Origin of the sequence: Kribbella steppae (assembly GCF_004342025.1) — a bacterium.
In the GTDB taxonomy this organism is placed as follows: Bacteria; Actinomycetota; Actinomycetes; order Propionibacteriales; family Kribbellaceae; genus Kribbella; species Kribbella steppae.
The window spans coordinates 515,846-572,045 of record NZ_SLWN01000004.1; the positions used below are offsets into that span (position 1 = coordinate 515,846).

General features: G+C 66.6%; 55 protein-coding genes (2 of these 55 cut by a window edge). 25 read left to right on the top strand and 30 right to left on the bottom strand.

The window, feature by feature from the left end; translation table 11 throughout:
• Positions 1 to 354: the 5' end (the start) of a LysR family transcriptional regulator gene (locus EV652_RS14440; RefSeq protein WP_132209596.1), read on the bottom strand. It extends 561 nt beyond the left edge of the window; only the first 354 of its 915 coding nucleotides appear in the window; the start codon lies at positions 352 to 354; its stop codon lies off the left edge, out of view.
• A 78-nt stretch (positions 355 to 432) separates the two neighbouring features.
• Here EV652_RS14440 and EV652_RS14445 point away from each other — a divergent pair, with 78 nt between their 5' ends.
• Together EV652_RS14445 and EV652_RS14450 are read left to right on the top strand one after the other, a co-directional pair.
• On the top strand, positions 433 to 1,344 hold the full coding sequence (locus EV652_RS14445) for a DMT family transporter (protein WP_132209597.1): 912 nt from the start codon (positions 433 to 435) through the stop codon (positions 1,342 to 1,344).
• Complete coding sequence (locus tag EV652_RS14450; protein ID WP_242001760.1) at positions 1,341 to 2,399, top strand: alpha/beta hydrolase family protein; 1,059 nt, start codon at positions 1,341 to 1,343, stop codon at positions 2,397 to 2,399. The genes EV652_RS14445 and EV652_RS14450 overlap by 4 nt, the downstream gene beginning before the upstream one ends.
• On the opposite strand, the gene EV652_RS14455 is transcribed toward EV652_RS14450, so the two are convergent.
• From EV652_RS14455 to EV652_RS14470, 4 genes are all read right to left on the bottom strand, one after another.
• Complete coding sequence (locus EV652_RS14455; RefSeq protein WP_242001761.1) at positions 2,396 to 2,962, bottom strand: flavodoxin family protein; 567 nt, start codon at positions 2,960 to 2,962, stop codon at positions 2,396 to 2,398. The two genes, EV652_RS14450 and EV652_RS14455, sit on opposite strands and share 4 nt — an antisense overlap.
• Before the next feature lie 64 nt (positions 2,963 to 3,026).
• Positions 3,027 to 3,857, bottom strand: a complete 831-nt coding sequence (locus EV652_RS14460) for a methyltransferase domain-containing protein (protein WP_132209599.1) — start codon at positions 3,855 to 3,857, stop codon at positions 3,027 to 3,029.
• Positions 3,858 to 3,923: 66 nt separating this feature from the next.
• A complete protein-coding gene (locus EV652_RS14465; protein WP_132209600.1) occupies positions 3,924 to 4,610 on the bottom strand; it encodes a hypothetical protein in 687 nt (228 codons plus the stop codon).
• Positions 4,607 to 4,978 carry a hypothetical protein gene (locus EV652_RS14470; RefSeq protein WP_242001762.1) on the bottom strand — a complete coding sequence of 124 codons (372 nt, stop codon included), beginning with the start codon at positions 4,976 to 4,978 and terminating at the stop codon, positions 4,607 to 4,609. The genes EV652_RS14465 and EV652_RS14470 overlap by 4 nt, the downstream gene beginning before the upstream one ends.
• 146 nt (positions 4,979 to 5,124) lie before the next feature.
• Between EV652_RS14470 and EV652_RS14475 the strand changes: the two genes are divergently transcribed.
• The gene (locus EV652_RS14475) at positions 5,125 to 7,143 is read left to right on the top strand and encodes a sensor histidine kinase (RefSeq protein WP_132209601.1); all 2,019 of its coding nucleotides are present in this window, start codon (positions 5,125 to 5,127) and stop codon (positions 7,141 to 7,143) included.
• Positions 7,140 to 7,784 (top strand): response regulator transcription factor, encoded by a 645-nt coding sequence (locus EV652_RS14480; RefSeq protein ID WP_199238178.1) that lies wholly within the window; start codon positions 7,140 to 7,142, stop codon positions 7,782 to 7,784. Before EV652_RS14475 ends, EV652_RS14480 begins: the two co-directional genes overlap by 4 nt.
• Before the next feature lie 63 nt (positions 7,785 to 7,847).
• On the opposite strand, the gene EV652_RS14485 is transcribed toward EV652_RS14480, so the two are convergent.
• The gene (locus EV652_RS14485) at positions 7,848 to 8,843 is read right to left on the bottom strand and encodes a helix-turn-helix transcriptional regulator (protein WP_132209602.1); all 996 of its coding nucleotides are present in this window, start codon (positions 8,841 to 8,843) and stop codon (positions 7,848 to 7,850) included.
• A 60-nt stretch (positions 8,844 to 8,903) separates the two neighbouring features.
• Between EV652_RS14485 and EV652_RS14490 the strand changes: the two genes are divergently transcribed.
• Positions 8,904 to 10,037: an epoxide hydrolase family protein gene (locus EV652_RS14490; protein WP_132209603.1), complete on the top strand. Its 1,134-nt coding sequence runs from the start codon at positions 8,904 to 8,906 to the stop codon at positions 10,035 to 10,037.
• A 47-nt stretch (positions 10,038 to 10,084) separates the two neighbouring features.
• On the opposite strand, the gene EV652_RS14495 is transcribed toward EV652_RS14490, so the two are convergent.
• The 6 genes from EV652_RS14495 to EV652_RS14520 form a co-directional block, all read right to left on the bottom strand.
• Positions 10,085 to 11,020 carry a glycoside hydrolase family protein gene (locus tag EV652_RS14495; RefSeq protein ID WP_132209604.1) on the bottom strand — a complete coding sequence of 312 codons (936 nt, stop codon included), beginning with the start codon at positions 11,018 to 11,020 and terminating at the stop codon, positions 10,085 to 10,087.
• The gene (locus EV652_RS14500; RefSeq protein ID WP_132209605.1) at positions 11,020 to 11,880 is read right to left on the bottom strand and encodes a carbohydrate ABC transporter permease; all 861 of its coding nucleotides are present in this window, start codon (positions 11,878 to 11,880) and stop codon (positions 11,020 to 11,022) included. Before EV652_RS14500 ends, EV652_RS14495 begins: the two co-directional genes overlap by 1 nt.
• Position 11,881: 1 nt before the next feature.
• Positions 11,882 to 12,808: a carbohydrate ABC transporter permease gene (locus tag EV652_RS14505; RefSeq protein ID WP_132209606.1), complete on the bottom strand. Its 927-nt coding sequence runs from the start codon at positions 12,806 to 12,808 to the stop codon at positions 11,882 to 11,884.
• A gap of 1 nt (position 12,809) precedes the next feature.
• On the bottom strand, positions 12,810 to 14,102 hold the full coding sequence (locus EV652_RS14510; protein WP_132209607.1) for an extracellular solute-binding protein: 1,293 nt from the start codon (positions 14,100 to 14,102) through the stop codon (positions 12,810 to 12,812).
• Positions 14,103 to 14,183: 81 nt separating this feature from the next.
• The gene (locus EV652_RS14515; protein ID WP_132209608.1) at positions 14,184 to 15,200 is read right to left on the bottom strand and encodes a LacI family DNA-binding transcriptional regulator; all 1,017 of its coding nucleotides are present in this window, start codon (positions 15,198 to 15,200) and stop codon (positions 14,184 to 14,186) included.
• A 106-nt stretch (positions 15,201 to 15,306) separates the two neighbouring features.
• Entirely contained in the window at positions 15,307 to 15,633 is a 327-nt protein-coding gene (locus EV652_RS14520; protein WP_132209609.1) for a hypothetical protein, read from the bottom strand.
• A 97-nt stretch (positions 15,634 to 15,730) separates the two neighbouring features.
• Between EV652_RS14520 and EV652_RS14525 the strand changes: the two genes are divergently transcribed.
• Entirely contained in the window at positions 15,731 to 16,081 is a 351-nt protein-coding gene (locus tag EV652_RS14525) for a hypothetical protein (protein ID WP_132209610.1), read from the top strand.
• 266 nt (positions 16,082 to 16,347) lie between these two features.
• Here the strand turns inward: EV652_RS14525 and EV652_RS44030 are convergent, their stop codons facing one another.
• Complete coding sequence (locus EV652_RS44030; protein WP_158441159.1) at positions 16,348 to 16,518, bottom strand: hypothetical protein; 171 nt, start codon at positions 16,516 to 16,518, stop codon at positions 16,348 to 16,350.
• A gap of 397 nt (positions 16,519 to 16,915) precedes the next feature.
• Here EV652_RS44030 and EV652_RS14530 point away from each other — a divergent pair, with 397 nt between their 5' ends.
• On the top strand, positions 16,916 to 17,398 hold the full coding sequence (locus EV652_RS14530; RefSeq protein WP_158441160.1) for a CHRD domain-containing protein: 483 nt from the start codon (positions 16,916 to 16,918) through the stop codon (positions 17,396 to 17,398).
• A 44-nt stretch (positions 17,399 to 17,442) separates the two neighbouring features.
• On the opposite strand, the gene EV652_RS14535 is transcribed toward EV652_RS14530, so the two are convergent.
• On the bottom strand, positions 17,443 to 18,468 hold the full coding sequence (locus tag EV652_RS14535) for a helix-turn-helix transcriptional regulator (protein WP_132209612.1): 1,026 nt from the start codon (positions 18,466 to 18,468) through the stop codon (positions 17,443 to 17,445).
• Positions 18,469 to 18,656: 188 nt separating this feature from the next.
• On the opposite strand from EV652_RS14535, the gene EV652_RS14540 reads away from it, so the two are divergent.
• From EV652_RS14540 to EV652_RS14565, 6 genes are read left to right on the top strand one after another with little or no spacing between them, the layout of a single operon-like run.
• A complete protein-coding gene (locus EV652_RS14540) occupies positions 18,657 to 19,439 on the top strand; it encodes an ABC transporter ATP-binding protein (protein WP_132209613.1) in 783 nt (260 codons plus the stop codon).
• Positions 19,423 to 20,124 carry an ABC transporter ATP-binding protein gene (locus EV652_RS14545; protein WP_242001763.1) on the top strand — a complete coding sequence of 234 codons (702 nt, stop codon included), beginning with the start codon at positions 19,423 to 19,425 and terminating at the stop codon, positions 20,122 to 20,124. Before EV652_RS14540 ends, EV652_RS14545 begins: the two co-directional genes overlap by 17 nt.
• Before the next feature lie 22 nt (positions 20,125 to 20,146).
• Positions 20,147 to 21,403 carry an ABC transporter substrate-binding protein gene (locus EV652_RS14550; RefSeq protein ID WP_132209614.1) on the top strand — a complete coding sequence of 419 codons (1,257 nt, stop codon included), beginning with the start codon at positions 20,147 to 20,149 and terminating at the stop codon, positions 21,401 to 21,403.
• A gap of 2 nt (positions 21,404 to 21,405) precedes the next feature.
• On the top strand, positions 21,406 to 22,278 hold the full coding sequence (locus EV652_RS14555) for a branched-chain amino acid ABC transporter permease (protein ID WP_132209615.1): 873 nt from the start codon (positions 21,406 to 21,408) through the stop codon (positions 22,276 to 22,278).
• On the top strand, positions 22,275 to 23,330 hold the full coding sequence (locus tag EV652_RS14560) for a branched-chain amino acid ABC transporter permease (RefSeq protein WP_132209616.1): 1,056 nt from the start codon (positions 22,275 to 22,277) through the stop codon (positions 23,328 to 23,330). Before EV652_RS14555 ends, EV652_RS14560 begins: the two co-directional genes overlap by 4 nt.
• A 1-nt stretch (position 23,331) precedes the next feature.
• The gene (locus EV652_RS14565; RefSeq protein WP_132209617.1) at positions 23,332 to 24,135 is read left to right on the top strand and encodes a hypothetical protein; all 804 of its coding nucleotides are present in this window, start codon (positions 23,332 to 23,334) and stop codon (positions 24,133 to 24,135) included.
• Here EV652_RS14565 and EV652_RS14570 read toward each other — a convergent pair.
• Entirely contained in the window at positions 24,132 to 25,979 is a 1,848-nt protein-coding gene (locus EV652_RS14570; protein ID WP_132209618.1) for a helix-turn-helix domain-containing protein, read from the bottom strand. The two genes, EV652_RS14565 and EV652_RS14570, sit on opposite strands and share 4 nt — an antisense overlap.
• Positions 25,964 to 26,716, bottom strand: coding sequence for a 3-hydroxybutyrate dehydrogenase (locus tag EV652_RS14575; RefSeq protein WP_132209619.1), 753 nt, complete (start codon positions 26,714 to 26,716; stop codon positions 25,964 to 25,966). Before EV652_RS14575 ends, EV652_RS14570 begins: the two co-directional genes overlap by 16 nt.
• 225 nt (positions 26,717 to 26,941) lie before the next feature.
• On the opposite strand from EV652_RS14575, the gene EV652_RS14580 reads away from it, so the two are divergent.
• The 3 genes from EV652_RS14580 (at position 26,942) to EV652_RS14590 (ending at position 31,818) form a co-directional block, all read left to right on the top strand.
• A complete protein-coding gene (locus EV652_RS14580) occupies positions 26,942 to 27,631 on the top strand; it encodes a RibD family protein (RefSeq protein ID WP_132209620.1) in 690 nt (229 codons plus the stop codon).
• On the top strand, positions 27,624 to 28,073 hold the full coding sequence (locus tag EV652_RS14585; RefSeq protein ID WP_132209621.1) for a cytidine/deoxycytidylate deaminase family protein: 450 nt from the start codon (positions 27,624 to 27,626) through the stop codon (positions 28,071 to 28,073). Before EV652_RS14580 ends, EV652_RS14585 begins: the two co-directional genes overlap by 8 nt.
• Before the next feature lie 646 nt (positions 28,074 to 28,719).
• A complete protein-coding gene (locus EV652_RS14590; protein ID WP_132209622.1) occupies positions 28,720 to 31,818 on the top strand; it encodes a DEAD/DEAH box helicase in 3,099 nt (1,032 codons plus the stop codon).
• Between the two features lie 206 nt (positions 31,819 to 32,024).
• Here EV652_RS14590 and EV652_RS14595 read toward each other — a convergent pair whose 3' ends face one another.
• Positions 32,025 to 33,026, bottom strand: coding sequence for an FAD-dependent oxidoreductase (locus tag EV652_RS14595; protein WP_132209623.1), 1,002 nt, complete (start codon positions 33,024 to 33,026; stop codon positions 32,025 to 32,027).
• A gap of 505 nt (positions 33,027 to 33,531) precedes the next feature.
• On the opposite strand from EV652_RS14595, the gene EV652_RS14605 reads away from it, so the two are divergent.
• Both EV652_RS14605 and EV652_RS14610 read left to right on the top strand, forming a co-directional pair.
• Entirely contained in the window at positions 33,532 to 34,506 is a 975-nt protein-coding gene (locus EV652_RS14605; RefSeq protein WP_132209625.1) for an aldo/keto reductase, read from the top strand.
• Positions 34,507 to 34,919: 413 nt separating this feature from the next.
• The gene (locus EV652_RS14610; RefSeq protein WP_158441161.1) at positions 34,920 to 35,678 is read left to right on the top strand and encodes an alpha/beta fold hydrolase; all 759 of its coding nucleotides are present in this window, start codon (positions 34,920 to 34,922) and stop codon (positions 35,676 to 35,678) included.
• 222 nt (positions 35,679 to 35,900) lie between these two features.
• On the opposite strand, the gene EV652_RS14615 is transcribed toward EV652_RS14610, so the two are convergent.
• A complete protein-coding gene (locus EV652_RS14615) occupies positions 35,901 to 36,770 on the bottom strand; it encodes a LysR substrate-binding domain-containing protein (protein WP_132209627.1) in 870 nt (289 codons plus the stop codon).
• Positions 36,771 to 36,831: 61 nt separating this feature from the next.
• On the opposite strand from EV652_RS14615, the gene EV652_RS14620 reads away from it, so the two are divergent.
• Together EV652_RS14620 and EV652_RS14625 are read left to right on the top strand one after the other, a co-directional pair.
• Positions 36,832 to 37,836, top strand: a complete 1,005-nt coding sequence (locus EV652_RS14620) for an aldo/keto reductase (RefSeq protein WP_132209628.1) — start codon at positions 36,832 to 36,834, stop codon at positions 37,834 to 37,836.
• A 256-nt stretch (positions 37,837 to 38,092) separates the two neighbouring features.
• Positions 38,093 to 38,407, top strand: coding sequence for a nuclear transport factor 2 family protein (locus tag EV652_RS14625; protein ID WP_132209629.1), 315 nt, complete (start codon positions 38,093 to 38,095; stop codon positions 38,405 to 38,407).
• Positions 38,408 to 38,411: 4 nt separating this feature from the next.
• On the opposite strand, the gene EV652_RS14630 is transcribed toward EV652_RS14625, so the two are convergent.
• The 3 genes from EV652_RS14630 to EV652_RS14640 form a co-directional block, all read right to left on the bottom strand.
• Entirely contained in the window at positions 38,412 to 38,783 is a 372-nt protein-coding gene (locus EV652_RS14630; RefSeq protein WP_242001766.1) for a RidA family protein, read from the bottom strand.
• A 420-nt stretch (positions 38,784 to 39,203) separates the two neighbouring features.
• Complete coding sequence (locus EV652_RS14635) at positions 39,204 to 40,091, bottom strand: LysR family transcriptional regulator (protein WP_132209631.1); 888 nt, start codon at positions 40,089 to 40,091, stop codon at positions 39,204 to 39,206.
• 67 nt (positions 40,092 to 40,158) lie between these two features.
• Positions 40,159 to 40,833, bottom strand: a complete 675-nt coding sequence (locus EV652_RS14640; protein WP_132209632.1) for a class I SAM-dependent methyltransferase — start codon at positions 40,831 to 40,833, stop codon at positions 40,159 to 40,161.
• Positions 40,834 to 40,879: 46 nt separating this feature from the next.
• Here EV652_RS14640 and EV652_RS14645 point away from each other — a divergent pair, with 46 nt between their 5' ends.
• The 3 genes from EV652_RS14645 to EV652_RS14655 all read left to right on the top strand — a co-directional run bounded on the left by EV652_RS14645 (position 40,880) and on the right by EV652_RS14655 (position 43,319).
• A complete protein-coding gene (locus EV652_RS14645; protein WP_132209633.1) occupies positions 40,880 to 41,296 on the top strand; it encodes a hypothetical protein in 417 nt (138 codons plus the stop codon).
• Between the two features lie 69 nt (positions 41,297 to 41,365).
• Positions 41,366 to 42,250 (top strand): nucleoside hydrolase, encoded by an 885-nt coding sequence (locus EV652_RS14650; RefSeq protein ID WP_132209634.1) that lies wholly within the window; start codon positions 41,366 to 41,368, stop codon positions 42,248 to 42,250.
• 286 nt (positions 42,251 to 42,536) lie between these two features.
• Complete coding sequence (locus EV652_RS14655) at positions 42,537 to 43,319, top strand: L,D-transpeptidase family protein (RefSeq protein ID WP_242001767.1); 783 nt, start codon at positions 42,537 to 42,539, stop codon at positions 43,317 to 43,319.
• A gap of 100 nt (positions 43,320 to 43,419) precedes the next feature.
• Here the strand turns inward: EV652_RS14655 and EV652_RS14660 are convergent, their stop codons facing one another.
• From EV652_RS14660 to EV652_RS14700, 9 genes are all read right to left on the bottom strand, one after another.
• Positions 43,420 to 44,331: a sigma-70 family RNA polymerase sigma factor family protein gene (locus tag EV652_RS14660; protein WP_199238180.1), complete on the bottom strand. Its 912-nt coding sequence runs from the start codon at positions 44,329 to 44,331 to the stop codon at positions 43,420 to 43,422.
• A gap of 185 nt (positions 44,332 to 44,516) precedes the next feature.
• Entirely contained in the window at positions 44,517 to 45,884 is a 1,368-nt protein-coding gene (locus tag EV652_RS14665) for an amidase (protein ID WP_132209635.1), read from the bottom strand.
• An 18-nt stretch (positions 45,885 to 45,902) separates the two neighbouring features.
• Positions 45,903 to 46,673 (bottom strand): SDR family NAD(P)-dependent oxidoreductase, encoded by a 771-nt coding sequence (locus EV652_RS14670; RefSeq protein ID WP_132209636.1) that lies wholly within the window; start codon positions 46,671 to 46,673, stop codon positions 45,903 to 45,905.
• Between the two features lie 13 nt (positions 46,674 to 46,686).
• Positions 46,687 to 48,123 carry an aldehyde dehydrogenase family protein gene (locus EV652_RS14675; RefSeq protein ID WP_132209637.1) on the bottom strand — a complete coding sequence of 479 codons (1,437 nt, stop codon included), beginning with the start codon at positions 48,121 to 48,123 and terminating at the stop codon, positions 46,687 to 46,689.
• On the bottom strand, positions 48,120 to 49,007 hold the full coding sequence (locus tag EV652_RS14680) for an ATP-binding cassette domain-containing protein (protein WP_132209638.1): 888 nt from the start codon (positions 49,005 to 49,007) through the stop codon (positions 48,120 to 48,122). Before EV652_RS14680 ends, EV652_RS14675 begins: the two co-directional genes overlap by 4 nt.
• Positions 49,000 to 49,956 carry an ABC transporter ATP-binding protein gene (locus EV652_RS14685; RefSeq protein ID WP_132209639.1) on the bottom strand — a complete coding sequence of 319 codons (957 nt, stop codon included), beginning with the start codon at positions 49,954 to 49,956 and terminating at the stop codon, positions 49,000 to 49,002. Before EV652_RS14685 ends, EV652_RS14680 begins: the two co-directional genes overlap by 8 nt.
• A complete protein-coding gene (locus tag EV652_RS14690; protein WP_132209640.1) occupies positions 49,953 to 50,771 on the bottom strand; it encodes an ABC transporter permease in 819 nt (272 codons plus the stop codon). Before EV652_RS14690 ends, EV652_RS14685 begins: the two co-directional genes overlap by 4 nt.
• Positions 50,768 to 51,715 (bottom strand): ABC transporter permease, encoded by a 948-nt coding sequence (locus tag EV652_RS14695; RefSeq protein ID WP_132209641.1) that lies wholly within the window; start codon positions 51,713 to 51,715, stop codon positions 50,768 to 50,770. Before EV652_RS14695 ends, EV652_RS14690 begins: the two co-directional genes overlap by 4 nt.
• Before the next feature lie 18 nt (positions 51,716 to 51,733).
• Positions 51,734 to 53,263, bottom strand: a complete 1,530-nt coding sequence (locus tag EV652_RS14700; RefSeq protein WP_242001768.1) for an ABC transporter substrate-binding protein — start codon at positions 53,261 to 53,263, stop codon at positions 51,734 to 51,736.
• A gap of 194 nt (positions 53,264 to 53,457) precedes the next feature.
• Here EV652_RS14700 and EV652_RS14705 point away from each other — a divergent pair, with 194 nt between their 5' ends.
• Positions 53,458 to 54,216: a FadR/GntR family transcriptional regulator gene (locus EV652_RS14705; RefSeq protein ID WP_132209643.1), complete on the top strand. Its 759-nt coding sequence runs from the start codon at positions 53,458 to 53,460 to the stop codon at positions 54,214 to 54,216.
• 358 nt (positions 54,217 to 54,574) lie between these two features.
• Positions 54,575 to 56,200 carry the 5' portion of an NAD(P)/FAD-dependent oxidoreductase gene (locus EV652_RS14715; protein ID WP_132209644.1) on the top strand. The gene runs 24 nt beyond the window's last position, so 1,626 of the gene's 1,650 nt are visible here — the first part of the coding sequence; the start codon lies at positions 54,575 to 54,577; its stop codon lies beyond the right edge, outside the window.

Consider the following 56,200-nt stretch of genomic DNA (forward strand, 5'->3'; position numbering starts at 1 on the left):
GCTCACGGCCAACGCTCGTACCGCCGGAGCCACGATCCGCAAGAACGCGGACTGAAAGGCCGCAACCCGGACCACTCCAGCCGCCCGCCCAGCTGCGATCGTCGCCAGCTCGGCCTCCGCCGCCTCGACCCCTTCCAACAGCACCGCGGCATGCCTCACCAAGACTTGCCCTGCAGCCGTCAGCCGGACATTGCGGCCGATCCTTTCGAGCAACGGCGTACCGGCCTCCCGCTCCAGAACCGAAAGCTGCTGCGAGATCGCACTCGGTGTGTACCCGAGCGCCCGCGCGGCGCCGTGCACCGTGCCACGGCCGTGAACCTCACGCAGCAGGCGCAGCCGATGCAAATCCAACATTCGTTCAGCATAGCTACACATTGCTATACAAGAACACGCGATAGACCTGAACGGTTGACAGCCGGGACCATCGATCTCGTGGGACGCCTCTTCTGCTTACTTTCCGCCGCCGCTTTCGGGGCGATGGCCGTGTTCGGCAAGCTGGCCTACGACGCAGGTGTGTCGGTGGACGCGCTGCTGCTGGTCCGCTTCGGGCTAGCCGGTGGCCTGTTGATCGCCATCGCACTCGCCCGCGGCGCGCTGCGCCAACTCCCCCGCCGGGCTGTATTGGTCGGGCTAGGCATGGGGTTGTTCGGCTACGCGGCGCAGGCCGGGCTCTACTTCTCCGCGCTGGCGAGAATCGACGCCTCACTGGTAGCGCTGATCCTCTACGTCTACCCGGTACTGGTCATGGCGGGCGCGATCGCCCTCGGACGAGAGCAAGCGTCGCGGCGGCGGGTCTCGGCGCTGGGCATAGCGCTGACCGGGATCGTCCTGGTGCTCAGCGGAGCGACGAGTGGCCGGTTCGACTGGCTGGGCGCACTGATGGCGCTGGGCGCAGCGCTCACCTACACCGGCTACATCCTGGTCGGCGACCGAGTGACCGCCGACGTACCCCCGCTCGCATTGACTGCGTTGGTGTGCACCGGTGCCTTCGGCACGTTCCTGGTCGCCGGATTCCTGCGCGGCGGCACCGACCTCGGCTTCGCCCCGATCGGATGGTTGTGGCTGGGAGCGCTGGCTTTGGTCAGCACGGTCGCCGCGATCCTGCTGTTCTTCGCCGGGATGGCCCGGGTCGGACCATCGGTCGCCTCGATCCTGTCCATCCTCGAGCCGGTGGTGACGGTTGTCGCAGCGGCCGCGGTGTTCGGCGAGACGCTCAGCGTGATGCAGTGGCTCGGCGGCTCGCTGGTGCTGGCCGCCGTACTGATCGTGCAATGGCCGCGCCGTCAATCGTTGTCTGGACTTTCGGTGGGTTCGGCGAAGGCGACGGCAGACTTGAAGGTATGAACCGGCGGATGGCGTGGGCGGGAGTCGCCGCGCTCGTGATGACGGCTGCGGTCGCCTGTACCTCCGAGGACGACGCGGCACCCCCTGCGTCAACTCCGAGCGCGACCTCCTCGACGCCCACCACGTCATCCGCTCCGCCGACCACACCGGCACCCACGACGCCAACACCGACAACCACATCTCCCACGGCGGCGCCGCACCCGGTGTCGCTGCAGGCGATGATGGCGAAGAAGTACGACGGCCGGAACCTCCGCCTCGGCCGGGTGCTCGCCCGCAACTCCGCCTACACCCGGTACTACGTCACGTACTCGAGCGGCGCGCTGACGATCTCCGGCATCATGAACGTCCCGCGCACCCCAGGCCGGCACCCCGCACTCGTCCTGAACCACGGTCACATCGACCCGGCGATCTACACCAACGGCCGCGGCCTGATGCGTGAGCAGGACTACCTCGCCCGGCGCGGATACGTTGTCTTACATACCGACTATCGCGGACATGCACAATCGTCTGACGATCCGCGGGAGGGCGTGGACATGCGCCTCGGCTACACCGAGGACGCGATCAACGCCGTACTCGCGCTGCGCACCTCGCCGTCGGTCGACCCGAACCGGATCGGCATGCTCGGCCGGTCGATGGGCGGCGGGGTCACCTACAACGCGCTGGTCGCGCAACCCGGGCTGATCAAGGCCGCGGTCGTCTTCGCGCCGGTCAGTTCCGATGCCGCGGACAACTTCAACCGCTGGGTGCGGAACGACCGTCCGATCGGCGCGACCGTCCTGCGGGCGTACGGCGAACCAGCCCGCAACCCGGCGTTCTGGCGCAACGTGTCAGCGATCAACTTCTTCGACCGGGTCACCGAACCGGTGCTGATCCACCACGGCGAGTCCGACTCGACCTGCCCGATCGCGTGGTCCCGCGAGACGCTCGCCGCCCTCAAGGCGGCCGGCAAGACCGCTTCGATGTACACCTACCCCGGCGAGGAACATGCCTTCGGCCCCGCCTGGCCAACCTCGATGGCCCGCACTGTCGCCTTCCTCAAACAGCACGGCCTCTAGCAGGCGACCGGCTGGACCTCGAACAGGTTCTGCGCACGTACGGCGACGTCCGGCGCAGCCACGGCCTCACCCGGACGATTGCCGTAGGCAAGCAGCTCACCACCCCAGCGCATGCCCATGTAGTCGGCGACCAACCGCAGCGTGCCGAGCATCGGCTCGACCTCGGCCAGATCCTTCGCGGTGTGCGCGGTGACCGCCCACATCGTCTTCCCGGCCATCCGATCGCGGAAGCCCACACCCGGAACGCGCATCCACGCCGACCAGTGGTCGAGGTACGCCTTCACGCTCGCCGACACCGTGAACCAGTACAGCGGTGACGCGATCACCAGGTCGGTCGCGGCGAGCGTTGCCTCAAGCAACCTGCACTGGCCGCCGAGCGGCGCCGGGTACACCCCGTCGCCCTCGTGCCGTACGTCGCGGAACGGCTCGCCGACGTGTTCGTCCAGTCGGAGCCAGGTCTGGCCGACGTCGGCCGGCAACTGCTCTGCCGCCAGCCGCGCCAGCGCCTCGGTGTTGCCACCCGGCCGTGTCGTCCCCAACAGGAACAGGAAGTCCCGACTCACCAGCACACTCCTAACCATGCACGCGCAACTATTGCACGAGCATATAGTGCGCGTCAGCCGCTTGTCACGCGCGCTTGCGGGCAGAGACGGCGTACATCGTCAGGGAGAGGTGGAAGGCGCCGCGGTCGGCCGCGTCGGCGATGCCCTGAGCGAACGCCTCGGCCTCCGCGCGGGTGATGATCCCGGCCTCGAGAGAGGTCAGGTGCATCATCGAGACGAAGCCCTGGCGTGCACCTTCCTGCGTTTCGATCCAGGTGGCGGCGGTCTCGCCGGTGATCTCCAGGCCTGCTCCGGCGAGCAGGCCGCGCAGCCGGCGACCGGAGTACGGGTTCGCCGAGTCGACGAGGAAATAGTCGACCATGCGCTGGAGTACGGCGGGATCCGCCGGATGGACGATCGCCGTCGACCAGTCCGTGTCGATCAATGCGATCCGCCCGCCGGGCCGCAGTACCCGGGCCATGTCCTGCACCGCGCCGGCCGGGTCGGCCACATGTTGCAGCACCCGCTCACTGCGCAGCACGTCCACCGATTCCGCCTCGAAGGGCAACGCGCCCGCGTACCCGTCCACGAACTCCACGCTGACTTCCGCGGCACGCCGTACCGCCTCTGCCCGAAACCCCGCACTCGGCTCGACGCCGATCGCGCGTCCCGACGGACCGACCAGCTTGGCGAACCGGACGACGTCCTCGCCGGTCCCTGAGCCGACGTCGACCGCGGTCTCCCCGTCCGCCGGCGCCAGCTGGTCGAGCGCCCACGCCTTCAAGGTCTGTACGGCGGGCCGCTGCGCCATCACGTCCAGGATCATCGCCAGCTTCGCGGTGTCCTGCGTCTCAGCGTCCGCGAGCCTGAAGCTCCCCCGCGACAGATCGGTCCCGGACTCATCCGTCTCCGTCATCCCACTCCCCCTTCAGTGCGATCGAGAGTAGCGCCGGACGAGCCCGGGGCCGACTTGGTTGACCCGTTAGGGCATCGGTTCCCAGTCGTCGTCGCGCATCCGGAGGATCGCCCACCCCACCGCGGCGAACCCGACTGCCTGCAGACCCCAGCCGACGAGATCGAGAGTGTGACTGACCAGCACGACTGCGGCGATGAAATGGAGCGGCTGCGAGATCGCGGTTGCGACCGCGGCCCAGCGAGGCACGATGTGCGACCGCCACATCGCGATGCCGAGCAGGATCGTGCCGATGACGTGACCGAAGACGAACGTGAAGGCGGCGACGTCCATCGAACCGTGCGTGGCCTCGGCGGCCCGGGTGATCGCGGCCGGATCCAGTCCCGCCGTCCCCGCGGACCAGATGAAGATGTCGCTGGACGCCATCCACGGGAGGGCGAGATACCCGGGTACGACGAGCAGCAGTGCGATCGCGGTGAGCCAAGGGGCCCCGCGACGGGTGACCCGGCCGACGGCGTACGCGCCGGGGACCAGCGTCAGCATCCCGATGAACCCGAGCCAGAGCACGAGTGAGCCCCGATCGAGATTGTCGACAATCTTGTTGGTGATGGTCGCCGGGTCATCCACCGTGTCGTACGGGAGGAAGTACCGCAGCAGCGCGATCGCGGCCGGGCCGATCGGCAGGATCAGCGCCGCGACCCATCGGGATACGGGTCGTACGTCGGCTCGCGGCGTACTGGTGATCGTCTGTGTCATCGCACACCTGCCAGCTCGCGGGACGGCAGCAGCACCGCCACGACTCCGAAGATCGTTGCCGCCACACCGACTCCTGCGGCGGCGACCGCGGCCGCGGGGACGTCGGAGGCGAAGAACGCCGGCACCGCCAGCAGCGCCGAGGCGAGCCGCAGTGTGATGAGCGGCGCCAGCGGCCACCGCTTGCCTTGCCACGCGAATCCGACCAGCACCAGGCTGACCAGTCCGACGACCGCCGCACCGATGGCGATCTCCATCGGCGGGTGCTCCCCATCGGTCAAGACCGGCGTCAGCAGATCCGCGACTGACACCAGTGCGAGGACAACCAGCCCCACCTTGTTCTTGCCAGACATGTTGCTCTTGTCAGACATGTTTTCCCCTCTCTCAGGGCACCACTGTCTGGCAGTCACCTAGTAGGACACCTGGGCGCACATTCCCCCGCGACCAGGCAATCCCCCGACCCACCCGGGAACCCGATCCCGAGACGCCGGGACACTTCCGGGCGCACACTTCCCGTATGAAGGCCTCATACGACCCCACTCGCCGAGGCCTGGCGGGCGGGCTCGGCGGGTTCTCCCACCGGACCCATCGCGGGCTGGCGGGCGGGCTCGGCGGGTTCGCCGTCGCGGAGGTGATCGCGGCGCTGATCCTGTCTGCCGTCGTGGGGTGGGGCTGGCAGCACCTGGTCGATACGTTCGTGCTGACGAACGGGTTGATGGGGTTGACGTTCGGGCTGTGCGGGGCGGTGATCGCCTGGCATCGGCCGGGTAACCCGATCGGATGGTTGTTCATTGCCGACGGAATCGGTCACGCCACGACCGCGGTGACCACGCCGATCGGCCAACTGCTGGCCGATTCGGACGCACCGATGGTCGCCCAGCGCCTGGTCGTCACCCTGTCGATGGGGGCCTGGCCGTGGTCGATCGGGCTCTTCCTTCCGCTCGCGCTCCTGCTGTTCCCGACCGGCCGCCTGCTCTCACCGCGCTGGCGTTGGGCCGCGATCGGCATCATTGCCACCTCACCTCTGTTCGTCCTGGAGATGACCGGCGACGGCAGCGCACCGGGTGACGGCGTCCCACCCGGCTACCTGCGCATCTCGTGGTACGACGCTGTCCAACCGCTGTGGACGATTGCCGAACTCCGCAACCTCGTCGCGTTGCTGCTGGCGATCACCTGTCTCGCGATCAGGTACCGCAGGGCTGACGAAATGGGCCGTCGGCAACTCCTGTGGTTGCTACTGGCATCCGTCATCGCGATCCTGTTCGTGACACCGTGGTCCCTCATTGCCGGTACGCCGATCCTGGTGCTGCTGGCGATTCCGTTGATTCCGGTGGCCGTCGCGGTCGCGATCGTGCGCTACCAACTCCTCGACATCCGGCTGGTCGTCTCCCGTGCACTGACCTGGGCTCTGTTGTCGTTGGTTGCCGTCGGCGCCTACGCGGCCCTGGCCGCGATCCTGGGTTCGCTGATCTCGTCGCAGGTCGGGCGATCCGCCGCGATCACGGTTCTCGTCGCCTTGATCATCGCCCCGATCCTGCCGCGACTGCAGCGACTCGTCGATCGAGCCCTGTACGGCGACCGCCGCGACCCGGCCCGGATCGCGTCCCGCGTCGGCGAGCAACTGTCGGCCGGCCTGCCCGGCGTCGTCGCCTCCATCCGCTCGGCCCTCCGCTTCCCGTACGTCGCTCTGATTGTCGACAATGCGATCGTCGCCTCGGACGGTATGGCGCCGGCGAACGTCGTACCGCTGGAGCTCGAGTACGGCGGGACCACGGTCGGCTTGCTGAGCATCGGTCTGAGGTCAGGTGAGTCGGAGTTGTCGTCGACCGACCGCAATGTGATCGGGCTGGTCGCCGTACCGCTCGCCGTCGCCGTGCACGCGACCCGGCTGTCGGCCGAACTGCAGTCGTCTCGCGAGAAGCTGGTCTCGGCGCGCGAGGAGGAACGCCGTCGCCTCCGCCGCGACCTGCACGACGGCCTCGGTCCGACGCTCACCGGCGTCGCCTTCACCGCCGACGCGGCCGCCAACCTGATATCCACCGACACGGACCAGGCACGCAACCTTCTCAGCACGTTGCGCAGTGATACTCGTATGGCAATTGCCGATGTACGACGACTAGTCGACGACCTGCGACCGCCTGCGCTGGACGAACTCGGCCTGGTCGGAGCACTGCGGCAGCGCGCGGATCAGCTGTCGTTCCGGGCGGATGGGGCGTCGATCCAGGTGGAGGTCTCGGCGGATGGATTGCCGGCTCTGCCTGCGGCTCTGGAGGTTGCGGCGTATCGGATTGCTACCGAGGCGCTCACGAACATTGTCAGACACTCGCACGCGACATACGCCGTACTAGCGTTGCGCTGTGACGACGGATTGGAGATCCAGGTGACCGACGACGGACCGCCGAACGGCGAGTGGCGTCCCGGCGTCGGCCTGCACGCGATGCGGGAACGCGCCGCCGAGCTCGGCGGTCGGTTCGAGGCGGGGCCGTCGCCTACTGGAGGCGTCGTGCGGGCGAGTTTTCCCTTGGAGAACACATGATTCGCGTGGTGCTGGCTGATGATCATCCGGTCGTCCGGGCAGGGCTGGCGGCCTTGCTCACGTCGTTGCCGGGGATCGAGGTCGTGGGAGTCGCCGCGACCGGCCGCGAGGCGATCCGCGAGGTGATCACGTCGCGCCCGGACGTCGCCGTACTCGATCTGCAGATGCCCGACCTCGACGGTTTCGCGGCGACTCGTGAGTTGGCCCGGTCGGCGCCGGAGGTCGCCGTACTGGTGCTGACGATGTTCGAGGACGACGACTCGGTCTTCGCCGCGATGCGCGCCGGCGCCCGCGGCTACCTGGTCAAAGGCGCCGAGCAGGACGAGATCGCCCGGGCCATCCGCGCCGTCGCCGCCGGCGAAGCGATCTTCGGTCCTGGCGTCGCCCGCCGCGTCCTGAGCTTCTTCTCCGCACCACCGCCCGCCGCGGATCCGTTCCCCGAGCTCACCACCCGGGAACGCGAGATCCTCAACCTGCTCGCCGCCGGCCTGTCCAACACGGCTATCGCCAACCGCCTCAACCTCGCCGCCAAGACGGTCGCCAACAACGTCTCCGCCATCTTCACCAAACTCGGCATCGCCGACCGCGCCACCGCCATCATCCAGGCCCGCAACGCCGGCTTGGGCACCGAGCAGCCCTGAGGTTTCCGGAAGAAAGGTGGCGCCGCTCTGTGACGCCTAGGTTCCGGAAAGCGCGGAGGGCTGTCAGCTGATTGCGCGGAGGTAGCGGTTGCCGATGGTTTTGAGGTGCTGGACGAGTTCGGGTGGGTCGTCGACGTGGAAGTCGAGGCCGAGCATGCCGATGTAGACAGCAACGATCTCGAGGGACTCGGCGCCGGTGACGAGGACGCTGGTGTTGTCGTCGACGGACTCGACCACGCCGACGGCGGCGTGGATTCGGGACAGGACGTCCTGGGCGGGAGCGAAGACCGTGATGCGGGCGTGGACCTTCCACCCCGTCGTCGCGACGTCCCGCAGTACGAAATCGGTGTAGTCGTCGCCGGGCATCGGACGCGGCTTGTAGCGACGACCTGTTGCCATCCGCAACGACATCCAGTCGACGCGATAGGTGTGCCAGGCGTCGGCCTCGTCTCGCGCGACCAGGTACCAGTACCGCTGCCAGCTCACCAACCGATACGGCTCCACCAGGATGGGCAGATCGGATCCGCTGCCCGACCCCGGGCCACGGATCGGGGCGCCGACAGGCACGGAGTAGTCGAAGCGCAGGTAATGCTCGTCCCGGATACAGGCCGCGACCGCCGTCAGGACCGCCGGGTCGATCTCGGGATCCGGCACATTGGACCCGGTGTTGTCCGGGCCTTTCTCCATCGTGCTGTGGATCGCGTTCACCTGCCGCCGGAGCCGATGTGGCAGCACCTGCTCCAGCTTCGTCAACGCCCGCGCACTGCTCTCCGCCATCCCGACAACGCCCGCGCCCGTCCGCAGACCAACGGCGACCGCGACGGCCTCCTCGTCGTCCAGGAGTAGCGGCGGCAGCTTGGCACCGACCCCGAGTTGGTAGTGCCCGGCCGGCCCACGGGTCGCATCGACCGGGTAACCGAGTTCGCGCAGCCGGTCGATGTCGTTCCGGATGGTCCGCGTGGTGACTTCCAGCCGCTCCGCCAACTCAGCACCGGTCCAGGCCGGCCGGGTCTGCAGCAACGCCAGCAACGAGAGCAATCGCGACGAAGTTTCGAGCATGCCAAGAATCATCGCACAAACAGGAACGTAATGTTCCTATTAGGGGCATAGCTTGAAGCCATGAACAACAACGAGAGCATCCGGCCCTTCACCGTCGACATCGCCCAGGCTGACCTGGACGATCTGCTCGCCCGCCTCGCGCGGACGCGGCTGCCCGAGCCCGTTCCCGGCGACGACTGGGACTACGGCACTCCGAACCACTACCTCCGCGAGATGGTCGACCACTGGCAGCACGGGTTCGACTGGCGCGCGCAGGAGAAGCGGATGAACGAGTTCCCGCACTACCTGACCGAGATCGACGGCCAAACCGTGCACTTCATCCACGTCCCGTCGGCGGTCGAGGGTGCGACGCCGCTGCTGCTCACCCACAGCTACCCGGGGTCGTTCATCGACTTCCTCGACATGATCGGCCCGCTGACCGATCCGGTCGCGTACGGCGGCTCGGCCGAGGACGCGTTCTCCGTCGTCGTACCGTCCATCCCCGGCTTCGGTTTCAGTACGCCGCTGGTCGACCGCGGCTGGACGATGGCCCGGGTGGCTCGCACCTTCGACACCTTGATGCGCCGGCTCGGCTACTCGTCGTACGGCACTCATGGCTCGGACGCCGGCGCACTTGTCGGGCGTGAGCTCGGGCTACTCAACCCAACAGGTTTCCTCGGTCTACATGTCTTACAACTGTTCTCGTTCCCGTCGGGCGACCCGGCCGAGTTCGAGAAGTTCACGCCGGCGGACTACGCGGCGCTGGAGCACCTGCAGTGGTTCCAGTCGGTCGGCGGGTACAACCAGATCAACGCGACCCGCCCGCAGACCGTAGCCGTCGGCGTCTCCGACTCGCCGGTCGGGCAGCTCGCCTGGAACGAACTGTTCAACAGCTTCGGCAACGGCACCAGCCTCGTCACCCACGACCAGATCCTGACCGAGGTGTCGCTGTACTGGTTCACCAACAGCTCCGCCGCGGCCGGTCGCTACCACTACGAAGAGGCCCACTCCGGCGCCGAACCGACCCAGAACCACGCCCCGACCGGCGTCGCCGTGTTCGCCGACGACTTCAAGACGATCCGCCCGCTGGCTGAGCGCGACAACACCAACATCGTCCACTGGTCCAACTTCGAAACCGGCGGCCACTACGCCTCTCTCGAGCGGCCGGACGAACTCACCGCCGACATCCGCAAGTTCTTCTCGAGCCTGCGCTGAACAACTCGCTGGAACAGCCCGGGGCCGCTGCGGCTCCGGGCTTCCGGCTATACATGCCTGAGAGTAAGACCGGTCGGGGTGAGCTCCACCGGCATCGGGTGACTGATGGAGCCGATGAACCCGTCCGGGCCTTGGTTGTGAAAGGCGAGGAGCGCCCAGGAGCCGTCCACGTCGCGGATGAGGCGACCGACGTACAGGGAATCGTCGGTGAGAAGCGTTGCCTTGCTGATGTCGAAAGGGCCGGTCGGGCTGTCCGCGACGACGGACCAGACACCGCTGCTTCTTGCGGTCTCCTGCCGCCATGGCGCCAGCTCCCCGCGGAGGCAGTTGAACAGCAGCACGACCTGGCCGTCGACGACCTCCACCTGAAAGACCTCGAGGTGCCCGAATCCGGCGCCCGGTTCGCTCAGCGGCGGCTGGACCTCCCAGTGCAGCAGGTCGGTGGAGCGGGCATGACCGACCACGCCGCGATCGTCGGCAGGACCGTGGCCGGCCCTGGCAGTGATGAGCATGTGCCAGCCGTCGCCGTCCGGATCCGGGTACACCCACGGGTCTCGCCAGGCCTCGTCGAACCACGACGTCCCGTCGTACTTCTCGTACCAGCGCGGATCCGCAGCTGTCACCGGGTTCCCGTCGTACTTGTGCCAGGTAATGAGGTCATCCGAGGTCGCCAGCCCGACAGTCTGGATCTTGTCACGTGCACCTGTGTAATACATGTACCACTGTCCATCAGGCGCCCGTACGACGGAGCCGGTCCAGGTGGCCGTCTCGTCGAAGTCCCCGGCCTCGCCGTGCACCAAGGCATCGGGCAACCGCGTCCAGTTCCGCAGATCGTCCGACACCGCATGACCGATCGACGCGCGACCGTGGCGCCGGTCCGGATCGTGCAGGGCACGCGAGGCGTACAGGAAGAACAGGTGGTACTCGTCGCCGTCGCGGGCGAACCAGAAGTCCCACACCCACGAGTCGGGCAGCTCCAGCATCAGCCCTTCACCCCCGCGGCCGCGATGCTGCCGATGAAAGCGCGCTGGAACGCGACGAACAAGACGAGCACCGGCACGGTGATCATCGAGGCATAGGCCATGATCTGTCCCCACGAGACGTTGAGTTGGAAGAAGTACTGGATGCCGACCATCACCGGGCGCAGGTCCTCGCTCTGCACGACCATGAGCGGCCAGAGGTAGGAGTTCCAGGCCGGCAGGAAGGTCAGGATCGCGACCGTCGCGATCGCCGGACCGGACAGCGGCATCACCACCCGGCGATAGATCGCGAACCAGCCGGCGCCGTCCATCCGGGCCGCCTCGTCGAGCTCGACCGGGATGCTGGTGAAGTACTGGTAGAACAAGTAGATCGAGAACGCGTTGGCCAGGAACGGCAACACCTGCACGTGATACGTGTCCAGCCACCCCTCGGTCAGCTGGAGCTGGAACCCGTGCAACTCCAGCCACGGCAGCTTGTTCACCCACCACACCAGCGGCAGCGCGAACGTCTCGAACGGCACGATCAACGTCGCGATGATCGCTGCGAGCACGACGCGACGCCCGGCCCACCTCATCCGCGACAGGGCGAACGCGGCCATACTGTTGATCAAGATGCCCAGGGCAACTGTCACGACGGAGATCAGCACCGAGTTGACCAGGAACCGCTCAGCCGGCACCCGGTCGAACACTCCGCGATAGTTGTCCAGCGACAGCTCGCCGACCGGCAGCACCGCCCGCAGCGAGGACAGGTCGGCGAAGATCTGCGCGTCCGGCTTGAACGACGAGATCAGCATGAACACGATCGGGAACGCGAACACCACGACCAGCAGCGCCCGTCCCCCTTGCAGTAGCGAAGTCCTCATGTCAATCCTTGTCCCGGGTCAGGAAGCGCTGTACGCCGGACACCGTCAGCACCAGTACGAAGAAGACGAGTGAGATGGCGGCCGCATAACCGGTCGACTGTTGCTCATAGCCCGTTCGCACCGCCATAAAGACGACGGTCGTCGTTCGGTCCAGTGGTCCGCCCTGCGTCATCACGCTGATCTGGGTGAACAGGCTGAACGCCGCGATCGTGATGGTGATCAGGATGAAGGTCCGCGTCGCCCGCAATCCAGGCCAGGTGATGTTCGCGAACGTCTTCCACCCCGAGGCCCCGTCCAGCGCGGCCGCCTCGTACAGGTCTCGTGGGATCGTCTGCAGCCCGGCCAGCCAGACGATCATGTGGAACCCGACCGCCTGCCAGATCGACATCACCATGATCGCCGGCATCGCTGTGTCCGGGTTGTTCAGCCAGTCGGTGCCCTGCCAGTGGCCGAACGACACCGCCGAGAGGAGGTGGTTCAGCAGCCCGTCCGGCTGGTAGATGAACCGCCAGAGCAGTGAGATGACCACCATCGAGGTGACGACCGGAGCGAAGTACACGGTCCGGAAGAAGTTCGTCCCACGGACCTTCGCATTGACCAGCAGCGCCAGGATCAGCGCGAGCCCGGCCTGGACGGGTACGACGACCACCGCGAAGTACGCCGTGTTGCGCAGCGACGCCCAGAACACGCTGTCGCCGAACAGGGTGATGAAGTTGTCGACGCCGACGAAGCGAGCCGGCCGAGGCGAGATCAGCCTGGCGTTGGTGAACGCGAGTCCGAACGCGAGCAGCACGGGGACCAGGAAGAAGACGACCAGCAGGACCACGGCCGGCGAGGCCATCGCGACGCCGATCAGTGTCTCGCGGGATCGCGCCGTACGAGCCCGGACGCGTCGGGCGACCAGTTGGCCGGTTGCGGTGGCATACATGTCAGAACTCGTAGTTGCCGTTGGACTTGATGTTGTTGTCGATGTCGGCGGCCGCCTTGTCGAGGATCTTCTGCGCGTCGCCGCCGGCCAGGATGTCCGACACCGCCTTCTGGAAGGTCGACGAGATGTACGGGTAGGCCGGCGTCACCGGGCGTACGACGGCGTCCTTCTGGCTCAGGTCGAGGAAGAACCGGTACTTGCCACCCGGCGCGAAGTTCGGCACCTGGGCCGCGGCGTCGGTGTTCGCCGGAATCAGGCCGAGCGCGTTGGCGTAGGCGACGTAGTACTCCGGCTTGGCCGAGAACTTCAGGTACTCCAGCGCGCCGTCCTTGGCCGCGCAGGACGAGGACATACCCCACTGCCAGGACGCGCCACCGATCTTCGGGCCCTTGCCGAAGTCCGGCGGTGGCAGGAAGACCACGTCGGCGCCGAACTTCTTCGTCACCGCGTCGGCCGCCCAACTGCCGTTCCACATGATCGCGGACTTGCCGTTCACGAAGTCGACGGTGGAGTCCTTGCCCGACTTCTGCTGGGCGTATCCCTTGGTGATCAGTCCACGGAACCAGGTCGCCCACTTGAGCGCGTCCGGACCGTTCAGCACACCCGTCGCAGTCTGGTAGGTCTCGCGGTTCACCAGGTCGCCCCCGAAACTCTGCAGCAGCGGCGAGTACGCGTACGGGATCCACTCGCCCGTTCCCGCCGTACCCATGTCGAGCGGGAAGGCGAACTTGCCGCCGGCCTTGATCTTGGCCACCGCCGCGTCGAACTCGTCGCCGGTCCATGGCTGGTCGAGGGTGGGAATGCGGATGCCGTACTGCGTGAGGACGGACTTGCGCGCGATCAGACTCATGGCGACGTCGTAATGCCCGAACGAGTACACCTTGCTGTCGACCGTGCCGAGGGTGCTCGGCAACTGCTTGTCGAAGAAGCCGTCGGGCATCTCGAGCGGCTGCAGGTAGCCGGCCCAGGCCCAGTTCGGGACGTTCGGCCCGTCGATGTCCATCACGCAGGGCAGTTTCTTGGCCGCGGCCGCGGCGGTGACCGCGTCGTTGTACGACGTCTGCGGGAACGACTGCAGCTTCACCTTGTACTTCGACTGGCTCGCGTTGAAGGCGTCGACCACCTTCTTGTTCACGGCGAGCTCGGTCGGGTTGCCGCCGTTGTGGGTCCACAGCTCGAGAGTGGTGACGCCGCCTTCGTTACTCGCGCCGCTGTCGGAGGACCCGGACGAGCAGCCGGTCAGGCCGAGGGCCGCGGCTGCCAAGAGGGCAACCAGCTTCGGGGTGCGTGACATGGTCTGTTTCCCTTCGTTCTCGGGCAGGGCGAAGCTGCCCGTACTGCGTTCTGCAGCGGGATGTCGGGTGAAGTCGAGGGGTTAGGCGACCGAGTTCCGGTAAACCAGCGGGCAGCTGAGTTCCACCTGGTGCGGGCCGTTGAGTTCTTGTCCCTCGATCCGTGCAATCAATGTCTCCACGGCCCACGCGCCCATCTCGTAGTGCGGCAGCGCGACCGTGGTGAGGACGGGCCGGAGTCCCTCGGCGATGAGTTCCTGGTTGTCGAACCCGACCAGCGACAGATCCTCCGGAATACGCAGACCGAGCTCGGCCGCGGCGTGGTACGCCCCCATGGCCATCCGGTCGTTGAAGCAGAACAACGCGGTCGGCCGATCAGTGGCCGACAGCAACTTTCGGGCGGTTTGCAGCCCGCCTTCGGTGTCGGAGCTTCCTTCGACCACCAACCGCTGGTCGAAGACCAGGCCGGCGTCGTCGAGCGCGGCCCGGTATCCCTCCAGCCTTCCGCGCGTCGCCGGGATGTCGTCGACGTTGTTGAGGAAGCCGATGCGGGTGTGCCCGTGACGGATCAGCTCCTCGGTCGCCGTACGCCCACCACCGACCTCGTCCGGAACCACGGAGGGCACGGACAGGTCATCGGACCGCGCGTCCAACAGCACTGTCGGTACGCCGTCGATCGCCTCGGGCAGCACGACCTCCCGGTGGTACATGGTCGCGTACAGGAACCCGTCGACCTGCCGCTGCCGGAGCGCCCGGATCTCGGCCGCCTCGAACTCGCTGTCGAACCCGGTGTTGACCAGCATCAGCAGCCAGCCGGCCTTCGACGCCGCTTCCTGCGCTCCGAGGATCATCCGGCCCGCGTACGGCGTGGTCGCGATCTCGTCGCTGATCAGGGCCAGCATCTGCGACCGCTGCAGACGGAGGTTGCGGGCCACACTGCTCGGCGCATACCCGAGCTCGTCGGCCGACTGTTTCACCCGTGCCCGGGTCGCGTCGGTGATGCGCTTGCCGGGCGCCTCGTTGAGGACGTGCGACACCGTGGTGACGGATACACCGGCGTGCGCCGCTACATCCCTGATCGAGACCTTGCGCTGCGACATCGTGTTGCCCAATCGTTTTTCCAACCTGTGGCGAACACTGTCCCGCGCCCGATCAGGGCATGTCAAGACCTCATGCCCAAACGTTTTTTCAGACTGCGCGACTGAACTAGCGCTTGGCCAGAAACGCTTGAAGCGCCTTCGCGTCGAACGAGGGTTTGTCCACCTCGATCGACTCATTCCCCAACGTCAGCCTGACCGTCCCCGGCCCATGACGCCGGCAGATCCAATCCCGCAGTACGGCGACCAACCCCGGAACCATGCCGTCGGCCCCGCTGAGCGCAACCGCCGTCGCCGGCTCATCCCCGATCCCCGCCTGAGTCATGAACTCCTGCTCAGCCAGCTCCTTCCGAAGCTGCCGAACAGCCTTCCCCACCCGCTCCGCATCAAGCCCAGCCCCCACCACCCGAACCTCAACCCAACGCCCTTCACCCATCCCCCCAGGCTACTCAAACCCGGTCCTGTGGATAACTCCATCCGCCCACGCTCGGCCTTTCCTATGCTGTTGAACACCTCAAGCGGAAGGACCCCCGATGGACTCCGAAACGCCGTACGTTCTCTCCGGTGGTGAACGGATCTGGGTGATCAACCCGGCCGCAGCCTCCGAGCACCTCCCCCAGATGCTCGAGCGATTTCGTGCCGGCGAAGCAGGGCCCTTCATCGTTGGGGACGGCGGCCAGCCCGAAGCTGTCGTCATACCGTGGGATGCCTGGCGCCGGCTCGCCGTACTCGCCGCCGAGACCGAGGAGTTCGACCACGTCTACGAGATCGCCCGCGAACGCCTGGCCAACGACGCGCCCTCTGTTCCCCTCGAAGAGGTAGCAGCCGAACTCGGCTGGGACCTCAGCGAGCCGATCGACGACTCGGACCTGCCGAAGAAGTGACCGTCCGGTTTCGGATCCTCGTCAAGCCACGGGTCCGACGGCAGCTTGCGATGCTCGAACAGGCCGCCGCGTCACAGCCGGGCAGTCTGCGCGACCGTGAACTTCGCGCCCTCAGGCTTGGTCTCCAAGCACTCGCCGAGGGCCGCGAGGAGGACTTCGCCGGTAAGCGCCTCGGCTACTCGCCCGGCCATCACGACCTTCGCGATTGCGCCGAGCTGAAGATCCCGGTCATCCCCGAGTCCCGCTACGGCAACGACCTCGGCCCCTCACACCGGCTGGTCTATCGCGAGTTCGAACCCGAGGACGGTGGCCTCCCCTACCGGGAGGTCGTCTGCTTCGAGCCCCGCCAGGCAGACCGCCCTTTTGAGGTCGCCGGCTCCCGCCTCCAACGCGAGGTCGGCCGCCCCGACCCTGCCCTTGCTCACCTCCCGAACCACCGACCCAGATTCCAACGCGGTGCCGCCGAACCCACAGGCCCTCCGCGCCTACCTCTCCCACCCGACCTCCGCCGGGCGTTGGCCGCAGCCTCCGGCGTCGCGCCCGCCACCGAAGCCGTCAGGCCGCGTTCTTCCTCCGATCAATCGCGGACTCGGCCGCGCCGCGGCGGTCCACCTGGTCGAGAGTTGTGACCTATCTGCCTGCTGCGCGGTGGAGTCGGGTCCGGGCGTGGAGTGACTGAACCAACGGGGGCTTGGCATCGTTCATTGGGGTGTGACGGCGATCACAGCCGCGACGTTCACGCCTCGATGAGGGAGGGAACAGATGGTGGCAAGAAGAGCACGGCTAATCGCAGCGGCCATTGGGATCGGATTGGCGGCCACGGCGACAGGCAGTGTGGCGACTGCGGGCCGGGAAGACTCCGGCAGCTCGCCGAACACGGTCCGCGAGCAGTTGTCGGGCTACGAGGAGGACCCGGCCCCGATCTCGACGAACGGCTCAGGTCGGTTCCAAGCCAGGATCGACGATAAGAACAAGCAGATCACCTATCAGCTCAGCTACACCGCACTCGAGGGCACGGTCCAGCAGGCGCACATCCACTTCGGTGGAAAGGCTCAGAGCGGCGGGATCAGCGTCTTCCTCTGCACCAACCTGAACAACGGCCCCGTCGGCACCCAACTGTGCCCCGCGGCACCAGCGACCGTGACCGGCACGATCAGGGCCGCCGATGTCATCGGCCCGGTCAACCAGAGCCTGACCGCCGGCCAGTACGACGACTTCGTCAAGGCGCTCCGGAACGGCACGACCTACGTCAACGTGCACAGCTCGACCTTCCCCGGCGGCGAGATCAGGGCCCAACTCGACCACCACCACAACTGACGCAACCATCACGGGCGGGCCGAACCGGCCCGCCCTACGTTGCGTTAGTCAAATCTCCGGGCCGCGCGGTGGAACCGGTTGCCGACTTCCTTGACGGCCGCGGCCAGCTCCGGCGCGTCCAGTACCTCGAAGTCCGCATCCAGCAGCCCCAACCACAGAGCCAACTGATGAGGGTCGTCCGAGCCCATCTCGACGATGCATGTGTCCTCGTCGACCACGTCGGGCTCGATCGGAATCGGCATCCGGTTCTGTACGTACGCCGCTGAAGCGAACACCATCACGCGGGCCCGGTACTGCCACGACGCCTCGCCGACAGAACGCCGTACAAACTCAGCAACATCCTCCTCAGGCAACTCGCGAGGGGTGAACCGCGGCCCGTTAGGCGTCTTCAACCGGATCCGATCCACCCGGAACGTCCGCCACGCCTCCCGTTCGTTGTCCCAAGCAACTAGATACCAGCGTCTCCCCCACGCCACCAACCTATGCGGCTCCGCTGCCCGCGCCGGCTGCAACTCCTCGACGCCCGAACCTTCCGCCGGTTGGTCGGTCCCTTCTGCTCGACTTCCCCAGGCCCCTCCAACCGACCCGCCCGCGTAGTCGAACCGCAATCCCTCCCGATCCCGAACCGCGGCAGCGATCGCCGTCAACACCTCGGCATCAACCCGCGCCCCACCGCCGCCCACCGCAACCGTCGCCCCCGCCAACGTCTGCACCCGATGGCGCAACCGCGAAGGCAGAACCTGCTCCAACTTCACCAACGCCCGAACCGACGTCTCCTCGATCCCCGCAATCCCACCCGCAGCCGCCGACCTCAACCCGACCGCAACAGCCACCGCCTCGTCGTCATCCAGCAACAATGGCGGCAACTCCGCACCAGCGCCCAACCGATACCCACCGGCCACCCCCGGCCGCGCCTCCACCGGATACCCCAAGCCCCGCAGCCGCTCCACATCAGTCCGAAGCGTCCGAGTCGACACCCCTAGCCGCCCGGCAAGGTCAGCCCCCGACCAATCCCGCCGTACCTGCAACAGCGACAACAACCGCAACAACCGAGCCGACGTCTCCAACATCCCGCCATCGTCCCACCGATAGCGGAAGACTCCCTTCCGCAATCAGCCAAGCGGTCCACGCTGACGACCGACCCACCAGGCGTTCCGGCAGGTACGGGCCTGTCCTGTGCGCCCACCACACCTGTTGGGCGAGCAGTGTGTCTTCCTACGACATGGAACAGCGTTCGCGGTGCACCTAGCTTCCAGCCATGGATCCAAGCAACGCGCCCGGACGCGACTCCGGGGCGGTGATCGAGACCACCGGACTGAGCAAGAGCTTCCGCGGCTTCACCGCCGTCGACGGGGTCGACCTCACCGTCTCGGAAGGTGACGTGCATGCGCTGGTCGGACCGAACGGCGCGGGCAAGACAACGCTGTTCAACCTGTTGACCGGCTTCCTCAAACCGAGCGCCGGCCAGATCAGACTCAGCGGCCGGGACATCACCGGCTCGTCGCCGGAACGGATCGCGCGGCTGGGTGTGGCTCGCTCGTTCCAGATCACCAACTTGTTCGAGCAGTTGACACTGCAGCAGCACGTCGAGCTTGCGCTGATGGGTACGACGAAGCTCGGCCACCGGTTCTGGGTGTCCGACCGGGTGCTGGCCAAGTTCGCGGACCGCGCGGGCGAACTCCTCGACGAGGTCGGGCTCGCCAGGCAGCGCGACGTACCGGCTGGAACCCTCGCCTACGGGCAGAAGCGCGCACTCGAGCTCGCCCTCGCCCTTGCTCTCGATCCCGCTGTGCTGCTGCTCGACGAGCCGACGGCCGGCATGGGGATGGAGGACGTCGAGCGAACAGTCGAGCTCGTCAAGCGGATCCGCGCGAACCGGACGGTCGTTCTCGTCGAGCACAACATGAGCGTCGTCGCAGGTCTCGCGGACCGGGTCACGGTGCTGCAGTTCGGGCGGATCCTGACCGAGGGCACGTACGACGAAGTGCGCAACGACCCGCGGGTGATCGAGGCGTACCTGGGTGGTGAGTCCGCTGCTTAGCGTTCAGGGCATCAATGCGTCGTACGGCGAAGCGCAGGTACTGCGGGACGTATCGCTCGACGTGGCAGCCGGCGAGGTGGTCACGCTGGTCGGCCGCAACGGCGCCGGGAAGACCACGCTGCTCCGGTGCTTGATGGGACTGCATCGGCCGACCTCGGGAACCATCACCTTCGACGGCACGGACATCACTGGCCTGCCGGCTCACCGGCGTACCCGTCGAGGTCTGGGACTCGTTCCGGACGACCGCGGGATCTTCGCCAGTCTGAGCGTCGAGGAGAACCTCAGGCTGCCACCCCCTGTCAGCGGCAGCGCTTGGTCGATGGATCGCGTCTACGAGTCGTTCCCGGTGTTGAAGGAACGCCGCAAGTTCCCTGGTACAAAGCTTTCCGGCGGCGAGCAGCAGATGCTCGCCATCGCCCGCGTACTGCGGATGGGCGCCACGCTCCTGCTGTGCGATGAGCCGACCGAAGGTCTTTCGCCGGTGCTCGTGTACCAGATCGGCGACATCCTGCGCGACATCAAGGCGGCCGGGGTGACGGTGCTGCTCGTCGAGCAGAACGTCCGGTTCGCGTCAACCGTTGCTGACCGCCACTATCTGCTCGCCCAAGGCCGGGTCGCGCAGACGCTGGACAACGCCGAAGTGCAAGAGCGAGAGCACGAACTGCTCGAGTATCTCGGCATCTAACGCACCATCGGAGGAGAACCCCATGCGACGAAACCTCATCCCGGCGATCTCGACCCTGGCCGTCGTCTCGCTGCTGGCAGCCTGCGGCGGCGGGGCGGGCGGCCCATCCGGTGGCGGCGGGAAGGTCAGCGACGACAAGATCGTGCTGGGTGTCATCAACGACCAGACCGGCATCTACAGCGAACTGTCCGGCCCGAACGCCGTCAAGGCGGTGCAGATGGCCGTCGACGACTTCAAGGCAAAGCACGGCGACGATGCCGTCAGCAAGAACATCGAGGTGGTCGTCGCCGACCACCAGAACAAGCCGGAGATCGCGAACACCAAGGCGCAGGAGATGTACGACCGGCAGAAGGCCGACGCCATCTTCGACGTACCGACGTCGTCCGCAGCGCTCGCGGTCGCCGGGCAGGCCGCGGCGAAGAAGAAGCTGTACTTCAACGTCACCGCGGCGACGACCGAGCTGACCGGCGCGAAGTGCAACAAGTACACATTCCACTATGCCTACGACACGTACATGCTAGCCAATGGCACAGGTACGACGGTCACCGAGGCCGGCGCGAAGAACTGGTACATCGTCTACCCGGACTACGCGTTCGGTCAGGACATGGAGAAGAGCTTCTCCAAGGCCATCGAGACGGCCGGTGGCAAGGTCGTCGGCAAGAAGTCGTCGGAGTTCCCGAACACCAGCGGCGACTTCTCGTCCCAGCTGCTGCAGGCGCCGGCCGCCAATCCCGACGTACTGGGCACCATGCACGCCGGCGGTGAGCTCGTGAACCTGGTGAAGCAGTACAACCAGTTCAAGCTCAAGGACAAAGGCGTCGGCCTGTCTGTCGGTCTGATGTTCATCACTGACATTCACTCACTCGGACCGGACGCACTGGCGGGCACGCGGTTCACCGACGCGTGGTACTGGAACTTCGACCAGCAGAACCGGGAGTGGGCCGACAAGTTCAAGGAGAAGACCGGCTCCCGGCCGTCCTTCGCCCACGCCGGCAACTACTCGGCCACGATGAACTACCTCGAAGCCGTCCAGGCCGCCGGCACCGACGCGTCGGACGACGTGGTGAAGAACCTGGAAGGTAAGGACATCAACGACTTCTTCCTGCGCAACGGCAAGATCCGGGCCGAGGACCACCGCGTCATTCACGACGTCTACCTCGCCGAGGTGAAGCCGAAGAGCGACGTCAAGGAGGAGTACGACTACGAGAAGATCGTGACCACCATTCCCGCGGACAAGGCGTTCAAGCCGGTGTCCGAGAGCACCTGCAAGATGGGCTAACGATGAGCGACCTGCTTCAGCACGCGTTCAACGGCCTCGTCAACGGCAGCTTCTACGCACTGCTGGCGCTCGGGCTGGCCGTCATCTTCGGGATGCTCGGCGTGGTCAACTTCGCCCACGGCGCGTTCTACATGCTCGGTGCGTTCGGCGCGTTCATCCTCCTCAACGAGGCCGGCATCAACTTCTGGATCTCCCTGCTGGTAGTGCCGCTTGCGCTCGGCGCGGTCGGGATGGCTCTGGAGCAGTTGCTCGTACGTCGGTTGGTCGCGCTGGATCCGCTGTACAACTTCCTGCTGACGTTCGGCCTGACGCTGATCTTCCAGGATCTGCTCCGGATGAAGTACGGCTCGCAGCCGCAGCCGTATCCGCAACCGGCCGGGCTCCGCGGCACGGTCGACCTCGGGTTGTTCGACTTCCCGGCGTACCAGGTGTTCGTGCTGGTGTTCTCCGTGCTCGTCTCGCTGGGTGCTTGGTTGCTTCTGGCCCGTACTCGGGTGGGGATGATCATCCGAGCGGCGACCGAACGTCCTGAGCTGACTCGTGCGATGGGGATCGATGTGGGGCGCTGGATCTCGCCGGTCTTCGGGTTCGGGATCGCGCTGGCCGCGCTGTCCGGCGTACTGGCCGCTCCTATGCGGGCGGTCAGTCCGCTGATGGGGGCGGACCTGATCATCCTCGTGTTCGCCGTTGTGGTGATCGGTGGCCTCGGGTCGATCTTCGGCTCGGTGGCCGCCGGGTTCCTGATCGGCATGCTGCAGGCGCTCGGCAATGTGTACGTCCCAGGACTGGCGACCACGTCGGTCTTCATCCTGATGGCCATCGTGCTGCTGTGGCGGCCGGCTGGTCTGTTCGGCCGTGAGGAGACCGCGGTATGACGGTTCTGGTGTTCCGCAAGCTGGCGGTGATGCCTCGGCTGTGGCGAGTCGTCGGGGTGCTCGGTGGGCTGGTGGTCGTGCTCGCGCTGCCGTGGCTCATCTATCCGCCGGTGGCGATGGACATCGTCGCGTGGGCCTTGTTCGCGGTCGCGCTCGATCTGCTGCTCGGGTTCACCGGACTGCTGTCCTTCGGGCATGCGGCGTTCTGGGGCACTGCGGCGTACGCGGCCGGCACGATCGCCATCGAGACTGGCGTGCCCTTTCCGGTCGCGATTGTCGGCGCGGCAGTCGCGGCGATGGTGCTGGCCGTTCCGATCGCGCTGCTCGCAGTACGGCGTACTGGCATCTACTTCGCGATGGTGACACTCGCCTTCGCGCAGATGGTGTACTACGTCGCGAACCAGTGGCGCGGGCTGACCGGTGGGGAGAACGGTCTGCAGGGGATCCCGAAGAACCTGTTCGGGCTGGATCTGTCGGATCCGTTCTACTTCTATTACGCCGGTCTGCCGATCGCTTTGATCGGGCTGCTGATCGCGTGGCGCGTGGTCCACTCCCCCTTCGGGCGAGTGCTCGTCGCGATCCGGGAGAACCCGGCTCGCTCTCGTTCGCTCGGGTACCCGGTGGACCGCTACAAGGTGATGATCTTCGTGATCTCCGCCGGGTTGTCCGGGCTCGCCGGCGGGCTGTATGCGATCAGCCACGGGTTCGCGTCGTTGCAGGAGGTGTACTGGACGACGTCTGGCAAGGTCGTGATCATGACAGTGCTCGGTGGCATCGGGACGCTGTGGGGCAGCACGATCGGTGCCGCTCTGATCGTGCTGGTCGAGGACTATGTCGCGACCTCGGGGATCCACATCGGCCCGTTGAACATCACCGGTCCCGGCCTCATCACCGGTCTCATCTTCGTGGTCGTCGTACTGCTCTTCCGGCGGGGCGTCTGGGGGACGGTGGCGCACCTGCTTCGTCGCCGGCGCGACGTTCCTGAGCCGCACCTTAGTGGTACGGCGCCGGCGGTGGCTGAGCAGGAGCCAGTCGTGGCGCAGAAGCCGTGACATGAACCCTCTCCCGCATCTCGACGCGGGCCGGATCTACCGACTCGCGCCGTTCGAGGAGGTGGTGACCGAACTCCGGAAGGCCTTCGCCGATGGTCCGTCGGTCATTCGACCTCAGGGTGTTGCCGCCCAGCCGTTGGTGGCGCCAGCGACCGCTCAGGGGTCGTATGGCCTGCTCGGCAACGGCCCGTCGCTGGCGCCCGGCAAGGGGTCGTCTGTCCATGGGTCGTACGTCCAGGGGTCGTACGTTCTGGTCGGCAACGACGGCTCCGCGGTTGCGACGCTTGACGGCGCCGCTTTGGCAGCCCGCCGTACGCCGGCTGTGTCAGCCCTCGCCACGGACGCTCTCGCGCGGGACGACGTACGACGGTTGGGGGTCTTCGGCACCGACGTACAGGCTCGCGAACATGTCCGCGCGATGCGCTGGGTCCGACCTTCTCTCGAGCAGATCGAGATCGTCGGCCGCGAGCCGGTGGCGACCGAGCGCTTCGTCGCCATGCTCCGGGGCGAGGGGCACCCGGCTGTCGTGGCGAGCGCGGCGGATGCGTTTCATGCTGACTTGATATGCATGTGTACATGGCAATCCGAGTCGTTGTTCGGGCTGTCAGCCGGTACTCACTTCAACGCTGTCGGGTGCGGTGAGCTGCCGGTCGGCCGAGTCGTCGACGATCTGGCCGCCCTGGCTCGTGGAGAAGTCCGGCGCGAGACCTTGGACGAGATCACGGTCTTCGTGCCGGCGGGACTCGCGGTGGAAGATCTCGTGGTGGCGACTCTGGCCGCGCGGAATGCCGGCCTCATCGACTAGGACCGCACGAGGCGGTGGAGCCTGAGCGCGAGCTGGATCTCCAGTGAGGGTTCGGCCTCCTGCCAGTCGCTGCCGAGGAGTTGCGAGACCCGGTCGAGGCGCTGGGCAACGGTGTTGACGTGTACGTGGAGATCATCCTTGGCGCGGGTCAGGTTGCCGCCGTTGGCGAAGTACGTCTCCAGAGTCTGGATCAGCCCGGTGCCCCGGCGTTCGTCGTACTCAAGAACCGGACCGAGTACGGCGTTGACGAACCGCTCGACGCCACGGGCCTCACCGAGCAGCACTCCCATGAAGCCGAGTTCCCGGCTGCTCGTCCCATCACCGCAACGGCCGAGCGCCATCAGCGCCTCCAGGCATCGCAGCGACTCGGCGTGGGCGGCCGGAACCTTCTCGGGTCCCGACACCGGACCCGCCGCGCCGACTGTCACCGGCTGGCCGATCGCGACCGCCAACTCCTTGGCCAGCCGCCGCGCAGCCGCTCCCGCTTCCTCACCGGGGAGAAGAAGTACGGCGCACTCCTGGTGCAGACATGCGATCCCGTCTGACTGTCTAGCAAGATGACTTGCCGCGAAAGCCAACCGATCCAGGCGCCCGCGGTCCGTCTGCGCGACCACCACAGCGAACTCGCCGTCGGTGTTGAAGCCGACCTGTCGCGCTCGCTCCCTGAGGGCATCACCGGCTCGCTCGCCATTCGTGATCAGGTCGGAGACCAGCTCACCGCGGATCCGGTTCTCGGTCTCCATCGCCGTACGCTTCATCAACTGCAGCAAGGCGGTGACCAGTGCTGCGCGTTCCAAGACCCGCTGATCTGCACCCTCCAGGTCTTCTCGACCTTGCAGTACGAGCGCTCCGAACTCCTCCGAGCCAGCCACCACGGCCGCGAACCACGTGCTGTCGCGACAGACCGCTCGGCCCTCGGCGCGCGACTCTGCGACGGCGCTAAGCCACCCGGCCGGCGCATCATCGGCGTCCAGCACGGTCAGGTGGCCTCCTAGCACCTCCGTGACCGCGGCTGCGACCTCATCAACACCAGCTCCACGCAACGCGAGATCTGCGAACCGGTCGTGGGCCTCGGCCGCCCGTTCCACCGCCTCACTGTGCCGCCGTACCAGGGTGTTCGCCGCATCAAGCTCCCGTACCGCGGCCCGCGCCTCCTCAAGCAGCCGTGCCCCATCGATCGAGATCGCCGCGTGTGCCGCCAACGAACACAGCAGCGAGATCTCGTCCCTCGCGAACGGGCGCCTGCTGCGGTCGGCCGCGAACAGCACCCCGAGCACCTGCGGACCAAGCAGCAGCGGTACGCCGAGAATCGCCACCAACCCTTCATCGGAGACGGCACTGTCGACGTCTTTGACATGATCGAACCGCTCGTCAGCGGCGTAGTCATCCGTGGCGTAGGGCAACGATGTATCGGCGACCAGGCCGCCCAGACCAGCCCCCATCGCCAGGCGGACCTGCTGGAAACTCGCCGAGACCACGCCCGCCGTGGCTCGCATGTACGTGTCACCGCGGTCGGGGTCGATCAGCGTCAGGTACGCGACATCCGTGTGGAGCAACGTGCGCGCACGCCGCACGATCGCGTTGAGCACAGCGTCGACATCCTGCAGCCCGGCGAGATCACCCGCCGTCTCGAACAACGCCTCGAGCTCGATCTCCCGCCGCCGCCGATGCTCCAGCGCCCGACGTACCCTCAGCGCGAGCGTCTTCGCCTGCTCGAGTTCGTGGAGCTCCTGTGGGCTAGCGCCCTTCGCGACCGCAGCACGCAGCGGCTCGTCGTACTCCTCGGGCGGGGCGTCGCGAGCAAGCAGACTCAGGAAGGGCGTGTCTTTCAGCGTGCTGTCCACCCTCCGTCCATCACAAACGACGTGCCGGTGATCGAATCGGCATGCGGACCACACAGGTAGGCAGCCATCTCCGCGACCTGCTCCGGCTCGATCAGCTGCTTGATCGCCACCGGCTTGAGAAGGATCTCCTCGAGCACCTGGTCGGGCTCGATGCCATGGGCAACCGCCTGGGCCTCGACCTGCTTCTCGACCAGTGGGGTCCGTACATATGCGGGGTTGATGCAGTTCGACGTGACCCCGTGCGCCGCACCCTCCAACGCGATCACCTTCGACAACCCCTCGAGCCCGTGCTTGGCCGCCACGTACGCCGCCTTGAACGGCGACGCCCGCAACCCATGCACCGACGAGATGTTGACGATCCGCCCCCAGCCGCGCGCATACATGTCCGGCAGCACCTGCCTGGTCAGCCGGAAGGGGGCTTCGAGCATGACTCGCAGCATGAGCGAAAACTGGTCCGGTGAGAAGTCCTCGATCGGACTGATGTGCTGCAACCCCGCATTATTGACCAAAACGTCACACCGCAGCCCCAACGCATCCACAGCCTCAAGATCCCCCAGATCCACTACCTCCGCCCGCCCACCCACCTTCTCCGCAACCCGCTTAGCCCCCACCCCATCCACATCGACCACAACAACCTCAGCCCCCGCCCGCCCAAACCTCTCCACACAAGCAGCCCCAATCCCCCCAGCCCCACCCGTAACCACCACACACCGCCCACCAAGCCCCAGATCACCCATCCCCCGACGCTAAGCACCCCCGACCGGCTCCAACACGTGCGCAACTCACACAGCGACCCACCTTGAGATGTCCGCCGCAGACATACGCAGACGCGGGCCAGGTGTCCGCAGTCAGCTGCCCGCAACTCGAGCCGCCTCCACTCGCCGCTTAGGCGCATCCGATAGCGTCGGACAGTTCGTGCGCAATTCCCAACGGCTGTCATTGAACCGATCGAGGAGACCCGGGTGACCGATCGTCCGCATGTCCTGCTCTCTGTCGCAGCGTCGATAGACGGCTACATCGACGACAACACCGACCAACGCCTTCTCCTCTCCAACGACGAAGACTTCGACCGTGTAGATGAGGTGCGCTCAGAGGTCGACGCGATCTTGGTCGGAGCCAACACCATCCGTCGCGACAACCCGCGGCTCCTCGTCCGGAGCCAGGAGCGCCGTGACCGGAGGCTGGCTACCGGATCTTCAGAGTCTCCGATCAAGGTGACGATCACAGCGAGCGGTGACCTCGACCCGGCAGCGAACTTCTTCACCGCCGGCGATGTGAAGAAGGTTGTCTACACACCCTCAAATGCCACGGCCAAGACATCGGAGGCTGTCGGCCACGTCAGTGACGTCGTCGACGCCGGCGATCCGCTGAGCCTCCACGTAGTGCTGGTCGACCTGGCCAAGCGAGGCGTACGGCGCCTGATGGTCGAAGGTGGCGCAACCATGCACAACCAGTTCCTGTCAGCCGGCCTGGCCGACGAGGTCCACCTCGTGATCGCACCCTTCTTCGTCGGCGACAGTACTGCGCCTAGATTCGTACGAGACGCCCAGTTTCCACAGAACCCGTCGAACCGCATGAAGCTGACCGAGGTCAAGCAAATCGGAGACGTCGTACTCCTCCGCTACATACCGAAGGGACCCACAGATGCCTGACCTCGACGACCGCCACTGGCTTCAGCAGGCCATCGACCTGTCCCGATCCTGTCCACCAACCACCACCGCGTTCTCCGTCGGCGCCATCATCGTCAGCTCAGACCGCGAAGTCCTCTCCACCGGCTACTCCCGCGAGACCGATCCCCACGATCACGCCGAAGAAATCGCCCTCACCAAGATCCCCGCCAACGACCCCCGCCTCCCCCACGCCACCTTCTACACAAGCCTCGAGCCCTGCAGCAAACGAGCCTCCCGCCCCCAAACCTGCACCCAACTCATCCTCGCCGCCGCCATCCCCCGAGTAGTCCTAGCCTGGCGAGAACCCACCATCTTCGTCGACTGCGAAGGCGTAGAACTCCTTGAAGCCGCCGGCGTCGCGGTAGTCGAGCTCCCAGACCTTGCTCAAGAGGTCAAGGAGATCAACGCAAACCTGTTGGACTGACTGAGCGTCGGCAGCTCGTCGACGCCTGCGGTAGGCGCACAGGTCGCCGCACGCCTACCGCAGTGTCACGTCGCGAAGCTACCTAGGGCCCGTGGTAGCGCGCGCGGCCGCGCTGACAATCGGCTCCGCCAAGCGACGAATCTCGTTCATCAGCGCTTGATGGTCAGCGTCAGCCTGATCGTGAACGACCGCATCAGCCACTTCGCCGTCGCCGGACAGCACTAGGAAACCTACTTCTCTTCGACCGAGATCTACGTTCACGTAGTGCGGGTTGCTCACCCACCTCGTGCGGACGCGTGCCAGCTCTTTCATGGTGCTCTCCAAACTGTGTGCTGAGATCGACTGGAATTGCCCGTCAAGCCCGGCCTGCACTCATGCGGCTCTGGGCGACGGACAGAGGATGGAAGAAGCGGCGCAACGCGTGCGCCGCGAGCCCGACACCGGGCTGGATAGATCGCCCGGCAACACCCCCGCTTACTGGTCCGTTCATCTGAGGACCTCGGAGCATCTGGGACGCCTGATCATGCGATCACCAACCAAATAGCCGAATCGAGCATCTGGGGCACGAGACACGCTTACTAGAACGTCGAAGCTCAGCAACTGTCGGCTCCGTCTGGCAAGCTCCTCTGCAAGGGGTGATAGGCAGATGGAGCCAGGGATCTACGACGCGCTGGTCACGAACGGCCTGCTTGAGGCGATCAGTCAGGCGAACGGACAAATGGCCGTCCTTCACAGCGTGGATGATGCCGATCAGCCCGAGGTTCTCGCTCGGCATGTGCGAGACGCCGTACTGCGCACTCTCGGCAGCACGCGCGATCAGAGCCAACGAGTTGCATTGGTCAACGACCTGCTCGAGCGCCTGGCAGCGCACAACGATTCCCTACCCGACGGCCAGCCTCGGCAATTGCACGCATTGCATCCACCAGCCCGGCCAGGGACCACGACGTACAGCGGCGCCCGACCAAGTACACCGCTGTCCGACGCCGCGCTGCTCACGAACTCACACGGTGAGCCATCGCTCGGACCTGAACTGCGTGCTGAGATCGATACCTCGGACGAGGTCGATCTGGTCTGCGCGTTCGTGAAGTGGTATGGCCTCCGCCTGCTCGAGTCTGAGCTTCAACAACTCAGGCTCCGCAACGCCCCATTCCGCGTCATCACCACCACCTACATGGGCGCCACAGATCGCCTCGCGCTCGACCGGCTCGTCAACGACTTCGGCGCCGAGGTAAAGATCCAGTACGACGTGAACCGGACCCGACTCCACGCGAAGGCCTGGCTCTTCCGACGCAACAGCGGCTTCGACACGGCGTACGTCGGCTCCTCGAACCTGTCCCGGGCGGCGATGTTGGACGGCATCGAGTGGAACGTTCGTCTCTCGCGGATCGCAACGCCGAGCCTTCTGACCAAGTTCGGCGCAACCTTTGATACGTACTGGAATGACTCGACCTTCGAGACCTACGACCCCGAGCGCGATCGTGATCGACTCGACGACGCGTTGGCGGCACTGGGCAACAACCGCACATCAGACCGAGTCACGATCTCTCTTGCTGGCCTCGAAGTTCGGCCTCGGCCGTATCAGGCCGAGATGCTCGAAGACATCGAGGTCGAACGCGAAGTCCATGACCGGCATCGCAACCTCGTCGTCGCGGCAACTGGCACGGGCAAGACCGTGATCGCCGCGTTCGACTACCGACGTCTTCGTGACGCCGCATCGCAGCGCGGCGAGCCAGCGCCCTCCCTCCTCTTCGTTGCCCACCGCAAAGAGATTCTTCAGCAGTCCCTCCGGACGTACCGCGAGGTTCTGGCTGACGCAACCTTCGGCGAGGAGTATCACTCAGGTCTCCGACCCGAGCGCTGGCGGCACGTGTTCGCATCGGTCCAAGCGCTGACGGCGTACGACGTCACAACGATGCCGGCGGACGCGTTCGATATCGTCGTTGTCGACGAGTTTCATCATGCCGCCGCATCGACTTATCGCCGTCTGCTCAATCACCTGCAACCTCGCGAGCTGCTGGGCCTCACGGCAACACCAGAACGCACCGACGGATTCGACCTTCGGAGCTACTTCGGCGGCCGGACGGCCGTAGAGCTACGACTGTGGGACGCGCTTTCAGCCGATCTTCTCTGTCCCTTCCACTACTTCGGTATTGCCGACGGCACCCATCTCACGGACCTGCAATGGAGACGCGGCCGATACGACGAGCAGCAGCTCGAGAATCTATACACCGGCAACGACAAACGCGCAGCTATCGTGCTGCGCGAGGTACGGGACAAGCTCACAGACCCGCAGGCAATGAGAGCACTCGGCTTCTGCGTCTCGATCGCACACGCCGACTACATGGCCGGCGTATTCAGCGAGGCCGGAATCCCGGCACGCGCCGTCTCGGGTCTGACTCCAGCCGCACAACGCGACCAGGCACTGCGCGACTTGAAGGATCACCGAGTCAACGCCCTCTTCGCTGCCGACCTCTTCAACGAGGGCCTCGATCTTCCCGAAGTCGACACAGTCCTCTTCCTTCGCCCCACGGAGAGCCCCACGGTCTTCCTCCAGCAACTCGGCCGCGGCCTACGCCAGGCAGATGGTAAGCCTGTGCTCACCGCCCTTGACTTCGTGGGTCATCAGCGCAGAGAGTTCCGGTTCGACAAGCGCTTCCGCGCCCTCACCGGAGACACTCGGAAGGGTCTAGAACGCCAAGTCGAGCAGGGCTTTCCGTTCCTCCCAGCTGGATGCCAGATCGTCCTTGACAAGGTCGCACAGGAAGTAGTGCTGTCCAATCTTCGAACACAGATCGGAGGCCGCTGGCCAGACCTTGTCACCGAGCTCAGGGCGCACGGCGACCAGAGTCTGCCGACGTTCCTCCAGGAGTCGGGCATCGAGCTCAGCGACGTACTCCGAGACCGCCGTAGCTGGACGGCCCTGCGTCGAGAAGCAGGACTCCACACTCGTAAGGGCTCGATCCATGAGTCAGCGCTCCTTCGCCGCGTGCGCGCGCTCGCCCACGTGGACGACCCCGAGCGAGTCCTCACCTACCGCCGTCTGCTCGATGACGACGGCCCGACGTACGACGACTTGACGCCAGCCGAGCGCACATTCGCCCGCATGCTGTTCTTCTCACTCTGGCCAAATGGCGGCGGCTTCGCCTCCTACGCAGACGGCGTCAATGCACTCAAGCATGAGCCTGCCGTACGAGATGAACTGCTCGAAGTTATCGACTTCGCGATGGACAACGCCCGCCACCGCACTCTTCACCTCTCCGGCCGACTTAGAGACTTGCCGCTGCGCGTACATGCCCGGTACCAGCGTGAGGAGATCCTCGCCGCCCTCAACTACGCCAACCTGCAACGTCGCCCCAGCACCTTCCAATCCGGTGTCCTGTACGAGCAGGAGCGAAAGGTCGACGCGTTCTTGGTGACCTTGACCAAGTCAGAGGCGGACTACTCCCCCACAACGATGTACAAGGACTATGCCATCAGCCCCACGCTTTTCCACTGGGAGTCGCAGAGCAATACGTCCGTCGACTCCCGAACCGGACAGCGCTACCTCAACCACCGTGAGCTAGGCACCAACATCCTCATCTTCGCCCGCCAATACAACCGAACCGACCTCGGCACCTCCCCCTACCTCTTCCTAGGCCCAGCCGCCTACACCACCCACACCGGCGACCGACCCATAGCCATCACCTGGAAGCTCGACCACGCCATGCCAACGGAGATGTTCCAAACCGCCTCGGTGGTCGCCTGAGTCTCTGCCTCAGATCCCCAGACGAAGCCGGCCCATGGCTGTTGCAGCGATGTCATCCCACTGAAGAGTCAAGTCCTTGGGCCGAAGCTCCACCTCGACTCAGGCAGAGGCACGCCAAGTCTGAACGCTATCTGTGGTTGCACGATAAGCACGCGGGTCCGCGCACTCGCATCGAGTCCGTTGGCCGGCGAAATGACGGCTCGGCTCTACGCGTTCATGGCTGGAGGAGGGGTAGTGCACCCCGAGGCCCGGACGGCAGCTGGGAGAAGGGCGGCGACCTCCTGTGCGCAGCCCCAGGCGAGACTGACGCCAGCGCCGCTGTGTCCGTAATTGTGGATGATCAGGCTTCCGATCGCTGATCGCTCCGCCTCGACACGGATCGTGGGTCTGGTCGGTCGTAGGCCGACTCGGTGCTCCAGGATCGTGGCATCGGCCAGGCGGGGTTCGAGCCTCACACACCTGTCTACGATGGCAGCCGCGATCGCATCGTCTGGGTCGCGGTTCCACACCTCGGGCTCGGCGGTTCCGCCGAGGATCACGTGGTCGCTGTGCGGGTAGATGGCAAGTAGGTCCGCTGCATCGTCGGTGTCGGCTTCGAGGAATTCCGTGAGGCCGGGGTTCGTGGCCACGACGTGGTAGCCGCGCACCGGAACAAGATCCATGTCGTGGACGAGATGTCTGGCGCCGATGCCCGAACAGTTCACAATCGCGGTCTGCGGGTCGGTGCTGGCCTGATCCAGCGACGTCAGCCGCTGGATGGTCAGAGTCCCACCAGCGGCTCGCAGTCTAGTCAGCAGGTAGTCGAGGTGAACGGGCATGTCGATCAGCGGTGCGCTGTACCGAACGCCGTGACTGTAGCCAGATGGCAGCTCCTCGGAGGCACACGGCTTCCGGTCGGGCAGCAGGCTGGCCCAGCCCGGTGGGTCATATTTCGTTCGGGATACCTCGATGCCCGTCGCCACCCGCACGCCTGTGTCAGGCTGGTCGGCGAGTTCGCGCAGGACCTTCAGACTGTGAGCGGCCCAAGGAAGGATAGGCCCGCGCGGCTCGACCAGCCAGGGCCCCCACAGCGCCCCGGCAACGGCCGAGGTCGTCGCCTGAGGCGGCTCGGCCGCTACTACCTCCACCCGATGACCTGCTTCAGCGAGTCGGACAGCGGTGGTCAACCCGATCACGCCAGAGCCGACGACGATTACGCGCTGGTTCATGACGCCGGCCTCCTGCCGAGACAGGCTTCGAGCGAAGGCAGGAAGTCCCGGACGTACTCGTTACGCTTGGCGCGCCGGAGCCGCGCCGCGAGCCTGCCGAGCACCTCAAGACTTCGAGCGGAGGACCAGCGTCTGTACCCGAGGGACGCCGAGTTGCTCCCGGGCTGGCATCCGTCACGCGCGGGGTGGCACTTCCTCAGCTGCAACACAACTCCTCCCAAGCGGTCGTGCCGGAACCACCCGACGAACTGCTTACCTAGTGCAACAGCACTGTCCTGAAGCCCTGTGACGACCGTCGGCGACCCCTCGCCCGAAATCTCCGCTGCGAGCTTGTAAGTGCCGACATCGAATTGGTGGCCGACATGGCAACGAGCCTATGGGGTTAGCAACCGCTCTGACCGGGCACGCGGTACGTCGTGATCGACAAGACTCAGAAGGATGAGTAATCGGACTGAGTGGATTCTTCTGTTGGACAGATGAGCGGTGGCGAGGGAGGTTGGAGGGTATGGACTTTACTCATCTTGGGCGTACGGGGCTGAACGTCAGTCGGATCGTGTTGGGGACTATGAACTTTGGGCCGCACACGGAGGTGACCGACGCGCACGCGATCATGGATGCGGCGCACGACAAGGGCATCAACTTCTTCGATACCGCGAACGGATACGGGCGGGCGATCTACCCCGGCCGGACCGAGGAGATCATCGGCGAGTGGTTCGCGAAGGATCCCGCCAACCGGCACAAGACGGTGCTCGCCACCAAGGTGTACGGCGACATGGGCGATGGCTGGCCCAACGAGGGCAAACTGTCGGCGCTCAACATCCGCCGCGCGCTGGACGCAAGCCTGAAGCGGCTCCAGACGGATTATGTCGATCTGTACCAGTTCCACCACGTGGATCGGGCCACTCCTTGGGAGGAGATCTGGCAGGCGATTGAGGTCGCCGTACAGCAGGGGAAGATCCTGTACGCCGGGTCGAGCAACTTCGCGGGGTGGCACATTGCTCAGGCTCAGGCGGCCGCTAAGGAGCGGAACTTCGCTGGGCTGGTCAGTGAGCAGTCGATCTACAACCTGATTGTGCGGGATGTGGAGCGGGAGGTGCTGCCGGCTGCGCAGGCGTATGGGCTTGGTGTGATCCCGTGGTCGCCGTTGCAGGGTGGGCTGCTTGGTGGGGTGATCCGCAAGGAGAACCAGGGTGTGCGCCGGCTCGAGGGTCGTGCGAAGGAGGCACTCGAGAAGCTGCGGCCGCAGATCGAGCAGTACGAGGCGTTCGCGGAGGAACTGGGTCATGAGCCCGGCGAACTCGCGCTGGCTTGGCTCCTGCACCAGCCCGCCGTCACGGGGCCGATCGTTGGACCGCGGACGATGGAGCAACTGGAGTCTGCGGTGAGGGCGGTCGACGTCAAGCTGGATGAGAAGGCGCTCGCACGACTCGATGAGATCTTCCCCGGCTACAAGACCTCTCCTGAGGACTACGCCTGGTAAGACAACACAACATGTACAGCCCGTACGACGTCACAACGTCGTACGGGCTGTCGGCGTTCGATCGACGTGCGTCAGCGGAGGTCGGCTGACGGATTTGCCGCTGCCGGATCCCTTTGCCTCACGTGCATTTGCCTGTCCGATCACGAGGTCCGGTTGTCAGGCAAGTTCACATGAACGCCAATGGCTGTCGTCGTGGTTGCTCAAGGACACCTTCGCCTGTGAGTTGCGGGCCGTGGCGGTCTGGGGTGCGAGAGGCCATGCTGAGATCACAGGATCGCCCTGCTGGGGGTAGTCGGGGCGACCTGTCAGTTGCCTTGGGGGGACGTGCCATGCAGGAGCGGACGAGGATTGTGAGTACGGCGGACGGCCGGGAGCTGGCTGCTTGTGCTTGGGGGGATCCGAATGGGGCGCCGATGTTTTGGTTGCATGGGACGCCGGGGAGTCGATTTCTGCGGGAGCCGGGTGATGGGTACGCACAGAACCACCTCCGGGTGTTTACCTACGATCGGCCCGGTTATGGGTTGTCCACACGGGCTCCGGGGCGGCGTGGCGCGGACGCGGCGGACGACATGCGCGCGATCGCGGATGCGTTTGGGCTCGAGCAGTTCGGGGTCGCCGGTGTGTCGGGCGGGTCGTCGCCGGCGTTGGCTGCGGCGGCTCTGTTGCCGGATCGGGTGAGCCGCTGCGCGACGGTGGTCGGGTCTGCTCCCTTCACCGCCGAAGGGCTCGACTTCTATGACGGCATGGACGATTTCGCCCGGGACATCTGGCTGCATGGCCTGGAGGGAGCAGCGGCACTCGAAGCCGACTGGCAGGCCATGATGGACTGGGTCAACGCTGGCATGCCCGAGCTCGAGGTTCCGGAAGACGACCGAGCGATGCTGGTGGAAGCGTTCGATGAGTCCAGTCGGCAGGGCTCAGCCGGCTACGTCGATGATTGCCTGTCGGACGCGCGGGACTGGGGGCTCTCCGTCGAAGATATCCAAGCGCCCACTCGATTCATGCTGGCGCGCGACGACGGTTCGGTTCCGCCCGCGCATGGAGAGTGGCTTGTGCGCCATATACCCAACGCCGAGTTGATGTGGGTGGACGGCGGCCACTTCGGTCCCCGCCATGAGGCCGAGATGCAACTGATGACCTGGGTCGGCCACGGCACGGTCCCGACCAGCTGAGTGCCGCATCTGCCGGCGATGACTAGGCCGACCGCGGGCTGTTGAGCGGCTGGAGTCCGCCGTATGACGGGGTCCAGCTGGACAGGCTCGGCGGTCAGTTCACGGAGACGAACTTGGTGTAGCTGGTGCGGAGGTAGCGGCGGCGGATGGGTCGAGATGGTCACGTGGCCTGTGGTGCCGGCGGTGAATTGGTAGCGGCCTTGCAGGATCCACTGGTTCGTGTCATCCGCCGACCGAGTCGACGAAGAGGTGGACGATTTCGCGGGGGTCGGTGCGACGCCAGGCGATGGCGAGTTCGGCGGGTGGGAGGTCGGGGACCGGGCGGAAGGTTACGCCGGGGCGCTTGTAGAGGCGGGCGTTGCCTTCGGCAATGAGGGCGATGCCGACGCCGGCGCTGACCAGTTCCAGGACCTCGTCGGCGGCTGTGGCTTCGGCGACTATGGCTGGCGGGCGGCCGGAGCGGACGTCCAGAGCGAGCCAGAAGTCTCGGAGTGGGCCGGCCGCAGCGGGTAGGGCGATGAACGGTTCGTCGCGGAGTTCGGCGTACGGGATCTCGGTGCAGTCGGCGAGGCGGTGTTCTGCAGGCAGTGCTATCCAGCGGTTCTCGCGGACCAGGACTCGGGTGGCAACGTCGTCGGCGGGGATTGGGAGCCAGACGAAGGCTACGTCGCTGGTGGCGTCGGCCAGGCCGGCTGTTGGGTCGTCCCAGCCGACCAGGCGCAGGGAGACTGTCCAGCCGGGGGCCCGGGTGCGGAAGCGTTGGACGGCTGGGCGTTGGAGGTCGCGGCCGACGGCGGTTTGCATGCCGACGATGAGTTGGCGCGGGTGGGTGAGTGCGCGTGCTTCGACGTAGCCGCGGTCCCAGGTCTCGAGCATGGCGCGTACGACGGGGAGGAGCGCACTCCCCTGGTCTGTGAGGGCGAGGCCGCGGGACAGCCTGACGAATAGGTCGAATCCGAGTCGGCGCTCAAGCGCTCTGAGCTGCTTGGACAAGGCGGGCTGCGACACGAACAGGCGAGCGGCCGCGGCGGTGACTGTCGACTCCTCGGCCGTGGCGACGAAGTACCGCAGTTCCCGCAGATGGGCATCCATAACCAATGGTTATACCAACAGGTCTTGGACGAAGTGATCACCGCGAGCCAAAGCTGCGTGTATGACAAAGACACTTCCCACACGCAGTCTCGGTCAGCTCGACGTACCGGCGATCGGGTTCGGTGCGATGGTGCTCTCCCCTGGCATGTACGGCGAGATCGACGACGACCGCGGCGTTGCGGCGATCCGGGCGGCCATCGAGGCCGGCGGGACGTTCCTCGACACCAGTGATGCGTACGGCGATGACGGGCATAACGAGCGGTTGGTCGGGCGCGCGATTCGGGGTCGGCGTGACGAGATCACGCTGGCTACCAAGTTCGGGCTCGCGGTTCCGGAAGGGGCCGAGGCTCATCCGTTGCAGGTTGGGTTCGCGTTCGAGGAGTTGCTGGTGAACGCCGAGCCGAAGTACATCAAGGGGTATGCGGAGAGCAGTCTGCGCAACCTGGGCACTGATGTGATCGACCTGTACTACCTCCACTTTCCGGATCCGCAGGTGCCGATCGAGGACTCGGTCGGCGCGATGGCCGAGCTTGTTGCTGATGGCAAGGTTCGGCACCTCGGGGTGTCCAACGTGACGCCGCAGGAGTTGCGTCGGGCGCATGGTGTTCATCCGATCGCCGCCGTCCAGACGGAGTGGTCGATGTGGCGACCAGTGGATCCGGAGTTGCTCGAGGCGGCGCGTGAGCTTGGCGTCGGCGTCGTACCTTGGAGTCCGCTCGGGGCTGGGTTCCTGACTGGCACGGTTGAGCGGCTTGGTGCGGACGACTTCAGGAACAACGCACCGCGGTTCGACGCCGACAGTCTCGCGGCGAACAACGCGTCGTACGCAGCTCTGCAGACGCTGGCGGCGGACCTCGGAATCACTCGGAGTCAGCTCGCGCTGGCGTGGTTGCTACATCAGGATGCGGCGGTGGTGCCGATCCCGAGCAGCCGTACACCGGCGCACATCGAGGAGAACCTGGCGGCGGCCGAGATCACGCTGCATCCGGACACGCTCGCGCGGATCGATGCAGTACTCGCCCGACTCGAGCCCGTCGGCGCGACGTTGCTGCAGGATGCACGATGAAGTTGCTGACACGAGTACTTGTCTTACAAGTCGCAGGATTACTTGTCTTACAAGTGTCCGGGTGTGGCGAGCCGTCGGTGAGCAGCCCGACCACCACCGGTTCGACTAACCGCGGTCCGAGTACCAGCGGTTCGACAACCGGTGGCGCGCGACTACCGGCGGTCCGACGAGCGGCGCGACTAGCGCCGGTCCGACAAGCGGCGGTCCGACTGCCAGTGGTCCGACGAGCGGGCCGGCCGCGACGCCGCCGGGAGGTGTGCTGCCGGCGGCGCAGGTGTACGTCGACGCGGTTGGTCGCCGCGATCTCGATGGTCTTGTGAACGCGTTCCACACCGACGGCCGGATCGTCGATGTCTCCCGGACGATCACCGGACACGACGCGATCCGGGCCTGGGCACGCAATGAGGTCATTGGTGGCACGTTGCAGGTACTGGAGATCGTCGAGCGACGGCCGAACGGTCAGAAACTGCTGGTGCGGTGGGCGCCGGCTGGGTCGGAGGGATGGCGTGCGCACTACGACTTCACGGTTCGCGGTGACCGGATCAGTGTCGCGGAGCTGCAGTACGCCTGAGGAACTACCGGGCGGCGATCGCCTCGATCTCTAGCAGCCACGCCTCGTCGTAGATGCCCGTGATGATGACTGTCAGCGCTGGAGCGTGGTCGCCGAGGACCTCGCGCCGGATGGCTGAGTTCTGGGCGCGATATGCGCGGTCCGACAGGAATGTCGTCACCTTGACCAGGTCGGAGAGGTCCATCCCGTGATGAGCCAGGGCTGCGGCCACGTTGGCCCACACCTGACGGCACTGCTCGGCAAAGCCCTGTGCGAGGGTGCCGTCCGGAGCCACCGGGATCTGCCCGGACACGTAGACCGTGCGAGCCGGTGCGGCGATCTCGTACGAGTGCCGGTAGCCGCCACCATCGGGAACGATCGGACCAGGAGTAATCACGCCCAGATCGTGTCAGCGCCACAGGTCACAGCGGCTCGGTGCGCCGGTCAGCGCGGGCGGTATGACAGACGGCGTTCAGCTCGGGCAGCCCGCCGGGTGGCTCGGGCGGTACGACAGACGGCAGACGGATCGGGCGGTACGACTGGCCCTCGCCGATGCGCGGGCGGCTCGCGCGGTGCGACGTACAGCGGGCGACTCGGGGTGGTGCGGCGTACAGCGAACGGCTCGGGCGGTGCGGCGCAGGTCGGGCGACTGGGGCACTACGGCGGGCGGCTCGGGTGGTGCGGCAGACGGCGGGCGCTCGGGCGTTGCGACGTAAAGCGGGCGACTCGGGCGGTGCGACGCACACCGGGCCTCGTGCGGTGCGACGCACCTCGAGCGGTTCGCGTGGGCCCGGCGTGGTGGGGCGTGGGCGTCGGGTCAGGGGTGGACTGCGGTGGTGGGGAGCATGCCTATTAGGGCGTCCGCTGCTAGGGACGCCGCAGGGCTGGTGGGGACGGCGACCGAGACCTGCCAGTCGGCGGCGGCGCCCGGGGTGAGGGGGACGGTGATGTGGTCGCCTCGTTTGGCGGCTATGCGTTCGGGGACGAGGGCTACGCCGAGGTTGTGGGCGACCAAGGCGAGGAGGGTGTGTACGTCGTTGACCTCGATGGTGACCGGGTGGGCGACGCCGGCGGAGGCGAAGGCTCGGTCGGAGATGGCTCGGGCGCCCCAGGTGGGGTCGAAGTCGACAAAGGACTCGCCTGCCAGGTCGTCGAGGGAGACCGAGATCGCGGAGGCGAGGCGGTGGTCGGGGGCGCAGACGAGGACCATCGACTCCTTGGAGAGAGGGCGGAGGTCGAGGCCGTCGATCGGGTCGCCGGCGGTGGCTACGAAGGCGACGTCGAGGCGGCCGGAGGCGAGTTCGTCGAGCATCGGGGTGGAGCCGCCCTGGCGTACTTCGATCTCCACACCGGGGTAGGCGGAGCGGAACTTGGCGAGCAGCGCCGGTACGTCGACCACGCCGAGACACTGCTCGAGTCCGACGGTGAGGTGACCGCGGAGGAGTCCCTGGACCGCGGCGACCGCGTCCTTGGCGGCTTCGGCGGCGGCGAGGGCACGGCGTCCCTCGCACAGCAGCGCGCGACCCGCCTCGGTCAGCTCGACGCTCCGGGTGTTGCGGACGAAGAGGGACGCGCGCAGCTCACGTTCGAGCGCGCGGATCGAGGCGGACAGGCCCGACTGCGAGATCGACATCGCCTCGGCGGCCCGAGTGAAGTGCTTCTGCTCGGCCACCGCCACGAAGTGCTCCAAATGCCTCAGCTCCATGACTAAGAACTGTAGTCAATCGAAGCAAAAGGATTCTCCTGTCCCGCATGTTGACGTTCCGGCCCCGTTATGCGGACGCGGTGGCGACCAGGATCATCTGGTTGGTTGTCACGCGGGCCGTGGCATCCCATCCCCGCCGCCGGAGGTCGGCCTCCAGCTCAGGACCGGTCCAGTAGCGCTTGGAGATAGTGAAGGTCCGACCGTCATTGAGCTCACGGCGTTGCGGACGGCCGCCGGTCGGCGGCGCTGAGTCGGGCGGGTACGGGCTGCTGTCGACGAGGAATACACGGCCGCCAGGGCGCAGCGCCGTACGCACGTTGGACCAGAACGCGTCCAACCGATTGTCAGGCACGTGCGACAGCCAGTACGTGAAAACCGCCACGTCATAGCTCGCGGCAGGCGGCTGCCACTCGAAGACGTCGGCCACGACGTGGTCGACCGGCGCCCCGCCGAGACGCTCCCGATTGAGCTCGATCACCTCAGGTGAGGCGTCCACTGCGGTCACATGGTCGGCGTACCCGACCAGGTGCTGGGTCCACAGCCCGGTGCCGCACGCCAGCTCCAACACCCATCCGGTCGGAGCGAACGATCGCAACGCGGCCTCGGCCTCCGCCACGTCCTCGAACCAGGCCCGTTCGAGATCGGACGGCAACGCATACCGACCGCGTCGCAGCCACCACTCGTCGTACTCCCCTGCCCTGGCCTGGTAGTAGGCGATCTGCTCCGCCAGAAACTCATCCATACCTCGCCACGATAGGCAGCACGCGGGCAACGGTAAGGTGTCGGACATGGCGGATGAGGAATTTCGGGTTGAGGTCGAGCTCGGGAACGACGAGCACCGGATGTCGTTCTGGGAGCGGTTGCGGGCGCTGGATCTGGACGACGACGCGCGGAAGCGGCTCGGCAGCCAGGTGACGGTGACCCGGGACGGGAACCGGATGTTGCTGTACACGCACACCCTCGCCGACGCCCAGGAGGCGGAGCGGACCGTCAAGGAGCTCGTTGCCGACGACAACCTCAGCGCCGAGTACACGGTGACGCGGTGGAATCCGGCCGAGCAGGACTGGACGGATCCGAACGTACCGGTCGGCGAGCACGACGCGGCCAGCGACGCCGCGAAGAACGCCGGCATGGAGGTGCCGGATCAGCGGTACGTCGTGATGCAGGCGTACAAGCCGGAGTTCCTGCGCGACCTCGGACTGTAGGTCGCGGTGCTCGTCCTATAGGTCGCGCTGCTCGTCGCAGGTCGTGGCCGTAGAACCTTCAGGGGATCCATGAACCAGCTGCCGCGGGCCCGCACGCTCATTTTCGACACCGACATCGGTTCGGACGTCGACGACGCCATGGCGCTCGCCCAGATCCTCGGAACACCAGGTTTGAGCCTGCACTCGGTGACCACCGTGTACGGCGACACGCTCCTGCGAGCCCGGATCGCGCGCCGGTACGGCGTACTCGCGGACCACGACATCGCCGTACATCCCGGACAAAGCGCGCCGCTGTCCGGACGCGACGTGTGGTGGCCGGGTCACGAGGGCAGCCTGCACGAGGGGTTGGACCGCGAATCCGTCGCAGAGCTGCCCGCGGTCGACCACTTGATCGCCACCCTGCGGGCGCAGCCGGGCGAGATCGACGTCATCGCCGTCGGCCCGCTGACCAACATCGCCGAGGCACTCCGCCGGGAGCCGCACGTGGCGACCTGGATCCGCCACCTGTGGATCATGGGCGGGTTGTTCCCACCCGGCGAGAAGCCCGAGCACAACTTCAAGAGTGACGCTGTCGCCGCCCGCGCCGTGCTGTCAGCCGGGATCCCGACCACAGTGACCGGACTCGACGTGACGCAACAGGTCAACATCGACCAGACCGGGCTCGGGCTGATCGGAGCAGCGGGAGCACTCGGCGCGGCGCTGCAGGCAGACATCCGGCAGTGGTGGGAGTTCTGGCAGCAGGAATGGAACGTGCCGCACGATCCCGTCGCGGTGCTCACCCTCTCCCGGCCCGACCTGTTCACGTTCTCCGAACCTGGCATCGTCGACATCGCCGACGACGGCACGAGCACCTTCACCCCCGACGGTGCCGGCACGATGCGCCTCGCAGTCACCGTGGAAGGATCGCGCGCCGCGGCAGCCATCATCGAGGCGATCCAACGAGCCCGAACATAGCGCGAGTCCTGCGGCTGCTGATCGGAGTTCGGTGCCTTGCGCATCGAACTGCGGCCTGTGAATGAAGAGGGTCCGGGCCGCGGAGTCACGTGCGGAAAATGCCGGAACGGGTACTTGTCCAACAAGGTTGCGGGACGACCCGGGACCCGTGGTCGACAACGGTTCGGTGACGGGCGCGGGCGACGGCACGTCTGGGGAACCCTCGGAGCACTAGTCTCGGCGTTTCGTTGCAGGCTCGAGCAGCGCGGTTCTGCGACTCTGACAATGCTGAGGGAGAGGGGAAATCGTGTCTCGTCGACGTGGTCTCGTTGCCGGTTCGGTCGTACTGTCGTTCGTTCTCGTCGGCTGTTCCGACGTGGCCGCCAGTGAGTCCAGTCCATCTGACACGCCATCCTCTGCTTCCAGTACGCCGACCTCTGCCACTCCATCGAGTACGCCGAGCGCGACGCCGACCCCCGCGCCGACGACCAAGCCGAAGCCCAAGGTGAAGCAGAAGCCGCAGTACTACGCGCTCCGGGTCGAGCGGCAACTCGACAAGCTCGGGTACCCGGTCGGCGACGTCGACGGCGACATCACCGCGCGGGCCAAGCAGGCCCTGTGTGCGTGGCGCGAGACCAACGGCATGCCGGTCAGCCGCAAGGGCCTCACCCTCAACGACGCGTACTCGGTGCTCAACGCAACCAAGCGCCCGACCCCGACGCGTGAGCCCGGGATCTACGTCAACAAGACCTGCCAGGTGGCGTACCAAATCGTCGGCAAGGCCTACAAGCGGATCGTCTGGGTCTCGACCGGTGCCCCCGGCTACGAAACCCCGAACCGCACCGGCAAGGTCTGGCGCAAGTGGGCCGGCGCGCACGAGAGCAGCCTCTACCCGGAGGCCTACATGTACGACTCGCTCTACTTCCTTCGCGACCGTCCCGGCATCGCCCTGCACGGCTCCCGCGTCAACTCCCTGGTCAAGTCCTACCCCGCCAGCCACCGCTGCGTCCGCGTCACCCGTCCCGAAATCAACCAGATCTTCAAAGAAACCTCCATCGGCACCAAGGTCCAGGTCTACGGCGACTACTGAGTGCGGATCTCCAGGCCATCACATCTGGGCCGCCGCTGTCCGCGCAGCCGGGCGCTCGGTGGTGAGCCCCCGATTGTGATGGCCTGGCGGTCCGCCGACCTCAGTCGTGCTTGTCGGCGCGGGTGACGTGGAGGCTGGGTTGGGCCTCGTAGGGGGACTTGGGGAGGGTGGTGAGGAGGTCGGGGAGGTTGAAGGTTTCGAAAAGGGTCAGGTCGAAGAACGCTATCGCGTGGATGATGCCGGTGGCGGTGAGGGTGAGGACCTGGAGCTGGAAGGCTCGGTGGACGTTGTCGGCCGGGTCGCGCATGTAGACGGCGAAGCCGGGCTGGCCGTTGGCCTTGATCGGGACCAGGACCTGGTCGCCGGCCTCCTTGGCCGGGCAGTGGGTGGCGATGAGCCGACCGATGTTGCGGGCGCCGCGGAACCATGAGGTGAACGGCGGCATCTCCCAGATCGCGTCGTCGGTGAAGAATCCGGTGATCGTCGGTACGTCGTACAACTCGAACGCGGCGCGATAGCGATCCAGCAGCGCGGCGTCGTCCGCGACGTGGCTCTGGCCCGGGTCGAAGTGCAATCTGGCCTCGTCGAGATCGGCGGCGCTGACACCGATCGCATCGGTCACCCGAGCAGGCGTCCAGCCCTCGATGTCGGCCAGGATCAGCGCGGCGCGATGCCGGGCGGGCAGGCGCTGGAGCGCGGCGACGATGTCCAGGCCGATGGGACGACCGTCAGTCAGGTCGTCTGGGATGGGTTCGAGCCACAGGACCTCCGGGCTCTGTTGCAGCCTCCCCTCGGGGTCGTCGCTCGCCGCCGCCATGCTGGTCGGCAGCGGTCGCCACACGTCCTGGTCCAGACATTGCCGGGTCGCGATCGCGTACAGGTCGTCCGACGACTGCAGGCTCAGCGTGGCGACCTGTTGGGCCTCGGTGATGGACCCGAGCATCCGATAGCAGTGCGAAACCAGCCCGCGCCGCACCGCGTGGGCCGATACCTCGTCAAGACGATCCGCCATGCTCAGCAACCTCGGCCACAAGCTACACCCGCATCGACAGGCTGCCCAGGGACCGCCTCCGCGTCATGCCCGAGCGCCGCCAGCTGGTTCCTTTGCGGAAGATAGGTGCCGCCGGGCGACGCCTATCGTCCGAAGATCGAGGCCCAGTCATGGCGAGCGCGGATGGCCTCGCAACCGGCCGGCCGTCAGGCGGTCGGCCACTCCCTGCGCTCGGTGTCCAGGTACGCCGCCAACCCGAGCGCGGTCAGGTCCTGGTGATGCGGTACGGCGAGCTGCGCGCCGATCGGAAGCCCTGACGCCGACCACCCGACGTTCACCGTCGTCGCGGGGTGGGCCGACATGTTGTACGGCACCGTGAACGCGATGTGCTCGAACGGCTTGGACGGATCGTCCGTCGGATACGCCAGCTCCGCCCGGAAGGCCGTGATCGGGGCGACCGGCGACAGGATCACGTCGTATGACCGGAATACTTCGGTGACCGCCGCGGCCATCGCACCCATCTGGCTGTAGCCGTGGAAGACGTCGAAGCCGGAGAGGTCGCCTGCGGTGGAGACCCACTGGCGGATCTCGGGAAGCACCTTCGCGCGGCGGTCCTCGGGCAGTGCCGCGATGTCTGCGGCGGATCGAACCCGCCAGAAGCGGTCCAGGCCGTCGAGCATCTCGCGGGTGATGATCGGCTCGATCGGCTCGACGATCGCGCCGCCCTTCTCGAGTACGGCGGCCGCCGACGAGACGGCTGCGGTGACCTCGGGATCGACCGGGAGGCCGAGGCCTGAGTCGAGCAGGAGTGCCACGCGGAGGCCCTGAACGGTCAGTTCCTCGGTGTAGGTGTCATCGATGGTCGGGAGGGACGTGTGGTCGCGCGGGTCGTATCCGGACATCACCGACAACGCCAGCGCCGCGTCCGCCGCCGTACGCGCGAGCGGACCGATCGCACGACCCGGGTACGGGTTGCCGACCGCGACCCGGCCGTGGGTGGGCTTGATGCCGACGACGCCACACCAGCCCGCCGGCAGCCGGATCGAGCCGCCGATGTCGGTGCCGATGTGCAGCGGACCGTACCCAGCCGCCGCGGCTGCCGCGGCACCCGCACTCGAACCGCCGGGCGTCTTCGACAGATCCCAGGGGTTGCGCGTCAGGTGATGGAACGTTGACACGCCTGACGAGAGCATTCCGTATTCAGGCATCGTTGTCTTACAAAAGATCACCGCACCGGCCTCGCGTAGCCGGGCCGCGGCCGGTGCGTCCTCGGTTGCTGGGACGAGTTCGGTCGCCGCCGTGCCTTGTGGCACCGGGGTGCCGCGGGTCGCGATGTTCTCCTTGACCGTCGTCGGTACGCCGTCCAAGCGGCCGGCCGACCCATCACGCCAGCGGCGTTCCGACTCGCGGGCGGCCGCGCGGGCGCCCTCCGGATCCAGCGCGTACGTCGCACAGATCCGCGGCTCGAGTTCCTCGATCCGGGCGAGTACGTCCTCGATCACCTCGACGGGTGAGAGCGAACCGTCGCGGTACTTCGACAACAGTTCGGTCGCGGTCAGGTCGGCGAGGCTCATCCAAGCTCCAAACGAGAGTCAGTTCGGTGGGTCGAAGCGGCCGTCGACCGCGGTCCAGCCGCCGTCGACCGCGATCACGCTGCCGGTCACGAAGCTGGCGGCGTCGGAGGCGAGATAGACAACTGCACCGGCGAGCTCCTCCGGCTGGGCCCAGCGGCCAAGGGCGCCCTTCTGCGCGTAGGCGTCGTACCAGGCCTTGTTCGCCTTGATCTGGGCGGTGAGCGGGGTCTCGACGACGCCCGGCGCGACCGCGTTCACGCGTACGCCGTTCGGCCCGAGCTCGGCGGCGGCGGTCCGGAGCAGCTGGACCAGGCCGGCCTTGGTTGCCGCGTACACCGATTGGCCGGGCTCCACCGTCGTACCGCGGATGGAGCTGAACCCGATGATGCTGCCACCGCCCCGCTCGGCCATCTGCTTGCCGAAGGCACGGATCAGCTGGAACGACGCCCGCAGGTTGAGCGCCACCACCCGGTCGAACTCCTCGCCGGTGTAGTCGAGGATCCGCTTCCGCACGTTGGTCGCCGCGGTGAACACGAGTACATCGACCTGCCCAAGCTCGGCGGCTGCCCGAACGATCGCCTCGTCGTCGAGTATGTCGAGCTCGTACGACGTGAGGTCGTCACCACCATCAGCGGTCTGTGCGGCCGCGGCGAGATCCCGGTCGGCACAGGTGACGTGGGCGCCATGAGCAGCCAGCGCGAGGGCGCTCTCGCGGCCGATACCGCTGCCGGCGCCGATCACGAGAACGTGCTTGCCGTCCAAGCGGAAGAGCTTGGCGTAGTCCGTCATGGCTGAAGTCACCTCAGGGCCTCGGGCGGATGATGGCCATCCGGGTCGTGGTCAGTTCCTCGATCGCGAACCGCGGGCCTTCGCGCCCGATCCCGGAGTCCTTCACACCGCCGTACGGCATCACGTCGGACCGGAATCCCGGTACCTCGTTGATCACCACGCCGCCTACGTCGAGCTGGTCGATCGCGGTGAACGCGGTGTCCAGCGAGGACGTGAACACACTCGCGTGCAAGCCATATCGGGATGCGTTGACCGTGGCGAACGCCGTCTCGAGGTCCGGCACCGACCGGACCGCGATCACCGGCCCGAAGATCTCCTCGTCCCACGCCAGTTGCCCCGACGCCACATCCGTCAAGACGGTCGGCCCCAGCAAGTCCCCGTCCTTCGACGAGTAGGTCAGTTCGGCACCGGAAGCAACCGACGCATCGACCCAGGCACGGACCCGAGAGGTCGACTTCGGATCGATCAGCGCCGACACCCGCGTCTCCGGAGAGCGCGGATCGCCGACGACCACAGCAGGAAGACGCTCGGTCAACTTGTCTAGCAAAGTGGCATGTATGGACTCGACAACGATGACTCGTTGGACGGAGATGCATGCCTGACCAGATGCGTAGTACCCGCCGCGGATGATCGCATCGGCCGCCGCATCGAGATCGGCGTCGGCGGCGACGACGAGGGCCGAGTTCGAGCCGAGCTCGAGGAGCACCTTCGTCGGCGCGGCGTCCCGCGCGATCTGGTGACCGACCGCGGCCGAGCCGGTGAACGAGACCGCGCCGATCCGGCGGTCCGTGGTGAGTGTCGCGCCGACGTCCGGTCCCCCGGTCACGAGTTGTACGGCGGCCGCCGGAGCGCCGGCCTCGACCAACGCCTCCCGCATCAAATGGACGAGCCACAACGTCGCGAGCGGCGTCTGCGGCGCGGGCTTCACGATCACCGGGCACCCGGCAGCGATCGCCGGCGCGATCTTGTGCGACGCCAGCAGCAACGGATAGTTGAACCCAGTGATCCCAACGACGACACCGATCGGCTTCCGCACCCAGAACCCAACCAGACCGTCCCCACTCGGCAGCAGATCCAGCGGCACGGTCTCACCATGCAGCCGGGCGACCTCCTCGGCCGAAGTCTCCAGCGTGAGCAGCGTGCGATCGACCTCGACCCGGCAGTCCACCAGCGGCTTACCGGTCTCTAGCACGAGCAGATCGACAAACGCATCACGCTCGGCCGAGATCGTGGCATGCACGCTCTGCAAGGCCTTCCGCCGTACGTACGACGGAAGCCGCTCGACCGCATCGCGGACGGCAAGCGCATGGTCGAGTGCCTGCCGGGCCAGCTCCACGTCCCCGACGGGCGCGTCGGCGACCGTCGAACCGTCGTACGGGAAGATCACCGGCTCGGTGGACGGTGCGTCGACCCAGGTCTCTCCGACCGGCAGGCCGGCTGGGTACTTCATCCGGGTTCTCCCTTCGCAGCGAGGAGGTCGGTGGTGGTTGCTCCGGACAACGCTCTGTGGAGAGTGGGGATCGCCGAGACGAGGCGCTGCGTGTACGGGTGCTGCGGGGCGGCGTACACGTCGCCGGTGAAGCCGGTCTCGACGACCTGGCCGGCATTCATCACGGCGACCCGATCGCAGACGTGCTTGATGACGGACAGGTCGTGGGACACGAAGACGAGGGTCAGGTTGAGTTCGTCGACCAGGTCGGAGATCAGGTTGAGCACCTGCGCGCGGACCGAGACGTCGAGGGCGCTGACCGGCTCGTCCGCGATCAGGATGCGCGGGCGTGGGGCGAGAGCGCGGGCGATGGAGATGCGTTGCCGTTGACCGCCGGAGAACTGGTGCGGGTACCGGTCACCCGCGTCGGCGGACAGGCCGACCGCTTCGAGCAGTTCGCGGACGCGCTGCCCGGAGGCCGGATGCCCTTGCACGACAAGGGGTTCGGCGATGATGTCGCGGACGCGCATGCGCGGGTCGAGCGAGCTCATCGGGTCCTGGAAGACGAGTTGGAGGTTCTCGCGGAGGAATCGCAGCCGCCGCTCCGGCAGCCGGGTGATATCGGTGCCTTCGACAACGACGTGACCGGAGGTCGCCTGGTCGAGCGCGGCGATGATCCGGAGCAGGGTCGACTTGCCGCAGCCGGATTCGCCGACGATGCCGAAGCGTTCACCTGGCTTGACCGCGAGGCTCACTCCGCGCAGCGCGTGGACCACGGGGCCTGGGCGGAACAGCGACGTACGCGGTCGGGTGTAGTTGCGAACGACATCGATCAGTTGGATGGCCGGCTCGGCCTCCGGCTCGCGAGCCGCGGGCACGTGCTCCCGGAGCGAGATGTCAGACATGCGCAACCTCCACAGGATGGTGGCATGCGAAGCCGGTCGCCTCGGACCCGCTCCAGTCCGGAGTGGTGGCGCAGACCTCGGTGGCGTGGCGGCAGCGAGTACGGAACACACAGCCGGACGGGAACTGACCGGCGGGCGGCACGTTGCCCGGGATCGTGGTCAGCCGTCGATCGCCTGTCTCGAGATCGGAGGCTGCGAGCAGACCTTCGGTGTAGCGATGACGTGGTCGCGTGAACACCTCACCGACCGGGCCTGATTCGACGACGCGGCCGCCGTACATCACGAGAACGCGCTCGCAGACGGTTGCGACGACGGCGAGATCGTGGGTAATGAACAGAAGGGCCGACGAACGGGCGACGACGCCCTTGACGATGAGGTCCAGGACGAGTGCCTGCACAGTGACGTCGAGCGCGGTCGTCGGTTCGTCGCAGATCAGCAGGGCGGGATCGTTGGCGAGGGCAAGGGCCAGGACGACTCGTTGCCGTTGGCCACCGGACAGCTGGTGCGGGTACGCGCGCAACGTCTCCGCCGGCAACTGAACCCGGTCGAGCAGCTCGACCGCCGATTCCCGCGCTGCCCCACGACCGGACGCCGTCCGGTGGATGAGCATGGCTTCCGCGATCTGGTCGCCGATGCGCATCGTCGGGTTGAGCGCCGTCATCGGCTCCTGGAACACCATCGCCAACTGCCGACCCCGGACCCGCGACATCCGTCGTTCGTCCGCACCGATCAGCTCGTGCTCGACACCGGTCAGCCGCACCGATCCGGACGCGATCACATCCTCGGGCAGCAGACCGAGCACGCTCAGCGCGGTCAGCGACTTCCCCGACCCGGACTCACCGATCAGCCCGACCCGCTCCCCCGGGCCGACCGTCAGATCGACGTCCGAGACCAGCGTCTTGTCCCGCACCGTCACGGTCAGCCCGCGAACGCTCAGTACGTCGTTCATCGGCGGTCCTCCAACTTCGGGTCGAACCGGTCGCGGAGCCCGTCGCCGAGCAGATTGAACCCCAGTACGGCGATCGCGATCGCCACCCCCGGGAAGATCGCCAGCCGCGGCGCGCTGAACAGGAACTCCTGGCTCTCCTGCAGCATCCGTCCCCACGACGGAGTCGGCGGCGGCGTCCCATACCCGAGGAACGACAGCGCCGCCTCGGCCAGCACCGCGATCGCGAACGACACCGACGCCTGCACGGTGATCAGGCTCGTCACGTTCGGCAGCACATGCCGTACGGCGATCGGGAACGGCTGCCGCCCAGCGGCCCGAGCAGCCAGCACGTACTCGGTCCGCATCACCTGCAACGCCCCGCTCCGGATCACCCGCGCGAAGCTCGGCACCGACGCGATGCCGATGGCAATCATCGCCGTCGTCGTGCTCGCCCCGAACACCGCGCCGAACATGATGGCCAGCAGCAACGCCGGGAACGCCAGCAACAGGTCGTTGGTCCGCATGATGAGCTCGCTCGACCACCGCCTCGACATCGCCGCCAGGATTCCCAGCGGTACGCCGATCAGCGCGGCCACCCCGACCGCGACCACGCCGACGAACAACGTGGTCCGCGATCCGACCATGATCTGACTGAACACGTCCCGGCCGAACTTGTCGGTCCCGAACCAGTGGTCCCACGAGGGCTTGGCCAACCGGATCGTGGGGTCCACGAGTGTGGCGTCGTACGGCGTCCAGACGAACGAGACGAGCGCCATCACCACGATGAGCCCGACGATCACGCCGCCGACGATCAGACTCGGATTCAGCCGCCTCATCGCGACACCCGCAGCCGGGGATCCAGAGCGACGTACAGGAGATCGACGAGGAAGTTGACCACGAGTACGGCGATCACGAGGACCATCACCACGTCCTGGACGAGGAGCAGATCGCGGTTCGACACACCATCCAGGAGGAGGCTGCCGAGGCCGGGGATGACGAAGACGCGCTCCACGACGACTGCGCCGATCAGCAGGGTCGCGAGCTGCAGACCGAGCACAGTCACCACCGGGACGGCCGCGTTGCGGATGCCGTGCCGCCACAGTGCCGGGAACGGCCTCAGCCCTTTGGCCCGCGCTGTACGCAGGTAGTCCTCACGCAGTACGTCGAGTACGGCGCTCCGCACGTAGCGCGTCAAGACAGCGCCTTGTACTAGACCGAGTGCTAAGGCAGGCATGATCAGTTGTCTGACAAACATGCTGGGATCCTGGGCCGGCGGTGTCCAGCCGTTCGCCGGCAGCCATCCGAGCTTCACCGCGAACACCATGATCAGCAGGATGCCAGCGAGGAACGCCGGTACGGCGACGCCCAGTTGGGAGACCGCGGACAACGCCAGCCCAGAGACCTTCCGGTGCCGCGCGGCCATCACCGTCCCGGCCGGAATAGCGATCGCCAACGCGATCACCATGCCGGCCACGACCAGCCACAACGTCACCTGGAACCGGTCGACGATCTGCGGCCCGATCTCGGCCTTCGACACGTACGACGTCCCGAAGTCGCCGCGAAGCATTCCGCCCAGCCAGTCGAAGTACTGGGTGGGCAGCGGCCGGTCGAGCCCGAACTGCCGGTTCAGTTCCGCGACGGCCTCGTCGGACGCGTTGACGCCGAGCGCGACCCGGGCCGGATCGCCAGGCAGCACGGCCAGGAACGAGAACACGAGCACCGAACTGACCACAAGGCTGACCACGAGCACCCCGGTGCGTTCGATCAGGCGGAGGATCATCAGCTGGTCCGTATCGACTCAGGAGCGGGCGAGGCTGGTCAGGTCGAGGTTCTCGGTGATCGCGTTCTTCGGCAGACCGGTGAGGTTCTTGTCCGCGACGATCAGGTTCGGCAGCAGGAAGAGCCAGTCGCCCGCGGCCTGCTCGGAGATCCGCCGCGCCGCCTTCTTCATGTTGTCGATCTGCGCCGCCTCGTCACCCGAGTCCGCCGCGGCCAGGTACTGCTGCAGGGTCGGGTCGTCGTACCGGGTGTAGTACTTCGCGTTGAAGACCGCACCCAGGTCCCGCGGCTCGACGTGCGCGATGATCGACATGTCGTAGTCGGCGTTCTTCAACACGTTGGTCAGCCAGGCCGCCGGGAACTCCTGCTGGTCGATCGCGACCTTCAACCCGGCCTGCTCCAACTGACTCTTCACGACCTGACCGCAGGCGATCGCATACGGCAACGTGGGCAGCCTCAGTCGCAACGTCTTGCCTGCGGCACCAGATGCCTGCAGCAACGACTTCGCCTTGGCCAGGTCGAACGGCGCGACCCCGGTCAGATCCTCGTACCACGGGTCGGTCGGCGGGACCATGCTGCCGATCAGCTTGCCGCGACCGGCCCAACACGTGTCCATCAAGGCCTTGTGGTCGATCGCCTGGCGAATCCCCTGCCGGGTCCGGATGTCCTTGAAGATCGGCTCGGAGTTGTTGAACGACAGCAGCACCTCGCCGTTCGTCGTCCCCTCGATCACCTGGTACTTGTCGTTGCTGGTGAACTGGCTCAACGCCTCGGGCGCCTGCACGGTGCCGATCACGTTGATGGTCCCGGTCAGCAGCGCGTTGTTCAGCGCGGTCGGATCCTTGAAGTACTTCAGCGTGATCTGGTTGAAGAACGGCTTCGTCCCCCAGTAGTCGTCGTTGCGCTCGAGCACGATCGAGTCGCCACGGTTCCACTTCGAGAACTTGAACGGGCCGGTGCCGATCGGGGCCGTGGCCAGCGCGCTCACGCCGGTCTCGGAGAACATCGCACCGATCCGGGTCGTCATCCGGAACAGCCAGCCGTTGCTCGGCTTGGTCAGCGTCACCTGCAACTGCGTCGGCGACAGCGCCTTGGCTTCCTGTACGACGTCCATCGCGGCCTTGAGCGAGGTCGTCCAGGCCGTCTTCACCCGGTTGATGCTGAACACCGCGTCAGCCGCGGTGAACGGCTTGCCGTTGGTGAACTTCGCATTGTCTACCAAGTCGAACGTGTAAGTCTTGCGATCCGGTGAGACAGTCCACGACTTCGCCAGCTCCGGCACGATCTTGCCGGAGTCGTCCTGTTTGACCAGGCGCTCATACACGTTGCCGAGCAGCACCTGCGGGATCGCAGCACCGTCGGTAGTGGTGAAGTCGAGGCTGGCCGGCTCGGCGACCAGGCCGATCGACAGCGACTGGCTACCGCCCGGCGAGCTGCCGGACGACGTACCGGAACCCGCCGAGCAGGCGGTCAGGACCAAGAGTGCCGCGGCGGCGACGAACGCGACCGCCCGGCCCGGCAGCGCGCTTTTGCTGAACTGTGACTTCACGCGAACTCCTCCAGTGCTGCCGGCTGTTCCTCGCCGCATTCTGGCGATCTCTGCGGAGTCCGCTGAGCGGGGCCACGCCGGTCCGGCACACTTCGCCGTACGGTTGTGACTGGTCCGACCAGTGGACTAGGTGTCATTGGGCCACTAGGTTTGTCGCTACGCAGGGGTCTGTCAAGCGATTGGGGTGCTCCGGAATGACAAAGAGTCCGCGGTTCGAGCCGGTGCAGCCCGTCCGCGCCTACCAGCGGATCGTCGAGCAGGTCGAGGACGCACTCGCCCGGGGTGATCTCGCCCCCGGTCAGCGGCTGCCGAGTGAGCGCGAACTGGTCGCGCAGTTCGAGGTCAGCCGATCGACGGTGCGCGAGGCCCTGCGGGTGCTGGAGAGCAACGGCGTCGTCCGATCGCGCCCGGGTGATCCGAACGGGCCGGAGATCCTGCCGTTCTCCCAGTCGGCGCTGCGCAAGCAGATGGTCCGGCTGGCGCGGGTGGACGAGCTGACGTTGAGCGAGCTGATCGGCTTCCGGATGATCATGGACGGCGCCGCGATCCAGGTCGCCTCCCGGCTGCGCACACCGGAGCAACTGGCCGACATGGAGGAGACGCTGGTGGCCATGCGGGCCGCGATCGACGTCGACTTCGAGGCCTTCAGCGAGGCGGATCTGGCCTTCCACGACGTGATCGCGCAGATCAGCCGCAACTCGCTGATCCAGACCTGTAACGAGGTCGTCCGCGGCGTCGTGCTGACCCTGATCTCGGACAAGGTCGCGCACGCCCAGAACAGCCGCGCCCTGATGCTCGAATCGCTCCAGCATCACGCCGAGGTGGTCGACGCGATCCGCGCCGGCAACGGTCACGCGGCGGCCCGGATCGCCCGGCAGAACATGTACGACTACTACTCCGGCTACGTCCCTGAGCCGGAGCGGGAGACCCTGCGCGCCCTGATCGACGACTAGCCGTGAGCTCGGTCGGCGACTAGCCGTTGAGCTCGGATGCGACGAGCGAGAAGTGTCGGAGGGCGCTGATACGTGCTCGCCTATCGGAGACCAAGGGGCGGGGAGGGCATGGCCGTGGCGGACGTGGCACTGCGGGACGTCGCAGGATTCCGCATCACCGGCACCGAGGTCGCCTACGCGAATGCGCGCGGTGCCGAGATCGAGGAGACCCTCCTTCGCCTCGGCTAGGCCATCACGCGGCCACGTGCCGTGCCCGGTGCCACGCAGTAGACCGGGAGTTACCAGACAGTCTGAGTGCCGTGGCGGTGGATCTCGTGGCATCCTGACGGGATCGGTTCACTGCTGTGGGGGGCACCGCGTGAGCAAGCCAGCGATTCTCACCGTCGACGACGACCCGATGGTCAGTGCGGCCATCTCCCGTGACCTGCGACGGCGGTACGGCGACGACTACCTGATCGTGAAGGCGACGTCGGGCTCTCAGGCGCTGGCCGCACTGACCAAACTCGCGTTGCGTAATCAGCCGATCGCGTTGATCGCCACCGACCAGCGGATGCCGGGCATGACCGGGATCGAACTGCTCGAACGCGCCCGCGAGCAGGCACCGACTGCGAAGTATCTGTTGCTCACGGCATACGCCGACACCGATATCGCGATCAAGGCGATCAACGACATCGGCCTGGACTACTACCTGCTGAAGCCCTGGGATCCACCGGAGGACAAGCTGTTCCCGGTCATCGACGACCTGCTCGGCGACTGGCAGCAGGCCAACCCCGAGCACACCACCGACGTCCGCGTGGTCGGGAACCGCTGGTCGGATCGCTCCCACGACATCAAGACGTTCCTGGCGCGCAACCACGTGCCGTACCGCTGGTACGACGTCGAGCGCGACGCCGAAGGTCAACGGCTGCGCGACCTGGCCGATGCCGCGGACAACGACCTGCCGTTGGTCCTCATCCCCGAGGGCGACACCCTCCGCTCACCGTCAACGGTCGACCTCGCCTCCGCACTCGGCCTGCGGACCCGGGCCGAGCAGCCGCTGTACGACGTCTGCATCGTCGGAGGCGGACCTGCCGGACTGGCCGCGGGCGTCTATGCGGCCTCCGAAGGGTTGAGCACGGTCATCGTCGAGCGCGAGGCGCCTGGCGGGCAGGCCGGGTCGAGCGCTGCCATCGAGAACTACCTCGGATTCCCGCGCGGGCTGACGGGCTCGGACCTCGCTGCCCGGGCAGTGGCCCAAGCCTCGCGCTTCGGCGCCGAGATGGTGCTAGCCCGCGGAGTTGTCGGACTCGAGTCCCGTGGGCCGGTGCACGCGGTACTGCTGGAGGGATCCGGAGAGATCGAGGCCCGCTCGGTGATCATCGCGACCGGGGTCTCGTACCGGAGCCTCGATGTCGACGGCCTCGGCGACCTGACCGGTCGCGGCGTGTACTACGGCGCCACGGCCAGTGAAGCGAGTCAGTGCCAGGACGACGTGGTGTACGTCGTGGGCGCTGCGAACTCAGCTGGTCAGGCGGCGCTGAACCTGGCCCGCTACGCCAAACGGGTTGTGCTGTTGGTACGCGGGGACACATTGACGACATCCATGTCTCGATACTTGTTAGACAAGATCACATCAGCGACGAACATCGAAGTGCGGTGCCGGACAGAGGTGGTCAGCTGTCGCGGCGAGGGTCATCTCGAGGCATTGACGCTGGCCGATCGGATGTCCGGCCGGGTCGAGGAGGTACAGGCGAGTTGGTTGTTCGTCTTCGTCGGCGCGTCGCCCCGGACCGATTGGCTGGACGACTCGCTGGTCCGTGACAGTAAGGGCTTCGTCGTCACCGGCCCGGAGCTGGTCACGATGGATCGCTGGACGCTGCCGAGGCCGCCGTACGCACTGGAAACGAGTCTGCCGGGGGTGTTCGCGGCCGGCGACGTACGACTCGACTCGATGAAACGGGTCGCGTCCGCCGTCGGCGAGGGCGCGATGTCGGTCTACCTCGTC

What these genes read in the sequence shown, in the direction of transcription:
- EV652_RS14640 (WP_132209632.1), bottom strand. Translation starts at nt 40,833, where the DNA reads ATGGATGAGTTTCTGGCGGAGCAGATCGCCTACTACCAGGCCAGGGCA.
- EV652_RS14685 (WP_132209639.1), bottom strand. Translation starts at nt 49,956, where the DNA reads ATGAACGACGTACTGAGCGTTCGCGGGCTGACCGTGACGGTGCGGGAC.
- EV652_RS14515 (WP_132209608.1), bottom strand. Translation starts at nt 15,200, where the DNA reads ATGTCGCAGCGCAAGGTCTCGATCAGGGATGTAGCGGCGCACGCCGGT.
- EV652_RS14575 (WP_132209619.1), bottom strand. Translation starts at nt 26,716, where the DNA reads ATGGGTGATCTGGGGCTTGGTGGGCGGTGTGTGGTGGTTACGGGTGGG.
- EV652_RS14595 (WP_132209623.1), bottom strand. Translation starts at nt 33,026, where the DNA reads ATGAACCAGCGCGTAATCGTCGTCGGCTCTGGCGTGATCGGGTTGACC.
- EV652_RS14460 (WP_132209599.1), bottom strand. Translation starts at nt 3,857, where the DNA reads ATGACGGAGACGGATGAGTCCGGGACCGATCTGTCGCGGGGGAGCTTC.
- EV652_RS14495 (WP_132209604.1), bottom strand. Translation starts at nt 11,020, where the DNA reads ATGCTGGAGCTGCCCGACTCGTGGGTGTGGGACTTCTGGTTCGCCCGC.
- EV652_RS14480 (WP_199238178.1), top strand. Translation starts at nt 7,140, where the DNA reads ATGATTCGCGTGGTGCTGGCTGATGATCATCCGGTCGTCCGGGCAGGG.
- EV652_RS14525 (WP_132209610.1), top strand. Translation starts at nt 15,731, where the DNA reads ATGGACTCCGAAACGCCGTACGTTCTCTCCGGTGGTGAACGGATCTGG.
- EV652_RS14505 (WP_132209606.1), bottom strand. Translation starts at nt 12,808, where the DNA reads ATGTATGCCACCGCAACCGGCCAACTGGTCGCCCGACGCGTCCGGGCT.
- EV652_RS14465 (WP_132209600.1), bottom strand. Translation starts at nt 4,610, where the DNA reads ATGACACAGACGATCACCAGTACGCCGCGAGCCGACGTACGACCCGTA.
- EV652_RS14485 (WP_132209602.1), bottom strand. Translation starts at nt 8,843, where the DNA reads ATGCTCGAAACTTCGTCGCGATTGCTCTCGTTGCTGGCGTTGCTGCAG.
- EV652_RS14500 (WP_132209605.1), bottom strand. Translation starts at nt 11,880, where the DNA reads ATGAGGACTTCGCTACTGCAAGGGGGACGGGCGCTGCTGGTCGTGGTG.
- EV652_RS14560 (WP_132209616.1), top strand. Translation starts at nt 22,275, where the DNA reads ATGACGGTTCTGGTGTTCCGCAAGCTGGCGGTGATGCCTCGGCTGTGG.
- EV652_RS14590 (WP_132209622.1), top strand. Translation starts at nt 28,720, where the DNA reads ATGGAGCCAGGGATCTACGACGCGCTGGTCACGAACGGCCTGCTTGAG.
- EV652_RS14450 (WP_242001760.1), top strand. Translation starts at nt 1,341, where the DNA reads ATGAACCGGCGGATGGCGTGGGCGGGAGTCGCCGCGCTCGTGATGACG.
- EV652_RS14520 (WP_132209609.1), bottom strand. Translation starts at nt 15,633, where the DNA reads ATGGGTGAAGGGCGTTGGGTTGAGGTTCGGGTGGTGGGGGCTGGGCTT.
- EV652_RS14535 (WP_132209612.1), bottom strand. Translation starts at nt 18,468, where the DNA reads ATGTTGGAGACGTCGGCTCGGTTGTTGCGGTTGTTGTCGCTGTTGCAG.
- EV652_RS14605 (WP_132209625.1), top strand. Translation starts at nt 33,532, where the DNA reads ATGGACTTTACTCATCTTGGGCGTACGGGGCTGAACGTCAGTCGGATC.
- EV652_RS14550 (WP_132209614.1), top strand. Translation starts at nt 20,147, where the DNA reads ATGCGACGAAACCTCATCCCGGCGATCTCGACCCTGGCCGTCGTCTCG.
- EV652_RS14690 (WP_132209640.1), bottom strand. Translation starts at nt 50,771, where the DNA reads ATGAGGCGGCTGAATCCGAGTCTGATCGTCGGCGGCGTGATCGTCGGG.
- EV652_RS14470 (WP_242001762.1), bottom strand. Translation starts at nt 4,978, where the DNA reads ATGTCTGACAAGAGCAACATGTCTGGCAAGAACAAGGTGGGGCTGGTT.
- EV652_RS14680 (WP_132209638.1), bottom strand. Translation starts at nt 49,007, where the DNA reads ATGTCTGACATCTCGCTCCGGGAGCACGTGCCCGCGGCTCGCGAGCCG.
- EV652_RS14620 (WP_132209628.1), top strand. Translation starts at nt 36,832, where the DNA reads ATGACAAAGACACTTCCCACACGCAGTCTCGGTCAGCTCGACGTACCG.
- EV652_RS14650 (WP_132209634.1), top strand. Translation starts at nt 41,366, where the DNA reads ATGAACCAGCTGCCGCGGGCCCGCACGCTCATTTTCGACACCGACATC.
- EV652_RS14585 (WP_132209621.1), top strand. Translation starts at nt 27,624, where the DNA reads ATGCCTGACCTCGACGACCGCCACTGGCTTCAGCAGGCCATCGACCTG.
- EV652_RS14610 (WP_158441161.1), top strand. Translation starts at nt 34,920, where the DNA reads ATGTTTTGGTTGCATGGGACGCCGGGGAGTCGATTTCTGCGGGAGCCG.
- EV652_RS14660 (WP_199238180.1), bottom strand. Translation starts at nt 44,331, where the DNA reads ATGGCGGATCGTCTTGACGAGGTATCGGCCCACGCGGTGCGGCGCGGG.
- EV652_RS14490 (WP_132209603.1), top strand. Translation starts at nt 8,904, where the DNA reads ATGAACAACAACGAGAGCATCCGGCCCTTCACCGTCGACATCGCCCAG.
- EV652_RS14635 (WP_132209631.1), bottom strand. Translation starts at nt 40,091, where the DNA reads ATGGAGCTGAGGCATTTGGAGCACTTCGTGGCGGTGGCCGAGCAGAAG.
- EV652_RS14665 (WP_132209635.1), bottom strand. Translation starts at nt 45,884, where the DNA reads ATGAGCCTCGCCGACCTGACCGCGACCGAACTGTTGTCGAAGTACCGC.
- EV652_RS14705 (WP_132209643.1), top strand. Translation starts at nt 53,458, where the DNA reads ATGACAAAGAGTCCGCGGTTCGAGCCGGTGCAGCCCGTCCGCGCCTAC.
- EV652_RS14675 (WP_132209637.1), bottom strand. Translation starts at nt 48,123, where the DNA reads ATGAAGTACCCAGCCGGCCTGCCGGTCGGAGAGACCTGGGTCGACGCA.
- EV652_RS14555 (WP_132209615.1), top strand. Translation starts at nt 21,406, where the DNA reads ATGAGCGACCTGCTTCAGCACGCGTTCAACGGCCTCGTCAACGGCAGC.
- EV652_RS14475 (WP_132209601.1), top strand. Translation starts at nt 5,125, where the DNA reads ATGAAGGCCTCATACGACCCCACTCGCCGAGGCCTGGCGGGCGGGCTC.
- EV652_RS14540 (WP_132209613.1), top strand. Translation starts at nt 18,657, where the DNA reads ATGGATCCAAGCAACGCGCCCGGACGCGACTCCGGGGCGGTGATCGAG.
- EV652_RS14670 (WP_132209636.1), bottom strand. Translation starts at nt 46,673, where the DNA reads ATGACGGACTACGCCAAGCTCTTCCGCTTGGACGGCAAGCACGTTCTC.
- EV652_RS14565 (WP_132209617.1), top strand. Translation starts at nt 23,332, where the DNA reads ATGAACCCTCTCCCGCATCTCGACGCGGGCCGGATCTACCGACTCGCG.
- EV652_RS14645 (WP_132209633.1), top strand. Translation starts at nt 40,880, where the DNA reads ATGGCGGATGAGGAATTTCGGGTTGAGGTCGAGCTCGGGAACGACGAG.
- EV652_RS14615 (WP_132209627.1), bottom strand. Translation starts at nt 36,770, where the DNA reads ATGGATGCCCATCTGCGGGAACTGCGGTACTTCGTCGCCACGGCCGAG.
- EV652_RS14510 (WP_132209607.1), bottom strand. Translation starts at nt 14,102, where the DNA reads ATGTCACGCACCCCGAAGCTGGTTGCCCTCTTGGCAGCCGCGGCCCTC.
- EV652_RS14695 (WP_132209641.1), bottom strand. Translation starts at nt 51,715, where the DNA reads ATGATCCTCCGCCTGATCGAACGCACCGGGGTGCTCGTGGTCAGCCTT.